Here is a 56,014-nt window from a genome sequence, read left to right as displayed (position 1 = left end):
CGTCCGCGCCCGTCCCGTCGCCCGTCGTGCCGGCCGGCGTCGCGCCGGGCCTCGACAGCTCGACGAGCGCGAGCGGGTTGCCGGCGGCGTGGTGCAGCACCGCCGGCCGCTCGTGCGCGGCGGGCGGCGCGGGCTGCCGGTCGAGGAGGCGGCCGGCGTCCTGGTCGCCGAGCGGAGCCAGCTCCAGCGCCGGGAGCCCGGCGGGGGCCGCCTCGGGTCGGGTCGCGAGAAGGAGGCCGGTCCGGCCGTCGCCGTCGACGAGCCGCCGCGCGCAGAACAGGACCACGTCGCGGCTCGCGTCGTCGAACCACTGCAGGTCGTCCACGACGACCAGCGCCCCGGGCTCCGGCAGGTCGCTCACCAGCGTGAGGACGCCGGCCGCCAGGTGCAGCCGGTCCGGCACGGGCGCGTCGTCGAGCAGGCCGAAGGCGCCGCCGACGGCCCGGCGCTGCGGGCGGGGCAGTCGGTCCAGGCGGTCGAGGCACGGGCGCAGCAGCTGGTGCAGGGCCCCGAAGGCGAGCTCGCGCTCGCCGACGGCGCCGCGGGCCGTGAGCACGGTGCGTCCGGCGTCGCGCGCGGTGCTCATCGCGTGCCGCGCGAGCGTCGTCTTGCCGAGCCCCGGGTCCCCGACGAGGACGAGCACCCCGGCGCCGCCCGCCGCCGCGAGCTCGGTGACCCGGCCCAGCTCGGCGTGGCGCCCGACGATGTGTTCCACGGTCTCTCCCGTCGTGACGGCACGGGGACGCCGCGGGCGGGGTGTCGATACCGGCGCGGGCCCCCCTCGGCGAGGCCACGATACCGGCGCGGGCCGTCCTCGGCGGGGCGCGCGGGCTACCGTGGGCGGGTCGTCGATTCCGGCCCGGGGGCGCCGATGCTGACCTTCCGCCGTACGCGTCGCGGCGACCTGCCGCAGATCCAGACGTGGCTGCGCCGGCCGCACGTCGCGCGGTACTGGGCGCACGACACGTCCGACGCGGCCGTCGAGCGCGACTTCGCCGGGAGCTTCCTGGGCACGGAGCCGTCCGAGGACTTCGTGGTGTCGGACGACGGCGCCCCCGTGGGCTTCATCCAGCGCTGCCGGATCCACGACTACGCCGACGAGGAGCGCGAGCTCATCGCGCTGGTGGACGTGCCCGTGGACGCCCTGACGATCGACTACTTCGTCGGCGAGCCCGACCGGGTCGGCCAGGGCCTCGGCACGCGCATGATCCGCGAGTTCACCGCGACCTGCTGGCGGGACCACCCGGGGGCGACGACGATCGTCGTGCCCGTGGTCACGGGCAACGCCGCGTCGTGGGGGGCCCTGCGCTCGGCCGGGTTCCGGTGGGTGGCCACGGGCTGGTTGCCGCCGGACAACCCGGTCGACGACGGCCAGCACCACGTGTACCGCCTGGACCGCCCCGTCGGGTGACGCCGACGGGGCGGTCGCAGGCGGGAGGGTTCCGGGCCCGCCGGTGCCTCTCCGGCGGGCCCGAGATCGGGACGGCGCGCGTCAGGCGCCGGTGCCGAGGCCGTCGAGCCGCTCCTTGAGCCGGGAGAGCTGGGCCCACAGCTGCTGCGGCACCCGGCCGGAGAACGTCTCGAAGAACTCGGCGGTCAGGTCGGCCTCGGCCTTCCACGGCCCGGCGGGCACGTCGAAGAGCGCGGCCAGGTCGTCGTCGGACAGCTCGAGGCCGTCCGTGTTCAGGGCGCCCGGTGCGGGCAGCAGCCCGACGGGGGAGTGCACGGCGCCGGCGTCGGTGCGCAGCCCGCGGGACCGGTCGACCTGCGTGACGATCCACTCGACCACGCGCGAGTTCTCGCCGAAACCGGGCCACAGGAACTTTCCGTCCTCGCCCTTGCGGAACCAGTTGACCTGGAAGACCTTGGGCCGCTTGTCGGCGTCGATCCCCTTGCCGACGCGCAGCCAGTGCGCCCAGTGGTCGGCCATGTTGTAGCCGCAGAAGGGCAGCATCGCGAAGGGGTCGCGGCGCAGCTCGCCGACGGCCCCCTCGGCGGCGGCGGTGCGCTCGGAGCTGATGGTCGCGCCCATGAAGACGCCGTGCTCCCAGCTCAGCGCCTGCGCCACGAGCGGCACGTTGCTGGCGCGCCGGCCGCCGAACACGATCGCGTCCAGCGGCACGCCGTCCGGGTCCTCCCAGGAGTCCGCGATGGACGGGCACTGGGCGGCCGCCACGGTGAACCGCGAGTTCGGGTGCGCGGCGGGGGTCTCGGAGCCGGGCGTCCAGTCGTTCCCCTGCCAGTCCACGAGGTGCGCCGGCGGCTCGGGCGTGAGGCCCTCCCACCAGACGTCGCCGTCGTCGGTCAGGGCGACGTTGGTGAAGACGACGTCGTGGGACAGGGTGTCGATCGCGGTGGGGTTCGTCTCGACGCCGGTGCCGGGAGCGACGCCGAAGAAGCCGGCCTCGGGGTTGATCGCCCGCAGACGGCCGTCCGGGCCGGGGCGCATCCACACGATGTCGTCGCCGAGGGTCTCGACCCTCCAGCCGGGGATCGTCGGGCGCAGCATCGCGAGGTTCGTCTTGCCGCACGCGCTGGGGAACGCCGCGGCGAGGTGGTAGCGGCGGCCCTCGGGCGACGTCGCACGGATGAGGAGCATGTGCTCGGCGAGCCAGCCCTCGTCGCGCGCCATCGCCGACGCGATGCGCAGCGCGAAGCACTTCTTGCCCAGCAGCGCGTTGCCGCCGTAGCCCGACCCGTACGACCAGATCTCGCGCGTCTGGGGGTAGTGGACGATGTACTTCGTGTCGTTGCAGGGCCACGGCACGTCCGCCTCGCCGTCGGCCAGCGGCGCGCCCACCGAGTGCACGGCCGGCACCCACTGCCGCCCGGCGTCGATCAGGTCCATGACCTCGGGGGAGACCCGGGTCATGACGTGCATGGAGACGACGACGTACGGCGAGTCCGTGATCTCGATGCCGACCTGCGAGATGGGCCCGCCGACCGGCCCCATCGAGAACGGCACCACGTACAGGGTGCGGCCACGCATCGACCCCGCGAAGACGCGGCGCAGCTCGGCGCGCATCGCGACCGGGGACCGCCAGTTGTTGGTGGGGCCGGCGTCGACCTCGCGCTCGGAGCAGATGAACGTGCGCGACTCCACGCGCGCGACGTCCGACGGGTCCGAGCGGGCGAGGTAGGAGTTCGGCCGCTTGGCCTCGTCGAGCTTGATCAGCGTCCCGGCCTCGACCATCCCGTCGAGCAGCCGCTGCTTCTCCGCCGCGGACCCGTCGCACCACACCACCTCGTCCGGCTGGGTGAGCGCCGCGATCTCGTCGACCCAGGCCCGGGCGTCGCGCTGGCCGGCCGGCGCGGCGGCCTGCTCGGAGGCCCGCTCGGGGCCGGCCGGGGCTCCCGCGGCCTCGCGCTGGACGACGTCGGGGGCCAGCGCGGCGATCGCGAGCCGGGTGCGGCGGGGGTTCGCGGTGAAGGTCATGTCGTGCTCCGTCCGTCGGCGTGGCCCCGGCCGCGGCGCGCGGCGGGCCCTGCTTCCACCATGGCCCCTCCGGCCGCGCTCTTCCCAGGAATCCAGCCGTGAAGATTCGACGATCTTCACGTAGCGTGAAGCCATGGCTCCGCGCGACTCCTCGTCGAGAACGGGATCTCGTCCGTCATCAGGCCCGATGGCGGGTGCGGTCCCGTACTCGAAGGGGTCGTCCCGACCGGTCGAGGCGACGACGGCGGAGACGCCGGACCTCATCACCCTCGGCCGCCGCATCCGGCACGCCCGGACCGCGCGCGGCCTGACGCTCGAGGCGCTCGGTGAGCGGGTCGGCTCCGCGCCGAGCCTGCTCTCCCTGGTGGAGAACGGCCGCCGCGAGCCGCGCCTGTCCCTGCTGCGCGCCATCGCGGAGGCCGTGGGCGTCGGCGTCCCCGACCTGCTCGCCGACGAGCCGCCGTCCCGCCGCGCCGAGCTCGAGATCGCGCTCGAGCGCGCGCAGCGCGGGCCGCTCTTCGGGGCGCTCGGCCTGCCGCCGATCAAGCCGAGCCAGCGGCTGCCGATGCCGGTGCTGGAGCAGGTCGTGGGCCTGCACGCGGAGCTGGCCCGCCGGGAGGAGGAGGCCATCGCGACGCCGGAGGAGGCCCGGCGCGCGAACACCGAGCTGCGGCACGAGCGCGAGGAACGGGACAACCACCTGCCGCAGCTCGAGGCGATCGCGGAGGAGCTGACCTTCAAGGCGGGCTACACCGGGGCCGGCGCGCTCACGCACCGCACCGTGGCGCGCATGGCCGAACAGCTCGGCTTCACGATCCTGCACGTCGACGACCTGCCGCGCTCCGCCCGGTCCGTCACGGACCTCGAGCACGGCCGGATCTACCTGCCGCCCGCGTCGATCCCCGGCGGGCACGGCCTGCGGTCGCTGGCCCTGCAGGCGATCGCGCACCGCGTCCTCGGGCACGAGCGTCCCCGGAGCTACGCCGAGTTCCTGCGCCAGCGCGTCGAGATCACCTACTTCGCCGCCAGCTGCCTCATCCCGCAGTCCGTGGCCGTGGAGTTCCTCGCCCGGCGCAAGCGGGAGAAGGACCTCGCCGTCGAGGACTTCCGCGACGCGTTCGGCGTCACGCACGAGGCGGCCGCGATGCGGCTGACCAACCTCGCCACCGTGCACCTGGGCATCCCGCTGCACTTCCTGCGGGTGGGCGACGACGGAGCGCTGTTCCGCGGGTACGCGAACGACGGCCTGCCGCTGCCGCGCGACGTCACCGGCGCGATCGAGGGCCAGCTGGTGTGCCGGTGGTGGGCGGGGCGCGAGGCGTTCACCCGCCGCGACCGGGCCACCGAGTCCTACCAGTACACCGACACCCCGGCGGGCACGTTCTGGGACTCCGTGCAGACCGGCACCGGCGCCGACGGGCGGCAGTTCTCCGTCACCGTGGGCGTGCCGTACGCACACGCGAAGTGGTTCCGCGGCCGGGACACGCACGTGCGTCACAGCTCCACCTGCCCCGACCCCGCGTGCTGCCAGCGCCCGCCCGCCGATCTCGCCGAGCGCTGGGAGGGCGTCGCGTGGCCCAGCGCGCGCATGCACCAGCAGGTCCTCGCCGCGCTGCCGCGCGGGGCGTTCCCGGGAGTCGACGACACCGAGGTCTTCGCGTTCCTGCAGCAGCACGCCCCCACGGACTGAGCGGACCCGCAGGGCCTGGCGCGTCATCCCCAGGCGGCCAGGACCACCGCCGCGAGGACGGCGCTCGCCGCCTGGTACCCGCCCGTGACCGCCGTGAACAGCCCGGGGCGCGGGATCCGCGGGTTGACGGCGCCGACGAACGTCACCGCCGTCCCGAACCCGACCCCCAGGACGAGCCCCACCACGGCGGCCTCGCCGACGCCGGTCACGCCCGCCAGCGCGAGCACCAGCGCGGTCGCCGTCGTCGTCAGGGCGCTCCCGACGAGGGGCGCGACGTAGTACAGCGGCCCGAACCCCGAGTGGGCGGCGCGGTCGTGACCGAGCGAGGCGTCCCAGGCCCGGCCGAACAGCGGCGTGAACCACAGGGCACCCAGCACGTACGAGGCGAGGGTCGCCGCCGCGACGGCGAGCCACTCGACCGCACCGATCGCCTCGGCCATCGCGTCCCTCCCGTCGCAGTGCTGTCCCTCCATCGTCGCGCCGGCGCGCGGCACGGTCTTGAAGATTCCCGACAGCCGTCGCGGGGCCGCGGCCGGTCACCCGCGGCAGACTGTCGGCATGGAGCGCACGCCACGCCGCGGCGTCGAGGAGATCCGCGCCGGAGAGCGGTCCGGGGTCCTGCACCCGGAGAACCTGCGGACGTTCCACGCGCGGTGGATCACCCCGCGGGGCCCGGCCGGGCGGGTGGTCGAGACCTACTGGCACGTGCGGTGGGCGCTGCCGGACGGGGAGCGCATCGAGCAGACGATCGTCGACCGGCCGGCGGTGACGCTCTCGATCGAGTCGGGCGACGTCGTCGCGCCGTTCGTCGTCACCGGCCCGCGGAGGCGGGCGTGGGTGCGCACCATCAGCGGCTCGGGCGACGTGTTCGCCGCCCGGCTGCGGCCCTCCGGGCTCGACGTGCTCGGCGGGGTGGCCCTCCCCACCCTGGTGGACGCCGTCGTCCCCGCGGACGACGCGCTCTGCCCGGGGATCCACGGGTTGCTGCGGGCGGTCGGGCGGGCGCGCGACCCGCAGGCGCGGGCCGACGTGTTCGACGAGCTCGCGGCGCGGTGCCTGGAGGAGCGCCCGCCCGGCCCCGCGCAGCGTCTGGCCGACGCGGTGGTCGCGGAGCTGGTGGCCGCGGTGCGGGACCGCACCGGCGCGCCGTTCGCGGACGGCTTCGGGGTCAGCGAGCGCACGGTCCAGCGCGCCCTGCGCTCGACGCTCGGCATGGGGCCGAAGGCGATCGCCTCACGGATCCGGCTCCAGGAGGTGGCCCGGCTCCTGGCCGGCCCGGGCGTGGACGACCTGGCGAGGATCGCCGCGGAGCTCGGCTACGCCGACCAGGCCCACCTGGTCACCGACTTCCGCCGGACCACCGGGATCACGCCCGGTGCCTACCGGCGTTCCCTGGACGGTCGACGGTCATGAGCGTGCCCCTGGTGCGGACGGCGGCCCTGCCGGGCGGGCCCGTGGGCCACGGCTACGGAGCCGCCCGGTCGGCGCTGCTGCGCGCGGCCCTCGCGGCGGCCGGGCTCGACCTCGGCGCCGGCGCCGGCGACGTCGGGCTGCGCCGCCGGTGCACGACGTGCGGCGCCGCCGACCACGGCAAGCCGGAGGTCCCCGCGGCGCTCGCGGCGGGCCTGCACGTGAGCGTCGCGCACACGGCGACCCGCCTGGCGGTGGCGGTGGCCGGCTCACCCTGCGGCGTCGACGTCGAGGACGTCGCGGCCGTCGCGCGGGCGCCCGTGGCCGGGGTGCTGCTCGGGCCGCGGGAGCGACGGCGCGAACGCCGTCCGGGTGGCGAGCCGTCGGCCGAGGGGCTCGCCCGCACGTGGGTCCGCAAGGAGGCGCTGCTCAAGGCGACCGGGCACGGCCTGGCGGTGGACCCCGCGCGGATCGTGCTGGGGCCGCCGGACGCCCCGCCGCGGCTGCGGCGCTGGGACGGCCCGGGCCCGGCGCCCCGCCCCGCGGCGTGGGTGGAGGAGGTCCTGGACGCGGACGACGCCGGCGCGCCGGTGCCGCACGCCGTGCTCACGGCCGTCGCGCTGCGCGCTCCCTGAGGTCGGGCCGGGGGGCCTCCGGCTGTGGGGGCAGACCGGGCAGGGCCGTGCGCTCCAGCCAGGCGTCGAGCAGGTCGTCGAGCGCGGAGCCGGTCGCGCCGCCGCCGTCGTCACCGCCGCCGGGCGTGTCGCCGCCGGCCTCGCGGACCAGCGCCCGCAGGTCGGCCGTGGCGGCGTGACCGTGCCGGAAGCGCTCGGTCCAGGTGCGCACCAGCCCGAAGAACGCGTCGTCACCGAGCGTCAGCCGTAGGGCGTGCAGGGTGAGCGCGCCGCGCTTGTAGACGCGGTCGTCGAACATCAGCGCCGGCGTGGGGTCGATGAGCACGAGGTCCTGGTCGAGCGCGGCGAGCCGCTCGTGGTGCTCGCGCGCGAGGTCGTCGGCGGTGGGCCCGCCGCCCGCCTCCGACCACAGCCACTCGGCGTAGCAGGCAAAGCCCTCGTTCAACCAGATGTCTCGCCACGTCCGCACGGAGACGCTGTTGCCGAACCACTGGTGCGCGAGCTCGTGCGCGACCAGCCGGTCCGACCCGCGCTCGCCGTCCAGGTGGTTGGCCCCGAAGACGGAGGCGCCGTGCGCCTCGAGCGGGATCTCGAGGTCGTCCGGAGTGACGACCACCGTGTACGCGGCGAACGGGTACGGGCCGAACAGGCCCTCGAAGACCTCGAACAGCTCGTCGTGCCGGTCGAGGTCGTGGGTGACGTCGGCGGCCTGCTCCGCCTCCCGGGCCACCTCGCCGCGCGCGCCGAGGGCCACGACGTCGTAGCGGCCCACCTGCACGGTGGCGAGGTAGGTGCACATCGGCTCGGTGCGCTCGAACGTCCAGGTCCGGGTGCCCGCGCGCCGCGTCACCCGCCTCACGGGGGCGTTCGCCACGACCGTGTAGGGGGCGTCGGTGCTGAACGTGAGGTCGTACGTCGCCTTGTACCCCGGGTGGTCGTTGCACGGGAACCAGGTGGGGGCGCCGTCGGGCTGCCCCGCGACGATGACGCCCGCCGTCAGCTCCTCCCAGCCCACCTCGCCCCACGTGCCGCGGCTCGGCCCGGGGTTCCCCGCGTAGGTGACCGCGAGCTCGACCGTGCCGCCCGGCTCGAGCGGCCGAGGCGGGCGGACGCGCAGGGCCCGGCCGCGCTGGGTGTACTTGACGGCGCGGCCGTCCGCCTCGACCCGGCTGACGCGCAGCCCGGCCAGGTCGAGCCGCACCTGGTCGAGCGGCTCCAGCGCCCGGACGGCCAACGTCGCCACGCCCTCGAGCCGGTTGGGCTCCACGCGATAGCGCAGTCGCAGGTCGTAGTGGTCGACGACGAAGCCGCGCGCGCCGTGGTCCGGCAGGTACGGGTCGGGGTCGGTCGCGCGGCTGTGCGGCATGACGGGTGAGCCTAGCCGCCCGGCCTGGCCGACGCCGGGGGGCCCGCAGACGCCCGGGACCCTGCCGCGGGCCACGGCGACACGGGATTGCCCTGCCAGCGCGAGCCCGCCGGCAGCACCTCGCCGCGCATGACCAACGACGCCGGCCCTGCCACCGCGGCCCGCTCGAGCCGGGTGGCGGGAAGCACCACGGAGTGCGGGCCGACCGTCGCGCCGGGCGCGAGCTCCACCACGTCCAGGCTCATCACCCGGTCGTGGAAGAGGTGGGTCTGGAGCACCGTGCCGCGCCCGACGGCGGCGCCGTCGCCGAGCGTCACGAGGTCGCCCTCGGGCAGCCAGTAGGTCTCGCACCAGACGCCGCGCCCGACCCTTGCGCCCATGGTGCGCAGCCAGGCGGTCAGCAGCCCCGTGCCCAGCACGTGGTTCGCGAACCAGGGCGCCGCGACGACCTCGGTGAACGTGTCGGCCAGCTCGTTGCGCCACACGAAGCTGCTCCACAGGGGGTGGTCCCCGGCCCGGAACCTCCCGACCAGCAGCCGCTTCGCCGCCGACGTGAGCAGCGCCGCGGCCAGCCCCGCGCCGAGCAGCGCGAGCCCGCCCAGCACCCCGCCGAGGGCCCAGCCGCCGGCGCGCGCGGCCTCGAGGACGACGGTCACGACGGCGGCGCCGAGCGCGGCCGAGACGACCACCGCGGTCAGGCGCAGCACCTCGATCGCGCCGCGCGCCCACCACAGCCGGCGGTTCGGGTTGAACGTCAGGCCCTCGTCGGCCTCGTCGGCCGCCGTGCGGCGCAGCAGCACGGGCGGGCTCCCGATCCACGACGAGCCCTTGCGGGCCTTGTGCGGCGCCGCCGAAAGCACCGCGACCAGCCCGTTCTTGGGCACCGACCGGCCGGGAGCCGTGATGCCGGAGTTGCCGAGGAACGCGCGCCGCCCCACCTTGGCGCGGGCGACGCGCATCCACCCGCCGCCCAGCTCGTACGGCGCGACCATGGTGTCGTCGGCGAGGAACGCGCCGTCGGACGCCTCCATCATCGACGGGATCCCCACGACGGTCGACGCCTCGACGTGCTTGCCCATCCGGGCCCCGAGCAGCCGCAACCAGCCGGGCGTGAAGACGCTCGAGTAGAGCGGGAACAACGCCGTGCGCGCGGAGTCCATGACCCGCTCCGTGCACCAGGCCTGCCAGCCGACGCGACTGCGCACGGGGTGCCAGCCGGCGGTCATGCCGATGCTCAGCAGCCGGACGAGGACGAGCGTGACCAGCGCGTAGGTGGCGAACGCGGCGAGCGCCGCGAGCGGCAGGCGGACGGCGGCCGCGGCCAGCTCCGCCGTCGGCGTCGTCGGCCCGTCGGGTCCGGGCCCGCCGAGCAGCACCAGCACGCCCACCGCGACGGCGGCCACCGGCAGCAGCGCGAGCACGACGCCGCCGACCCCGTAGGCGACGGCCCAGGCGCCGCCGCCCGCCGGGCGCTCGGCGGGCCACGGGTGCTTGACCTGGCTGCGCCGACGGGTGGCGGGCGACCCCTCCCAGTACTCGTTCCTGCCCGTCGAGCCCACGACGGCGGAGCCCGCGGCCACGTCCGTGCCGCGGCGCACCCGGGCGCCGGGCAGCAGCACGCTGCGGGCGCCGATCGTCGCGTCGCGGCCGATGGCGACGGGGCCGACGTGCACGACGTCCCCCTCGATCCAGTGCCCCGACAGGTCGACCTCGGGCTCGACGGCGGCGCCGTCGCCGACCGTGAGCATGCCCGTGACCGGCGGCAGGGTGTGCAGGTCGACGCCGCGGCCCAGCCGGGCGCCCAGCGCGCGGGCGTACAGGCCGACGAGCGGGGCGGCCGAGACCGTCAGGCCACCGAGGGCGTCGACGAGCTGCTCGGCCAGCCACAGCCGCCGGTGTACCCACCCGCCGCGCGGGTGATCGCCCGCGCGGACGCCGCGCAGCAGCAGCCGCGCGCCCAGGGCGGCGAGCCCGAGCCGGCCGGCCGGGAGGACGAGCAGGGCCCAGGCGACCAGCAGCCCGGCCCACGGCACGTGCGGGAGGTTGCTCAGCAGCACCTCGCCACCGGTCCCGGACGCCAGCACCCCGGCGTCCACCGCCCACCGGGCCGCGGCCACCGCGAGCGCCGTCCAGGTGGCCCAGCGCAGCCCGGACACGATCCGCAGCAGCACGAGCATCGTCTGCTGGAAGAGGTGCGTGCCGGGCGGGGTCGTCGGCGCCGGCCCGGCGGGACCGCCGCTGGTGACCGCGGGCGGGCCGTACGCCTCCGTCAGGTGTGCGGCGAGCTCGGCCACCGTCGGGTGGGCGTACAGGTCCGCGACGGTGGCCGACGGGTAGCGCTCGCGGACGGCGGACACGACCTGCGCGGCGGTGAGGCTGCCGCCGCCCAGGTCGAAGAAGTCGTCGTCGGGATCGGTCGGCGCGACCCCGAGGACGGCGGCCCACCGCTCGCCCAGCCAGGTGGCGGTCTCGCCGCCGAGCTCGCCCACCGGCCCGTCGGACGGCGCGCGCGTCCCGGAGGCGTCGTCGAGCGGCCACGGCAGCGCGTCGCGGTCGACCTTGCCGCTGGTGCGCGTGGGGATCTCGTCGACGACGCCGAGCAGCGGCACCAGGGCAGCCGGCAGCACCTCGCGCAGGTGCGCCTGGAGCGCGCGGGCGTCGAACGTCGCGGGGTCGGTCGGGACGACGTAGCCGACGATGACCTTGTTGCCGGCCCCCGCCTGGCGCACCGCCGCGGCGGCGGCGGAGACCTGCGGCTCGTCCAGCAGGGCGGCGTCGATCTCGCCCAGCTCGATGCGCCGGCCGCCGACCTTGACCTGGTCGTCCGCGCGGCCGACGAACAGCAGGCCGCCGGAGTCGTTCACCACCAGGTCGCCCGAGCGGTAGGCCCGCTCCCAGCCGACGGACTCCAGCGGCGCGTACTTCTCGGCGTCCTTCGCCGGGTCGAGGTAGCGGCCGAGGCCGACGCCGCCGATGACGAGCTCGCCGGTCGCTCCCTCGGCGACCCGCCGCCCCGCGTCGTCGACCACCACGAGGTCCCAGCCGTCCAGCGGCAGGCCGATCCGGACCTCGCCGACGCCGTCGAGCGGCGCCGCGCACGCGACCACGGTCGCCTCGGTGGGGCCGTAGGTGTTCCACAGCTCGCGGCCGGGCCCCGCGAGGCGGGTCGCGAGCTCGGGCGGGATCGCCTCGCCGCCGAAGATCAGCAGGCGCACGCGCTCGAGGTCCGCGGCGGGCAGCAGGCCCGCGAGCGTCGGGACGGTCGAGATCGCGGTGATGCCGCGCTCGGCCACCCACGGGCCGAGATCGAGACCCGTGCGCACCAGGGCCCGGTCGGCGGGCACGAGGCACGCGCCGTGCCGCCAGGCGAGCCACATCTCCTCGCAGCTCGCGTCGAACGCCACGGACAGCCCGGCGAGGACGCGGTCGCCCGGCCCCAGCGGTGCGCCCTGCAGGAACAGCCGCGCCTCCGCGTCGACGAACGCCGCCGCGCTGCGGTGGGTCACCGCCACCCCCTTCGGGGTGCCCGTCGACCCGGAGGTGAAGATGATCCACGCGTCGTCCGCGGGCCGCGGAGGCGGCGGGTCGCCGGCGCCGTCGCCGGTGCGGTCGGCCTCCGCCGGTGCGTGCGGCGACGCCGGCTGGCCGGGGCCGGGGCCGGGCGCGATCGCGCCGTCGTCCCCGACGACGGCGACGACCCCGGCCTCGCCGAAGACCAGGTCCGCACGCTCGTCCGGGTCGTCGCGGTCGACGGGCACGTAGGCGGCGCCCGCCCGCAGGATCGCGAGGATCGTCAGGTAGAGGTCGGCGCGGCCGGACGTGGCGCGGACCCCCACCCGGTCGCCGCGCCGCACGCCGTGCCGCGCCAGCGCACGCGCCCGGTCGAGGACCTCGGCGGTCAGCTCGGCGTACGACCAGGCGCGGGTGCCGTCGTCGACGGCGGGGTCGTCGGGGTGCGCGGTGGCCGTGGCCGCCAGGACGTCGACGAGGGTGCGGGGCGCGGGGGCGTGGACGCCGCGGAGCAGTGGGCTGGTGCCGGGCACGCGTGTCCTCTCGATCCCAGGGACGGCCGGGTGCGTCGCTTCGCGCCGAGCCTACGTCGGGGAGGGCCTCCCGGTGCGGCGGCGAGACGCCGCGGGAGCCCGGCGGGGACGGAGCTCACGGCGTCATCGTGCGCACGCCATCGACGGTTCAGCGACGCCCGGGCCAGGCGTCGTGGGGGAGGACCGCCTGTGGCTGTGGCTGTGGCGGTGGCGCCGGGCTCAGGCGAAGCGCTGCACGGCCAGGGGAGCGGCCTCGGCCAGGCCGACGACGGCCGGGTGCGTGGCGTCGGCGAACACGGCCGCCAGGTCGCCCGACGCGACGAAGGTCCCGTCGGCGAGGACGTGCACGGTCGGGCACAGCCGGCCGACCAGCTCGACGTCGTGCGAGACCAGCAGCACGGCGGTGCCCAGCTTGCGCGTCGTGTCGGTCAGCCGGCGCGCGATCTCGCCGCGCATGGCGGGGTCGACGGCGGTGAGGGGCTCGTCGAGCAGCAGCACGTCGGGGCGGGTGGTGAGCGCGAGCGCGAGCGCGAGGCGCTGCTTCTCGCCGCCCGACAGCGAGTAGACGGTCCGCGACGCGAACGACGGCTCGAGCGCGACGTCGTCGAGGAGCTCGGCGACCGAGCGGCCGTTGGCGCGGCCGGCCTTACGGGCGTCGGTCAGCGCGCCCGTGACGGCGCGCTCGACGGTCCACCGCAGGTCGATGTCGAGACCGTTCTGCGCGACCGTCCGCACGGCGGCGCGGAAGCGCTTCTTGTCGCGCCGGGACAGCTTCGAGACGGTGCGGCCCTCGAAGGTGACGTGGCCCTCGCGGATACGCAGGCGCCCGAGCAGCGCCTCCACCAGGGTCGACTTGCCCGCCCCCGACTCGCCCACGATGCCCACCGGCGCGGCGCCCGGCGTCAGCTCCAGGTCGATGCCCTGCAGGACGGCGGGCCCCCCGTAGCCGACCACGAGGTCGGTCGCGCGCAGGATCGGGGCGGGGGAGGTGGTGCTCATGAGGTCGCCTTCTGGTTCACGTGGCGCGGGCCCGGGCGGGCGCGGCCGGTAGGTCCGACGAACGACGGTACCCCGCGGTTCCCCAGCGCCCCGACGAGCGAGGTGGTCCGACCTCGTCTCGTCACGCGCCGTTCGTCTCCCAGTAGGCGAGCCGCACGCGCAAGGGTGCAGGCAGCACCGCCGCCAGAGCGACGCGGAGGGCTTCGCCCTCGGCGCGGTGCTGGGCGGCCACGCGGCGATCGTCCCAACCGCGCTCGTAGTGGTAGTGCTCGTCGAAGACCTGAGCCCAGGCGCGCAGCCGCGCGGCGAGGGTGTCGTCGACGGCGGCGTCCACCGCGGCGTCGACGTCCGGGTCGAACAGCATCCAGACCGGCCAGTCGGCGCCGTAGTCGTTCATGAGCATCACCGTGAGGCGGTCCGCCTCAGGAACGGCCGGCGCAGGCTCCCCGGCCGACCGGTCCCGAGGCACGAAGACCGATCCCGACAGGGGCGCGTACGCGTACCAGCCGAGGCTCGGCCGTTCGTCGCGTGGCTCGGGCACGGGTGCCCTACCTCGTCGGGCGGGCGCCGCCGCGGGCGTCCATCCGCTCCAGCAGCTTGGGGAAGACGTCGCCGAGACGCAGACCGTCGTGCTCGAACTCGTTGGTCACCCACGCTCGCGCGTTCCCCACGTGCGCGGCCGTGGCCAGAGACAGCCCTGCGTCGACGAACATGTCGTCGTGGTACACCGCCGCCTCGAGCGGCACCTCGTTGCCGGCGAGAGCGTCGAGGTCGTACAGGTCGCCCCAGCCCTCGCGGGCGGCGAGCGCCTCCGCGGCGGCGCGGAACGGCCGCAGCGCCGCGACCTGGTCGAACATCCAGGGGTAGATCATCTCGCCGGTGAACAGCAGCGGGCGGGCCGACGTCGCGAACGCCGGGTCGTCCTCGCGTACCCGCTGCGCCGCCCACGCCGTCGCGCCCGTGCCCGCCTGCGCGTAGATCGACTCGTGCAGCACGGCGTACATCGGGTTGGTCGCGAACCCGGTGGCGGCCTCGACCTCGGCGAGGAAGGTGTCGGTCAGCGTCTCGTCGTCGCCCGGGTCGAAGGCCTCGTCGACGATCCAGTGCACGCGCTCGAACCCCGGCCCCATGCCGAACGCGGTGCCGAGGGTCTGGAACCGCTCGACGGTCAGCGGGTCCCCGCCGGGCAGCCGGACGTCCCCGGCCGCGAGGCGGTCGGCGATCCGCGCGACCCGCGCCTCGTCGTCGGGGTAGCGCTCGCGGTACAGGGCGTTCTTGGCGACGACGCGCGGCTGGGTGCGGCGGTAGACCTCCTCGGCGCTCGCCGTCAGGCCCGCCAGGCCGCCGGTGACGTACGACGCTGCCACGCCCTCCGGCGCCCGCGACAGGTACGTGAGCGTGAGGAACCCGCCGTACGACTGCCCCAGCGTCGACCAGCGCCGCCCGCCGTACACCGTCTTCCGCACGTGCTCGGCGTCGGCGACGATCGCGTCGGCGCGGAAGTGCGACAGGTGCTCCGCCTGCGCCGCCGCGTCGCCGAGCGCGGTCAGGGCGCCCGCCCGCACCGCCGTCGAGCGGCCGGTCCCGCGCTGGTCGAGCAGCACGACCCGGAACCTCTTCAGCGCCTCGCCCACCCAGCCCTCGGGCCCGGTGGGCCGCGGCCCCTTGCCGCCCGGACCGCCCTGCAGGAACACGAGCAGGGGCAGGTCGTCGCCGCGCTTGGTGGGGTCCACCAGCTCGCGCGCGAAGACCGACAGGGAGCGCCCGTCGTCGGGCCGCGACCAGTCCAGCGGCACCTGCACGGTGCGGTCTGTGACGTGGACGCCGGGGACGGTGTACGAGGTGCTGCCCGTGATGCTCACGCGCCAAGCGTAGGCCGGGTTGCGTTAGTGGAGTGCGCGCTCCAATAATGACGTCGTGCAGACCGCCACCGAGGTGCGCCAGCCCGCCTCCGTCCCCCTCCTCGTCGGCCTCGCGACGCTCGCGCTCGGCGTCGGGCTGGGCTTCGCGCTGCCCCCGCTCGCCCGCGTGGTGCGCGGCTGGCTGGAGGCGACACCGCTTCCGGAGCTCGGGCCGGTCGAGCTCCTCGCGGGCCTCCCGCTCGGCTGGTCGGTCCCGATCTTGACCGGGCTGGGCCTGGTCGCCGGGGTGCTCCTGGCGCTGACCACCGTCGGCGAGGCCCTGCGCCTGAGCGTGGCGGACGACCACCTGGAGCACCGCACCGACGCCCGGGAGGGCTGGGTCGAGCGGGCCGAGGTCGGGCACGTCTTCCGCGACGGCAGGTACCTGGTCCTCCTCGGCGCGGCCGGGGAGCCGCGTGCCCGGCTGGACGCGGACACGCTGCGCAAGGCCGAGCTGCGCGCCGCTCTCGAGGCGCACCGCTGGCCGTGGCGCGACGCCGACCCCCACGAGGCCGACTACGTGCGGTGGATGGACGGCCGGCCGGGGTTCTCGCCCGCCGAGCACGCCCTGCTGCGGCGGCGGCACGCCGAGCACAAGGACGCCGCCGCGGTCTCGCAGGTGGACGCCGAGCTCGCCGCGCTGGGCGTCGCGGCGCGGCGCCGGGACGACCGGCTGCAGGTGCGGAGGGTCAGCTCGCCGGCGCGGGACGGTGCCCGTGGCGCGGCCGGTTGACCCGCGGCGCCACGAGGCGCGTCGCCTGCAGATCGTCGACGCCGGCCTGACCGTCCTGGCCGAGCGCGGCTACGAGGGCGCGACGACGGCCGCGATCTGCCGGGAGGCGGGCATCGGGTCTGGGACGTTCTTCCACTACTTCGCCACCAAGACGGACCTGGTGCTGGCGATCCTCGAGCTCGGCACGGCCGACACGGTCGAGAAGGCGGCCGCCCACGAGGGCCGGACGGACCCGGCGGGCGTGCTGCTCGACGTCCTAGGTGGGTGGGCCGACGACGCCGCGGACCCCCGCATCCCCGGGTTCGTGCGCGCCGTCGCGGGCGTCATGCACCTGCCCGCGGTCGCGGCAGCGCTCGAGGCCGACGACCTCGCCCAGCGCGAGCTGCTCGTCCCCTGGGTCGAACGCGGCCAGGCCGCCGGCGAGGTGCGCACCGACCTGTCCGCCGCCCGGATCGCCGCGTGGCTGGCGCTGCTGTCCGGCGGCTTCCTCGAGCGCGTCGCCACCGACCCCGCCTTCACCGTCGACGGCGAGCGCGACCTCCTGGTTGCTACCGCACGCGCGTTCCTCGTGGGAGACCGAGCCGCCACGGAGTGACCACTGGGCGTCGCCGCCACGGGCGAGTCGGTGCTCAGGAGGACGCTGGCCGATCGTCAGCCCACGGGTCGTTCGCCGGGTCGGCGAGGAACTCGCGTGCCCGGGTGAGGATGAAGCGGTCGATCTCCTCGACCGTGAGAGACGAGTACTCGACGGCGTCGTACTCATCGTCGGCCTCGACGAGCCACTGCGCCGACGGCAGCCCGTCGTGGCCGATCTCGCGATGGGCCCACACGGCCAGCTCGCCCGGTGCGATCGAACCGGCGAGCAGGTCCTGGACGCGACGCCGCATCTTCACTGTCGCGACCAGGTCCGCCGGCGGGACGTGGAGCCCGAGCTCCGTCGCTGCGGTCTCCGCCGTCAGCTCGAGCACGGAGAACGCGTCGTCGGGGGACAACCCGGCGAGCTCGGCGAGGGCGGGGGAGTCGAGGCCCGCGACGAGGGCGTCGACAGCCGCTTCGACGAGACGTTCGCGGGTCGTCGGCAGCACCTCGTCGCGGAACAGGCAGATCGTCTCGGCCAGCTGCGTCCGAGCGTCGTCGTGATCCATGGCGCATGCTAACGGCGTCGCGCGGCGACGGGACACAGCACTGGCCAGCATCCCGGGTTTCGACAAGCTCAACCAACACACACACACCCACGAGCAGGCGGACGGACGCAGAGCTGAGGGGGCGGCGTCGCTTCGTCCGGACGTATCCCTCCCGAAGTGGAGGGCGCCCTGGCGCCCGTGAACGCGTCCGGACGAAGCGACGCCGCCCCCTCAGCGGGGGCACGACGGCCTACTGCACGTCCGCATCCACCCAGTCGAACGTCTTGGTCACGGCCTTCTTCCACGATCGGTAGAGCCGCTCGCGCTCGTCCTCGGCCACGGCCGGCGACCAGCGCTTGTCCTCCGCCCAGTTGGCGATGACGTCCTCCTCGCCCTTCCAGAAGCCGACGGCGATGCCGGCGGCGTAGGCGGCGCCGAGCGCCGTCGTCTCGGCGACCTTGGGCCGCACGACGTCGACGCCGAGCTGGTCGGCCTGGAACTGCATGAGCAGCTCGTTCTGGACCATGCCGCCGTCGACCTTGAGCTCGGTGAGGTCGACGCCGGAGTCGAGGCGCATGGCGTCGGCGACCTCACGGGTCTGGTACGCGACCGCCTCGAGCGAGGCGCGCGCGATGTGGTTGCGGTTGACGTACCGGGTGAGGCCGACGAGCGCGCCGCGCGCGTCGGGCCGCCAGTAGGGGGCGAACAGGCCGGAGAACGCCGGCACGAAGTAGGCGCCGCCGTTGTCCTCGACCTTGCGCGCCAGCCACTCGACGTCGGGGGCGTCCTCGAACATGCCGAGGTTGTCGCGTAGCCACTGGATGAGCGACCCGGTGACGGCGATGGAGCCCTCGAGCGCGTAGCGGGCGTCCTGGTCGCCGATCTTGTAGCAGACGGTGGTGAGCAGCCCGTTCTTGCTCGCCACCTTCTCCGTGCCGGTGTTGAGCAGCATGAAGTTGCCGGTGCCGTAGGTGTTCTTCGCGGTGCCGACCTCGAAGCAGGCCTGGCCGAACGTCGCGGCCTGCTGGTCGCCGAGGATGCCGGCGATCGGGACGCCCGGCACCAGGCCGCGCGCGCGGCCCTGCCCGTACACCTCGGAGGACGAGCGGATCTCGGGCAGCATCGACATCGGGATGCCCATGTCGGCGGCGATGTCCTCCCGCCAGCTCAGCGTGTCGAGGTCCATGAGCATGGTGCGCGACGCGTTGGTGACGTCGGTGACGTGCACGCCGCCGTCGGGCCCGCCGGTCATGTTCCACAGCACCCACGTGTCGGTGTTGCCGAACAGCAGGTCGCCCTTCTCGGCGGCCTCGCGCGCGCCCTCGACGTTGTCGAGGATCCACTTGACCTTGGGGCCCGAGAAGTAGGTCGCCAGGGGCAGGCCGACGATCGACTTGTACTTCTCCGGCCCGGTGTCGCCGGCGAGCTCGTCGACGATCGCCTGGGTGCGGGTGTCCTGCCACACGATGGCGTTGTAGACCGGCTTGCCGGTGTTCTTGTCCCAGACGACGGCGGTCTCGCGCTGGTTGGTGATGCCGATGGCGGCGAGGTCGGTGTGCGCGAGGTTGCCGCGCGTGAGTGCGAGGCCAACGACCTCGCGGACGTTGCTCCAGATCTGCTCGGCGTTGTGCTCGACCCACCCTGCCCTGGGGAAGATCTGGTCGTGCTCGAGCTGGCCGGTGGACACGATCCGGCCGGAGTGGTCGAAGACGATGGCACGCGAGCTGGTGGTGCCCTGGTCGATGGCGAGGACGTAGTCAGCCATGGGGATTGCCCTTCACGTCGGTGTGCGGTGGGGACGGTGCCCGGCGGCGCGGGCCGCCGGGCGCCGTCGGCGGGAGGTCGGGGTCAGGCGGAGTAGGTGGCACCGAGCAGGCCGGCGAGCACGCCGCCGACCAGCGGCCCGGCGACCGGGACCCACGAGTAGGCCCAGTCGCTCGAGCCCTTGCCCTTGATCGGCAGGATGGCGTGCGCGATGCGCGGGGCGAGGTCACGGGCGGGGTTGATGGCGTACCCGGTCGGGCCACCGAGGCTCGCGCCGATGGCGACCACGACGAGGGCGACGGAGAGCGGCCCCAGGCCGGACGGCGTCATGCCGGAGACGACGACGAAGAAGACCAGCACGAACGTCGCGATGACCTCGGTGATGAAGTTCCAGGCGTACGAGCGCACCTCCGGGCCGGTGGAGAAGACGGCGAGCTTGGTGGCGCCGGGCGCCTCCAGGTCGAAGTGCTTCTTGTAGGCGAGGAAGGCGAGGACCGCGCCGATGAACGCGCCGATCATCTCGGCCGCGAAGTACATGAACATGTTCGACACGGTCGGCTCGATCGTGGCCGTGACCGCCCCGCCCGGGCCCGTGACCGAGTAGAACGGCATGTCGGCCGAGAAGAGGCCGATCGTCACGGCGGGGTTGAGGTGCGCGCCCGACTTGTACGCGGTGAAGACGCCGGCGAAGACCGCGAGGCCCCACCCGAAGTTGATCAGCAGCCAGCCGCCGTTGAAGCCCTTCGTCTTGGGCAGGATCACGTTGGCGACCACACCGGCACCCAGCAGGATCAGCGTCGCGGTGCCGAGGATCTCGGACCAGAACGCCTGCATCATCAATGAGTCCATCGTCGGTTCTCTTTCTTCTCGGGACCTCGTTGTCCTCTCCGGGACGGAGAGCCCGCGACGGGCGGAGCCCAGCGGGTGGTTCGGCCGGACCCGCGGTGGGCGGGTCCGGCCCGGGTGTGTCAGCCCCGCAAGGGCTGCATGGCGGCGACGTCGTCGGCGCGCTGCCGCGCCGCCTCCGCCGCGACGTCGTCGGGCGCGAGGCCGGCGGCATCCTCGGCGTCGGCCCGGGCGAGGTAGGCGTCGACCTCCGCCTTCCGGGTCGCGTCGTCCCAGCCCAGCAGCGGGGCGACGACGTCGGCGATCTCTGCGAGGGCCGCGCGCCCGCGGTCGGCGACCTCGTAGACGAGGCGCGTGCGGTGCAGCATCAGGTCCTCGAGGTGCAGCGCGCCCTCGTGGCTCACGCCGAAGTGGATCTCGGCGCGCAGGTAGGCGGGCGCGTGCTCGAGCGGGCGGGCCAGCGTCGGGTCCTGCTCGCACAGCTCGACCAGCTCGCCGAGCGCCGACCCGTAGCGGTGCAGCAGGTGGTCCACCATGGGCGGCTTCCACCCGAACCGCTGTGCCCACGCGCGGGCCTGGCGGCGCGCCGCCTGCAGGCCGACGGCGCCGAGCAGCGGGATGTCGTGCGTGATCGAGGGCAGGGCGGCGGCGCGCTGGCCGATCGCGAAGTCGACGGCGTCCTTGGCCATCACCCGGTAGGTCGTGAGCTTGCCGCCGGCGATGACGGTCAGCCCGGGCGCCGGGCTGGCGACGGTGTGCTCGCGCGAGACCTTGGCCGAGCTGGTGCCCTCCTTGGTGCCGGGCTGCAGCAGGGGGCGCAGCCCCGCGTAGGTGCCGATGACGTCGTCGCGCGACAGCGGGTGCGCCAGCACGGCGTTCGCGTGGTCGAGCACGTAGTCGATGTCCGCCGCCGTCGCCACGGGGTGCGTGAGCTCCTGCTCCCAGGGCGTGTCGGTGGTGCCGACGACCCAGTACCGCGACCACGGGATGACGAACAGCACCGACTTCTCGGTCTGCAGGATCAGCCCCACGGAGCCCTTGATGCGCTCGCGCGGCACGACGATGTGCACGCCCTTGGACGCGAGCACCCGCAGCCCGCCCTCGTCGCCGGCGAGCGCCTCGGTGTCCTCCGTCCACACGCCCGTGGCGTTGATGACGTGGCGGGCGCGCACGGTGATCTCGCGCCCGGTCTCGAGGTCGACGACGACGGCGCCGTTGACGGCCCCCGTCCCGCTCTTGGTCAGCGCCACGACCTGCGTGCGGGCCGCCGCGTACGCGCCGTAGCTGGCGGCGGTGCGCACGAGCGTGGTCACGAGGCGCGCGTCGTCGACCGACGCGTCCCAGTACTGCACGGCACCGATCGCCGCGTCGTGCGCCAGGTCGGGGAACTTCCGCTCCATCTGCCGGCGCGACAGGTGCCGGTGCAGGGGCATCGCCCGGCGGCCCGGCGCGAGCGAGGCGAGGGTGTCGTACAGCGCGATGCCGGTGCCGACGTAGGCCCGCTCCCACACCCGGTGCTCGAGCGGGTACAGGAACGGGACGGGCTTGACCAGGTGCGGGGCGATGGTCTTGAGGAGCAGGTCGCGCTCGGTGAGGGCTTCCTTCACCAGGTGGAAGTCGAGCATCTGCAGGTAACGCAGCCCGCCGTGCACCAGCTTGCTGCTGCGGCTGGACGTGCCCGACGCCCAGTCCTGCGCCTCGACGATCGCCGTCGACAGCCCGCGGGTGGCGGCGTCGAGCGCGATGCCCGCGCCGGTGACGCCGCCGCCGACGACGAGCACGTCCAGCTCGGCACTGGCGGTCTGGGATCCCTCGAGCGCGGCGAGGGCCTGGGCACGCGAGGTGGCCGTGAGCCGGGTGGAGGCCATCGGTGTTCCTTCCGTTCGACGTCGGTCCCAGCGGACCATCGGCGGCACGTGTGCGCAACCTGGATGCACGAACGTGCAAGATCGGCGTGCTTCGTGTGAGGGTGGGGGCGTGACGACGGACCGGGAACGCGACGTGGTGATGGCCGCGACCATGTACTACCTGCAGGACATGAAGATGGAGACGATCGCGCGCCACCTGCGCACGTCGCGCTCCACCGTCTCGCGCCTCATCAAGCACGCCCGGGACACGGGTGTCGTCGAGATCACGCTGCGTCCCGGACACTCGCGCGCCCCCGGGCTCGGGCAGGAGATCACCCAGCGGCACGGCATCGAGGCGTACGTCGTGCCGGTGTCGGACTCGGCGGGCGACGCCGAGCGGCTCGACCAGGTCGCGCTCACCACGGCGCGGCTGCTCGCCCGCTGGTTCGACTCCGACATGGTGCTCGGCATCGCCTGGGGCACCACGCTCGCCGCGATCTCCCACCACCTCCCGCACAAGCCCACGCGGGGCTCCGCCGTCGTGCAGCTCAACGGCGCCGCGAACACGCGGACCTCGGGCGTCAGCTACGCGGGCGACCTGATCGCGGGCTTCGGCGGGGCGTTCGACGCGCACGTGCACCACTTCCCCGTGCCGGCGTTCTTCGACTACGCCGAGACCCGCGAGGCCATGTGGCGGGAGCGCTCCGTGCGCCGCGTCCTCGACGTGCAGGCGCGCGCCGACATCGCCCTGTTCTCCGTCGGGGCCCTCACCGGCGGGCTGCCGTCGCACGTGTACGCCGCCGGGTACCTGGAGCCCGACGACGTCGCCGTCCTGGACGCGGAGGGCGTCGTCGGGGACGTGTGCACCGTGTTCCTGCGGGCCGACGGCACGTACCGCGACATCCCGCTCAACGCCCGCGCCACCGGGCCCGCGCCGGCCGAGCTGCGACGGATCCCGCGCCGCCTGTGCGCCGTCGCGGGCGACAACAAGGTCGCCCCGCTGCGGGCGGCGCTCGCCGCGGGCGTCGTCACCGACCTCGTCGTCGACGAGGTGACCGCCGCCCGGCTCGTGGAGGGTCGGTGATCGGTGTGTGAACGTCCGTGCAACACCGGACGTCGGCGAGACCCCCGCGCCCGGCCCCGCGCGCGACCGTAGAGTGACGGCGTGCCCGAGGTCCCGTCGTTCGCCGTCCGACCCGCCCTGCCGGCCGACATGCGCGGCGTGCGCGGCCTGGTCGAGCCGTACGCGGCGGACCGGATCCTGCTGGCCAAGGAGATGGTCGGGTACTACGAGGCCGTCCAGGAGTTCCTCGTCGCCTCCGGCCCCGACGGCGAGGTCGTGGGCTGCGGGGCGCTGCACGTCATGTGGGACGACCTGGCCGAGGTCCGCACCCTCGCGGTCGACCCCGCCTGGCGCGGGCGCCGGGTGGGGCACGCGCTGCTGGACGCGCTCGTCGAGCGGGCGCGCCTGCTCGGGCTGCGCCGGGTGTTCTGCCTGACGTTCGAGGTCGCGTTCTTCACCGCGCACGGGTTCCGGGAGATCGACGGGACGCCCGTCACCGCCGACGTCTACGCCGAGCTGCTGCGCTCCCACGACGACGGCGTCGCGGAGTTCCTCGACCTCGCGCGCGTGAAGCCGAACACGCTCGGCAACTCGCGCATGCTCCTGGAGCTCTAACCGCCTGGTGCTGTGAGCATGATTTTGGCCCACTTGCTTCGCCGCAAGTGGGCCAAAATCATGCTCACACGCCTCAGGTGGTGGGGAGGTGGAAGCGGCCGGCGTCGTCCTGCTCGACCAGGCCGTCCTCGACGAGGCTGCCGAGGCACCGCTCGACCTGCGCCGGGTCCTGTCCCGAGTCGGCGAGGAGCGCCCGCGGCACGGGCGCGTCGGCCGCCCGCAGTGCGGCCATCGCCCGACCGCGCACCTGCCGGTCGGTGCCGTGCCAGGCCTGGGTGCGACGGCGGTGCGCGTGCTCGTCGGGCGGGTGCCCCGCCGCGCGCCACGCGCACACATCGGCCACCGGGCACGCGTGGCAGCGCGGGGCGCGGGCCGTGCACACCAGGGCTCCGAGCTCCATCGACGCGGCGGCCCACCGGGCGGCGGCCGCGTCGTCGTCGGGCACCACGCGGGCCGCCTGCGCCCGCTCCGCGGCCGTGGGGGTGGGGGCGCCGAGGGCCGTCCCGCCGAGGGCGCGGGCCAGCACTCGCCGCACGTTCGTGTCGACGACGACCGACCGGCGGCCGAAGGCGAAAGCCTGCACCGCCGCCGCGGTGTACTCGCCGACGCCCGGCAGCGCGCGCAGCGCCTCCCCGTCGTCGGGGACGACGCCGTCGTGCCGGCCGGCGACGGCCCGTGCGCAGTCCTGCAGCCGCAGGGCACGCCGCGGGTAGCCGAGCCGGCCCCACGCACGGAGGACGTCGGCCGTCGGTGCGGCGGCGAGGTCGCCGGGGGTGGGCCAGCGGTCCATCCACGCGCGCCACACCGGTTCCACCCGCGCCACCGGCGTCTGCTGCAGCATCACCTCGCTGACCAGCACGCCCCAGGGCGTGCGGCCCGCTCGCCGCCACGGCAGGTCGCGCGCGGCGTCGTCGAACCAGGTCGTGGTGCGGGTGACGAGCTCGTCGCGCACGCCCTCGGGCGCGACGTCGGGGCCGCGCACGGGCCGGTGCCCGGGATCGCGGACGGTCGGAGGATCGGCGTGCGGCACGGTCACCCATTCTCGCCCACCTCCCTGGTGAGTCGTCAGAGCCGGGGCGCGGTCCGCCCCGGGCGGGCCTGACAGGTCGGGGAGGTGGGAGCGACGGCGGCGCGGCTCCCCGACCTGCGCCGAGGCGCGTCGTACGGTGGCGCCGGCACGGATCGAGACGGAGGGGTGGCCCGTGGCACCTGCGGACGACAGGCGTCGAGGCACCGGCACCTCGCGCGGGGGTGCCGCGCGCCCTGCGCGCAGCGGGGCGTCCGGGGCGGGGGGCGGGTCGTCGTCGCGCCGGACCGGCACCTCCCGGGCCGGGGCCTCAGGGTCGAAGGCGTCCCAGGCGCCCAGGTCGTCGAAGCAGGCGCCGCCCCAGCAGCCGACGTCGTCCTCTCGGTCGGCGGGTTCGCGGTCGGCGGGCTCATCGGCGGGGTCCCGGTCGGGCGAGCCCCGAAAGGGCGCGGCGTCCGGCGCCTCGCGGTCCGGCGCCGCGCGATCGGGGAACGCAGCGGGCGCCCCGCGGTCCGGCGGCCCTCGCTCGACGTCGTCGCCCTCGTCTGCGAAGTCTTCGTCCGCGAAGTCCTCGTCCACGAAGTCTTCGTCCACGCGGTCCTCGCAGCCGCGCGCGACGTCGTCGCGGTCGGCGTCCACGCGGTCCTCGCAACCTCGTCCGACGGCGACGGCCCGAGGCTCGCGCTCGGCCGGGAACCGCGGGGGTGGCCGCGCCACCGTGACCGCTCACGGGCTGGTCGCGCCCGGCACGGCGCGGCGCACGCCGCCACCGCGCGGGCGTCGCCGTCCCGCCCCGAGCCGGACGGCGACGCGGGCCCGCACCCGCCTCGTCGGGGCGCTGGCGGTCGTCGCGCTGCTGTGCGGCGTCGGCGTGCTGGGCGGCTACGGGGTGGGTCGGGCCGCCGACTCGGTCCGCGCGATGCTCCCGGGAGCCGACCCGGGCCTGCCGGCGGACAAGGCCGCGCCCCCGGACCCGATCGACCTCACGGGGCCGGCCACGGCCTGCCGGGCGGACGCCGTCGACGTCGGCCTGGCCGTGACCAGCCCGACCGTCGTGCTCGGGCTGGCGCAGGTCTTCGACGTGAGCGTCAGGAACACCGGGCGCGTGCCGTGCCTGATCGACGGCGCGGAGGCGAGCCGCAGCGTCACCGTCACGGACTCGTCGGGCAAGGAGCGGGTGTGGTCGTCGTCCGACTGCGCCGACGGCGAGACGATGCTGCTGCTGGGCCCCGAGGACGTCGCCGCCCACGACGTGCGCTGGCTGACCGAGCGCTCGGCGCCGGGCTGCGAGGGCGAGCAGGCCGCGCTCGAGCCGGGCACGTACCGGGCGACGGCCGCGCTCGCCGACGTGCCGGGGGCCGAGAGCGACCCGGTGACGTTCACCGTCGTCGCGCGGGAACCCGGCCCCGAGCCCAGCACCGCGCCGTCGGCGACCGGGGGCGGCGCGTCGGCGTCTCCGTCACCCACGGAGTCCGCGAACGGTGCGGACGCCGAGGAGAGTGCCGGTCGGGAGTCGGCGGAGTCGTCCGGGGACGGCAAGGCCGGCGCGGGCCAGAACGACGCGGCGAAGAGGGACGAGGACGCGGCGAAGGGCGACTCAGGGGACAGCAAGAAGTCACGGGACGTCGCCCCGGCGGGCGAGGACGCGTCCGACGACGCGTAGCACGACGGACCGACGGCCGAGCCCCGGGCTGTCGCTAGCATGACGCGGTGCTCGAACCGCTGCGCCCCGCCGACGTGCCGGACCTGACCGCGTTCCTGCAGGCCGCCGACCTCACGCTCGCGGGGCTCGACGCACCCTCCGTGCGCCTGTGGGTGCGTCGCGACGACTCCGGGAAGCTCGTGGCGAGCGGCGGGTTCGAGCTCAGTGCGGACGGCGAGCACGCGCTCGTGCGGAGCACGGCCGTGCGGCACGACCAGCGCGGCCGGGGAGCAGGGCTGGCGACCGCCGCGTTCGCGATCGAGCGCGCGCGGGAGTCCGGGGCGCGGCGGGCATGGCTGTTCTCCCGCCGCTCGGGGCCGTTCTGGCAGCGCCTCGGGTTCGAGGCGACGACGACGGCCGAGCTCGCGGCGGCGCTCCCTGACGCCCACCAGGTGCGGCTCTTCCAGCGCACGGGACAGCTCGGGCGGGAGGTCGCCTGGCGCCTTCCGCTGCGGGACGGTGACACTCGTCCCGACCCGGCGGGTCAGACGTAGCGCTCGAGGATGCTGGACTCCGCCAGCCGCGACAGGCCCTCGCGCACGGCACGGGCACGCTGCTCCCCGACGCCGTCGACGGCCATGAGGTCGTCCACGCTGGCGGCCAGCAGCTTCTGCAGGCCGCCGAAGTGCCCGACGAGCCGGTCGATGATCGCGGCGGGCAGGCGCGGCACCTTGGCGAGCAGCCGGTAGCCGTGCGGCGCGACCGCGGCGTCGAGCGCGACGCCGCCGCCGGGCAGCTCGAGCACGCGGCCGATCTGGCCGAGGTCGAGGAGCTGGCCGGAGTCGAGCGCGGCGAGGTCGGCGTGCACGCCGCTGAGGGAGCGGCCTGCCCGCTCGAGCTCGACGTAGTCGCGCACCACGAAGTCGCGGTCGGCGCCGATGCCGCCGATCAGCTCGTCGAGCTGGAGGGCGAGCAGCCGGCCGTCGGCGCCGAGCTCGACCACGTAGCCGTCGATCTCCTCGGAGATGCGGCGGACCATCTCGAGGCGCTGCACGACGGAGCACACGTCGCGCACCGTGACGAGATCCTCGATCTCCAGGGCCGACAGCGTGCCCGACACCTCGTCGAGCCTCGACCGGTACCGCTCGAGCGTGGCGAGCGCCTGGTTGGCGCGGCCGAGGATGGTGTCCGGATCCTCCAGCACGTGCCGCGCCGAGGCGACGTAGATCGCGACGATCCGCATCGACTGGCTCACCGAGATGACGGGCAGGCCGGTCTGCTTGGCGACGCGCTCGGCGGTGCGGTGGCGGGTGCCGGACTCGCTGGTCGGGTCGGGCAGGAGCTGGACGGCGGCGCGGCGGATGCGGGTGGCGTCGCGGTCGAGCACGACGGCGCCGTCCATCTTCGACAGCTCGCGCAGGCGGGTGGCGGAGAACTCGACGTCGAGCACGAACCCGCCGGAGCACATCGCCTCGACCGTCTGGTCGAGGCCGAGCACGATCAGCGCGCCGGTGCGGCCGCGCAGGATCCGCTCGAGACCGTCACGGAGCTCCGTCCCCGGCGCCACGGCCGCGAGCGTCTCCCGGAGCAGGGCGTCGGGGTGCGCGGAGGAGGGAGCCACGATGCGAATCCTACGTCGGTCAGCCGCGCTCGCCCCGGGGACGTCCAGGTTCGCGGTCCGGCGCGTCGGCGACGCCGGCGAGCTCGACCGCCTCGGCGAGGTGCCGGGCCTCCAGGAGCTGCATTCCCGGCGGTGCCTTGACCGCGGCCCCGGCGGGCACGACGGCGCGCACGAAGCCGAGCCGGGCGGCCTCGCCGACCCGCCGGTCGAGTCCGGTCACGGGCCGGATGTCGCCCGCGAGGCCGACCTCGCCCAGCGCCACGGTGCCGGTGGGCATGGGCTCGCCCGTCCGCGCGGACACGATCGCGAGGGCCGTTGCGAGGTCGGCGGCGGGTTCGGTGATCTTGGCGCCGCCGATCGTCGAGACGTAGACGTCCTGGTCGGCGAGCCGCAGACCCCCGTGCCGGTGCAGCACGGCGAGGATCATCGCGAGCCGCGACGACTCGAGCCCGCTGGTGGTGCGGCGCGGGTTCGCCAGCGGCGACGGCGCGACCAGGGACTGGATCTCGAGCGCCAGCGGCCGCCGGCCCTCGAGCGTGACGGTGACGCAGGTGCCGGGCACCCCGGCGCCCAGGTGGGAGAGGAAGAGCCCGCTCGGGTCGCTCAGCCCGACGATCCCCGTCTCGGACAGCTCGAAGCACCCGACCTCGTCGGTGGGCCCGAAACGGTTCTTCACCGCCCGCACCATGCGCAGCCTCGAGTGCCGGTCGCCCTCGAACTGGCACACGACGTCCACCAGGTGCTCCAGCGTGCGCGGACCGGCCACGGTGCCGTCCTTGGTGACGTGCCCGACGAGCAGCACGGGCACCTGCTTCTCCTTGGCCACGGCGATGAGCGCGGCCGCGACCTCGCGCACCTGGCTCACGCCGCCCGGGGCGCCGTCCACCTCAGCGGACGCGACCGTCTGCACCGAGTCCACGACGAGCAGGTCCGGGGAGGTGGCCTCGACGTGCCCGAGCACCGTGGCCAGGTCGGTCTCCGCCGCGAGCAGCAGGGTCGGGGCCAGCGCCCCCACCCGCTCCGCGCGCAGCCGCACCTGCCCGGCCGACTCCTCGCCCGTCACGTACAGCACGGTGCGGTCGTCGCGGCCGTCGGCGCCGCGCGCGTACGTGGACGCGACCTCCAGCAGCAGCGTGGACTTGCCGACGCCGGGCTCCCCGGCGAGCAGCACCACGGCGCCGGGGACGAGGCCGCCGCCCAGGACACGGTCGAGCTCGTCCACCCGCGTCGGGGCCGCCTGCGCGGCGGCGACGTCGATCTCCGCGATGGGGCGCGCGGGCGTGTGCGCCGGGCTCGCAGCGACCGTGCGCGGGCCGGACGACGCCGGCCCCTCGTCGGTGACCGTGCCCCAGGCCTGGCACTCGCCGCAGCGCCCCACCCACTTGGAGGTGGTCCACCCGCACTCGGTGCAGCGGTACGCCGGGCGGTTACGGGTGCGGGACGCCGTCGAGGTGCTCACGCCGACACACGCTAGGGGCCGCTACCGACAGCCGTTGCCGGCAACGGGGTGCCGGTGTGCGCCGCGCCCTCGCTCGACACACGCCGGACGGCGCCGCCGGCCGGGCGGCGCGGCCCCTAGGCTGCGGGTGCACCGACGCACGCGCACCCGCAGGAGGACATCGTGAGCCAGGCACGCACGGGCGGTAACGGCCGACCGGGGACGGGGTCGCCGCGGCCGTCGCCCGAGGTGATCCGGCGGCGCCGGATCGTGGTGGGGTCGCTGGCGGGCGCCCTGGTGCTGCTGGTCGTGCTGGTCACGGCGCTCGTGTGGCCCGGCTTCGCGCAGCCCGAGCCTCAGCCGACCGCCACGGTGACGGCCCCGCCGCCCACGCCGACGATCGAGCCGAGCGGCCGGCCCGCGGACCAGACCGCCTTCCTCATGGCACAGCCCGACACGGTGCTGCAGCTCGCGCTGCGGGGCGCGGCGCCGTACGACGCGTGGGTCGACGACGCCGGCGCGGTCGAGGCGTGGGAGCTCACCTACGCGGACGGCGACGGCGCGGACGCCGCCAAGGTGCAGGTGCTCGCCGGGCAGTGGGAGGACGACGACGCCGCGGCCGGCGCCTACGAGGCGCTGGTCAAGGCGGCCGGGGACCCCACCGACGAGGGTGAGGTCACGGTCGGGGACCAGGCAACCGGGGCGTACGTCGTGACCCCCGGGTCGGCCGCGGGCACCGCCGTCGTCACCTGGCGCAACGGCACCGCCGTCCTGCAGGCCACCGGGCCTGCGGACCTCGTGGACGACGTCTACTCCGCCTACCCCCTGTAGGGATGACGGCGACAGCCTTCGCCGGGCGTCACGCGGCTCGTCGGAACCAGTCGATCGCGAGGGCGGCGACCGCGGCTGGGGCGTCGTCGGTGATGAAGTGCGCGGCGTCGTCGACGTAGGCGAACTCAATTCGATCGGCGTACCGTTCCGGATCGCGGCAGACGCGCCCCACGAGCTCCGCGGTGAAGGGGCGGTCGCGGCGGCCGAACACGACGAGGGTCGGCACGGTGAGCCGTCGGCGGCGGTAGACCCCGCGCATCATGCGCATGGCCTCGGGCAGGACCATGCGGCGAGCGAGCGGGCGGACCGCGGCGTCGATGTCGGGCCGTCGCATCGGGGCGAGGTGCGCGCTGACGGTTGCCTCCGACATCGGAAGGGCGGCGTATCGCTCGTTGAAGTCTCCGTCCAGCACGGCACCTGGGCGGTGCCAGACGTACTTGGGCAGGTGCTGGAAGGCCGGGATGATCTTCGGGCTGAACGTGAAGAAGCCCGGCGGAACCGCGAGCTGCACCGCCGTCCTGACACGCTCGGGGTGGTCGTAGGTCAGCTGCATCGCGGTGATTGCGCCCATGTCGTGGGAGACGACGTGGGCGCGCTCGACGTGCAGGGCGTCGAGGAGGGCGAGCAGGTCTCGGAGCCGTGTCTCGCGCTCGATGCGCGGGTCGTCCGCGACGGTCCAGCCCGCCCCCCGAAGATCGGGGCAGAGGGCGCGGTAGCCGGCCTCGGCGACGACCGGGGCGACGGCGTGCCACTGCCACCAGTGCTGGGGAGCCCCGTGCAGCAGCACGACCGGTTCGCCCTCGCCGATGGCGGCGACGTGAGTACGCAGGCCGGGTGTCTCGACGACGTGATGCTCGAAGCCCGCGGCCTCCGGCAGCGGCGGTGACCAGGCTGGGGCGGGGGCGAGCATGGTGACTCCTCCGTGGTGGGTGAGGTCGAGCAGATCAGCGGGTGGGCGGCGGTGGGAAGCCGTCGACGGCGGTCGCCTGTTCGCGTACCACCTGCCACGCGCCGTCCCGGTTCTCGTAGTAGTACAGGTGCCACGTGTCGTGCTCGAGGAGCTCCACCGTCGCGACGACGACGGCGATCCGGGACTCGTACCAGAGCACGGCGGCGGTGCCGTGGACCCGCACCTCGATGTCCGAGATCGGCTTCCACACGAGGAAGTCCAGCTCCCCGGACTCCACGGCCGTGAGGAACTGGTCTCGTCCCATCGGCCCTCCAGGTGGTGGAACTACCTCGAAGTCGTCCGCATGCAACGGAGCGGCCCGGGCGACGTCGCCGGCGACCAGATGCTCGAGGCGCTCGAGCTCGATCTCACGCAGCTCCCTGGCCGCCGAGCCGTCGCGGGTCGAGTGCTCCCCGGCCGGGGCGGGCGGGAGGACCGGTCCCGGGGAGGTCGGCGTGGGCCCCGGGGACGGTGACGGCGCGGGGCCCGGCGTCGGCGCGGCGCTCCATCCGGTACAACCGCTCAGTGCGACCGCGGCGAGCACGACACCCACGGGCGCCCGGCCCCGACGGTGCCGGGGTGGCGCAACCCGGGCGCCCGGGGCGGTCGGAGTGTTCATGCACCGAGGGTCGCGCGATCCTGCCCCGGGGCCCCGAGTAGCGCGCTACTCGAATCGGGCTCGCTACCCTGAGACCGTGGAGCGGTCGTGGCCGCTCACGGGGCGGGACGACGAGCTGCGCAGGGTCGCGGCGGCGATCCGGCCCGGTGCGGCGGGAATCGTGGTGGCGGGTCGAGCCGGGGTGGGCAAGACCCGGCTCGCCCACGAGGCGGCGAGCCTCGCCGAGGGCCGGGGCGTCACGGTGGCCTGGGCGCACGGCAGCGCGGCGGCCAGACCCCTGCCCCTCGGTGCGTTCGCCGGCCTGCTCGACGTTCCGGCGGGTGACGCCGCCGAGACCATCGGCAGGGCGCTGGACCAGCTCGCCCGCATGCGCCCCCTGGTCCTGGCCGTGGACGATGCGCACCTGATCGACGAGCATTCCGCGATCGTGCTGCACCGCGCCGTGGAACGACGGCTGGCACCGGCGTTGGTCACGCTGCGGTCGGGGGAGCCGGCGCCCGGCACGGTGACGGCGTTGTGGAAGGACGAGCACCTCCCACGCCTGGACCTGGCGCCCTTGGACGTCGTCGAGACCACCGGCCTGGTCGCCCGGGTGCTGGGCGGTCCGGTCGACTCGGAGTCCGCACGTCGGCTGTGGGTCCTCACGGAGGGCAGCCCTCTGTACCTGCGGCACCTGCTGGCCGGCGAGGTCTCCGCGGGCCGGTTCGCGGCGTCGTCCGGGATCTGGCGCTGGACCAGCGAACCGGAGATCTCCCCGGGGCTGGCCGACCTCCTGGAGCAGGAGATCGGCGGGCTCCCGCCGAAGGTGCAGGACGTCGTGGACGTGGTCGCCCTCGCCGAGCCGGTGGCGGTCCCGACCCTGTCCGCGCTGACCTCGCCCGACGACGTGGAGGAGGCGGAGGGCCGTGGTCTGGTGCGTACCGATGGTCTGGTCGCCCGGCTGGCCCACCCTCTGTACGGCGAGGTCCGCCGCGCCGCGATGGGCACGCTGCGCGCACGCCGGCTCCGCGGCCGGGTGGCGCTGACCCTGGCCGAGGAGCCCGACCCGATACCTCGGGCCGTGCTCACCCTCGACTCCGACCTGCCCCCCGATCCCCAGATGTTCCTGCGGGCCGCGGAGGCCGCGACCCGGCTGTACGACCTCCCGCTGGCCGAGCGGCTCGCCCGGGCCGCCGCGGCCACCGCCGTCCCCGTCGCTCGGCTGGTGCACGCGGCGACCCTCTCCTGGCTCAGCCGCGGCGAGGAGGCCGAGGCGATCCTCGCGGACCTCGCCGGGAGCGCGCCGGACCCCGGGACGCGCGCCCAGGCGCAGCTGTACCGCACGGGAAACCTGCTCTTCACCATGTCCCGGCCCGAGGAGGCCCGCCAGGCACTGGCCGAGGCCGATGCCACCGGTGCGGCCCCGTTCCACGTCGCCGCGATGTCCCTCGCCCTGGCAGTCGCTGCGGGCGACCTGACTCCCGCGCTCACCCGCGGTCCACGGCTGCTGCACGACGAGCTGCCCGACGATCTGGCCCGCATCCTGGTCGCCTCGGCGGTGTCTGCCGCAGCTGCCGTCACCGGAGAGCGCGCGCTGCTGGACGACGCCGCGGACGTCGGAGGTCTCACCGCGGACCGGGTGCCCACCGTCATTCCCGGGTTCGGGCTTGCGGACTACCAGGTGCTCGGCGGGCGGCTCGCCGGGACTCCCGATCGCGCCGACGTCCTCGCCGGAAGGATCCGGGCCGCCTCCGCCGACCTCCCGGGCCCGGCCCGGCTGATGGGGCTCGTCGTCGCCGGCCATGCCGCTCTTGCCGGTGGTCGGGTCCGCGACGCGCTGATCCTCCTTCGCGAGGCGTGGGCCGGGCTGTCGGGCTCCGGGCACGAGTTCCGGTTCCGCTGCCGCACTCTGCTGGCGATGGCCCTCGCGCAGGCGGGCCAGGCGACACAGGCTGCTCCCCACGTGTCCGGCGTCGGCGCCGAGCGCCATCCTGCCTATCGCATCTTCGAGCCCGACGACCTGCTGGCGCGGGCATGGGGAGCGGCCGCCGAGGGATCGAGGACCGAGTCCCTGGGTCATGCCGTCGCCGCGGCCCACGTCGCCCGGGAGTGTCACGCTCCCGCCTTCGAGGTGCTCGCGTGGCAGACTGCGGTCCAGCTCGGCGACGAGTCGGCGGCACTGCCCCGCCTCGAAGAACTCGCCTCCCTCAGCCCCCGGGCCGTCGTGGCTCTCGCCCACGCACGGGCATGGACGGCCGACGACGGCGCGATGCTGTGCGAGACCGCCGAGGCATGGACCCGGCTCGGTGATCTCGTCGCCGCCGGCGACGCGGCGGCACAGGCGGCCGACGTGCTCCGTCGTCAGGGGCGACAGGGCTCGGCCCTCTCTGCCGCAGCCCTCGCCGAGAGGCTGGCCGTCCGGTCGGGCGCCCGGACGCCCGCTTACGCGATCGCCGTCCGACCGCTGCCCCTGACCGTCCGCGAGCGCGAGATCGTCGAGCTGGCCGCCCGGGGCCTGTCCAACAAGGTCATCGCGGAAAGGCTGACCGTGTCGGTGCGGACCGTGGAGGGACACCTCTACCGGGCCGGCCACAAGCTCGGCGTCTCCGAGCGCACCGCCCTGCCGGCCGTGCTGGGGATCGAGTAGTCCGTTACCCGCAACCGGGGCGCCGCGCGGGCCGAGGCTGGTCGCACCATCCAGGCCCAAGGAGGAGCCATGATTACTATCCACGTCCCGCCGGGAGAAGGCCGGCACCACCGGATGATCGACGGCGACCACATCGCGAAGGCGGTGGTCCGGGACGACGCCGGGGCCTTCGAGGTCTTCGAGGTGATCGCGCCCGCAGGCCCGATGGCACCCCCGCATGTCTCGCCCTGGACCGGTGTGATGTTCCTGCTCGAGGGCCAGGTCACGGCGCTGGTCGACGGCACGTCGTACGACGTGGAGCCCGGCGGGCTGGTCGTCTTCCCGGCCGGGACGCCGAGCACCTTCGCGGTCGTCGGGGAGTCCGCCCGGTTCCTGGCGATCACGTCCGGCGACGGCGCCGGCCGGTTCTTCGCCGACTTCGCCAGCACCGTGCCGGTCGGCCGGCGGAGGAGTCGACGGCCGCGATCCTCGAGGTGACCCAGCGGCACGGCGTCTCGCTCCCGGACGCGGACCCGGACCGGCAGTCGCTGTGACACTCCGCGGTCCTGGTTTCCGCGGGAGGTCCAGAGGGTCGGCGGCCCTTCCCGGGGACGTACCGTGGTCCCCGTGAGCGAGCAGACGGAGCAGCAGATCAGCGGCGTGAGGATGGCTTTCCTCGGCACGGGGAACATGGGCGAGGCGGTGCTGGCCGGGGCGCTGGCGGCCGGCGTCGCGCCGCAGGACGTCGTGGCGACGACGCGGCGTGAGGAGCGCGCGGAGCACCTCGCCGAGCGCTTCGGGGTGCGCACGACGTCGGACAACGTCGAGGCCGTGGCGGGCGCGCACGTCGTCGTGGTCGGCGTGAAGCCCAAGGACGTGGGCGCGATGCTCGACCGGGTCGCGGGCGCGCTGGAGCCCGGCGCCGTCGTCGTGAGCGTGGCCGCGGGCCTGCCGCTGTCGTTCTTCGAGCAGCGCCTGCCCGCCGGGACGCCGGTGGTGCGGGCGATGCCGAACACGCCCGCGCTGGTGGGCGCGGGCGTCACCGCCGTCGTCGGCGGCAGAGCGGCCCGCGAGGACGACGTCGCGCTGGTGGAGCGGGTCCTGTCCGGCTCCGGGCACGTCTTCCGCGTCGCGGAGAAGGACATGGACGCCTTCGGCGCTCTCGCCGGCTCCGGCCCGGCGTACGTCTTCTACGTCGTCGACGCGATGGCGGAGGCCGGCGTGCTGCTCGGCCTCACGCGCGACGTCGCCCGCCGCCTCGCCGTCGAGACCGTGCTCGGCTCGGCCAGGCTGCTCGACGAGACGGGCGAGCACCCCGTGCTGCTGCGCGAGAAGGTCTCCTCGCCCGGCGGCACCACCGTCGCCGCGCTGCGCAAGCTCGACGACGGCGGCGTCCGGGCGGCGTTCCTCGACGCCCTCGAGGCCGCTCGCGACCGCTCCCGCGAGCTGGCGGCCGAGCACGCCTGAGCTTCGTCGGTCGAGCTTGTCGAGACCACGTCCCGGGTTTCGACAGGCTCAACCGGCGTGGCAGGGGTCACCGCGTGATCGCGAGCACCTCGCCGGCGGGGCTCTCCAGCCGGAACGGCCCGCGCCCGGCCCGCTCGGCGGGCACGACCACGCGGTCGCCGTGCAGCATCCGCCGCCGGCCGTCCAGGTCGCCGAGGACGGTCCCGTCTGCGGCGAGGGCGACCAGGTCGTCGCCGAGCCGCACCAGCGCGGGCGCGTCGGGCGTGGGCAGGCGCGTGATCGCCGCCCGGCCCGCCCGGAGCCCGTCGAGGATGCCCTCGGGGCTGTTCTCCTCGGCGGCGACCCACGTGACGGGCGTCCCCGGCAGGTAGCCGTGCCGCGGGTGGTGGTAGTCGCTGCCGCCCAGCAGGGTCACGTCGTCGCGCCAGCGGGACAGCAGCGTCCAGGGCGCCGTCGCCGTCTGGTCGCGGAACCAGGTGACGTGCCACAGCTCGAGCGCGTCGGGCAGGGCGGCCAGCGGGTGCTGCCACGCCCACTCCTCCTGCAGCGGGTGGTTGACGCTCAGGACCCCGCCGCGCTCCGCGACGGTCTCGACCCAGCGGTCGGGGTGCTCGCGGAAGTCCACCCAGCCGATGTCGCCGAACGCGTTCGCGTGCCCGCGCGCCGTCGTGACCTCCTGGCCGGGCAGCAGCGTGATGCCGTGCGTGGCGCCGACCCCCGCCAGCAGCGGGTGGTGGGAGACGGTGTTGTGCTCGGTGACCGCGAGGAAGTCCAGGCCGTTGCCCACCGCGAGCGCCGCCAGCTCCCCGAGGGACTGCTCGCCGTCGGAGTGGTTCGAGTGGGCGTGGAAGTCGCCGGCGAACCAGGTGAGGCCGTCCAGCGCGGGCAGGCGGCGCGCGCTGGCGCGCGGCGCCTCGGGCCGCGGGGTGCCCGGCGGCTCGGGCGGCACGCCGGGCGACGCCGTCAGCTCGACGGTGACCCGCACCTCGACCGGCTCCACCGGCAGCCGGTACAGCCCGAGCTGGACCCGCCACTCGCCGGGCTCGAGCTCGCCCGGGACGTACCCCGGGGTGGCGGCGTCGCGCCCGACGACGAAGGTGGTCCGGGCCCCACCGGACCACCCGCGCCACCCGGCGGGCCCCTCGAGCCCGAGGTCGACGACGGCGGCCTCGCGGTCGTACTCCACCGTCACCTCGACGCCGGGCTCGCCGTCCACCTCGAACGCGACGGTGCGCAGGTCGTCCGCGAGGAGGTCCTCCAGCCCGAGACGCAGCGTCCGCACGAGGCGCGTCACGACGACCACCCGCTCGTGAGCACCACGCCGGACCGGTCCAGCGCGGCGTGCCACGTCGGGTCGCGCAGCAGCCGCGCCTCCCAGGCACGGACGACGTCGGCGACGCCCGGGGCGTCGGGGGTCGAGGGGTGCAGGAACAGCTCGCTCACTCCTTCGGGCAGGTCGTCCAGGCGGGCGACGAGGTCGGCGCGCAGCGACTCGTAGCTCCCGAGGTCGGCCGCCGTGCGCCGGTTGGTCCAGACGGTCGCGGGCAGGGCGACGCCGAGCGCGTCGGCGAGCGCCACCGCGCGGGCGTGCACCTCGGCCAGCGGCGCCGGGGGCGGCCCGCCCAGGTAGGGCGCGGGATCGCGGGGGAGCCGGAACGCCAGGCCGTGCCGCGCGCACCACGCGATCCCCTCGGCGAGGAACGACCGGCCGTGCAGCCCGTAGAGGGTGCCGGCGTGCGAGTCGGCGACGACCGGACGCAACCCCTGGTCGCGCACCCAGGCGAGCTGGGCGTCGAGCTCGGCCTCGACGTCGGCGGTCTCGGCCCGGGCGCCCACGACGTGGGGGTCGTCGGGCAGCGCGCCGTCGGGCCCGGCGAGGCTCGCGCCGCCGGACAGCGGGTGCCACGGGGGCAGGCCGCGCTCGCCGTTGAGCGTGACGTGCAGGTGCGGCACGAGACCGGCCTCGCGCGCCCGGCGCGCGGCGTCGGCCGACCCCGGGGCGGCGGGGATGAGGGTGGTGGCGGTGACGTGCCCGGCCGCGGCCAGGTCGAGGACGACGCCGGTCGAGGCGGTGTCGCGGCCCAGGTCGTCGGCCGTGATGACCAGGCCCCTCACCGCGCGGGCTCCTGGTCCGCCGGATCCGGCCCGGCACCGTCCGACCCGCCGCCCGCCGCGTCGCCGTCCGACCCGTCACCGCCGGCGGCGACGGCGTGGTCGGCCGGCGGAGCGGGCACGGACACGAACCGGGACGCGACGGCGCCGATCGTCGTGAGCACGAACGGGTACACGCACAGGTACATGCGGAACGCGAGGCCAGGGTCGTCGCCCGGGTCGGCGCCGGAGTTGTAGCCGAAGAACACCCCGAGCGACGTCAGCGCGAGGCCGATCAGGACGCCGTTGAGCCGCCCGAAGAACCCGAACGCGGACAGGAAGAGCCCTTCCCTGTGCTCGCCGTGCGTAGCGGCGTCGGAGTCGAGCACGCGGGCCACGATCAGGTCGTTGGTGGCGAGCATGCCCGACCACCCGATGCCCACGACGGCGCCCGCGATCATGGCGGTCACCAGGCTGTTCGCGAAGAAGAGCCCGGCGAAGCTCACCGCGAGCACGGCGTAGGCGACGCGCCACGTCCACAGGGCGCCGCGGCGGGCGACCACGCGCGTCCACACCGCGAGCCCGGCGGCCGAGACGAGGATGACGACGGCCTGCAGGTACAGCGCGTTCTCCACCCGCAGTCCGAGGGAGTACCGCACGTACAGCTGCACGCCCGACAGCACCAGGCCCATGGCGATGGCGTAGCAGGCGCCGACCAGCCCGACCTTCCAGAACAGCGGGTTGCGCAGGATGGCGAGGATCCCGGACCACAGGGCCGGCCGCTCGTGGGTCGCGTACCGCGGGTTCTCCCGGATCCCGAGGGTCATGAAGAGGATGACCGCGCAGGCGAGGACGCCGTACAGCGCGGCCGTGGTCCGGAACCCGTCCGTGGTCTGCTCGGTGCCGAAGACGCTGGTGGTCAGTAACGGCGTCACGGCGAGCGAGAGCACGAGCGCGACGAGCTGGAACCCCTGCCGCAGCCCGTTCGCCACCGCGCGCTTCTTCTCCACGGGGAAGAGCTCGGGCAGCAGCGCCCCGTAGTTCGCGTTGAGCATGGAGTCGAACGCCTCGCACAGGATGGCGAAGACGGCGAACCACAGCACGAGCCCCACGCCGTCGAGGCCCGACGGGACCGAGAACAGGGCGATCATGCTCGCCGCGAGCAGGGGGCCGGCGACGACGAGCCACGGGCGGCGCCGGCCGAACCGGGTGCGGGTGCGGTCCGACAGGTAGCCGAGCACCGGGTTGTCGATCGCGTCGATCACCGCGTAGACGGTCATGACGATCCCGTAGGCGCGCACGTCCAGCCCGAGGATGTCGACGTAGTAGAGGATCACGGACCCTCGGACCAGGTTGATCGGGATCGAGGTGCCGAGCATGCCGATCGCGTACCGCCAGGGCGGGGTGCGCGCCGCAGTCGTCACGTCGCTCGTGTCGCTCACCTGCTGCTCACCATCGCCTCCGCGCCGCCCCGGCCTGGCGACCGGTGTGTGCCAGGCCACACAGTAGAGCACCGCGGTGACACGTTCGGCCGCCCCGCGGGGCGGGACGCTGGCACGATGGCGAGGTGCCCCGAGTGCCTGCCCCCGCGACCCGCCGCGGCCGTCGTCCCGCCGGTCACGACACCCGTGCGACGGTGCTCGACGCCGCCCGCGCCGAGTTCCTCGAGCGCGGCTACGAGGCGGCGTCGGTGCGCGCCGTCGCGCGCCGGGCCGGCGTCGACCCGGGCACCGTGCGGCACTGGTTCGGCGACAAGACGCACCTGTTCACCGCCACCCTCGGGCTGGCCGACGTCGACCCGGCCGCCGTCGTGCGGGCTGCCACCGACGGCCCGGTCGCCGGGCTGGGGGAGCGGCTCGTGCGGGCCGTCGTGACCGTCTGGGACACGGACTACGGGGACACGGTCCGGCTCGTGATCCCCGCGGTCATGTCCGACCCGGGGCTGCGCGCCCTGCTGCCGCAGTTCCTCGGCGCGGAGCTGCTCGGCCCGATCGTGCGGCGGCTCGAGGTGTCCAACGCGCGCCTGCGCACGTCGCTGGTCGCGTCCCAGATGGCCGGCGTCCTCATGACCCGCTACCTGGTGCCGATCGAGCCGCTGGCCTCGCAGCCGCCGGAGCGCGTCGCCGCGCTCGTCGGGCCGACGCTGCAGCGCTACCTCACCGATCCCCTCCCGGCCGTTGCGCACGGGCCCGCGGAGGAGCAGAATTCATCGCATGGTGAATAACGACGTCGCCGTGCGGGCGCGGGGGCTGCGCGTCGTGCGCGGCGGGCGCACGATCATCGACGGCCTCGACGTGGCCGTCCCCGCGGGCCAGGTGGTGGGCCTCCTCGGGCCGTCGGGCTCCGGCAAGACGACCCTGCTGCGCGCCGTCGTCGGAGTCCAGGCGCACGTCACCGGCGAGGTCACGGTGCTCGGCGAGCCCGCCGGGTCGCCCGGGCTGCGGCGCCGCGTCGGCTACGTGACCCAGGCGGCATCGGTGTACACGGACCTCACGGTGGTGCAGAACCTCGGCTACTTCGCGCGCCTGTCCGGCCTGCCGGGTCGCGGCGCCGACGCCGCCGTCCGGCGCGCTGTCGCCGCCGTCGACCTCGGCGGCCACGAGAAGCAGCGCGTCGGCACGCTGTCGGGCGGCGAGCGGTCGCGCGTGTCGCTGGCCGCCGCGCTCGTCGCCGACCCTGAGCTGCTGGTCCTCGACGAACCGACCGTCGGCCTCGACCCGGTGCTGCGGCGCGACCTGTGGGCGATGTTCCGCCGCCTCGCCGCCGAGGGTCGCACGCTGCTGGTCTCGAGCCACGTCATGGACGAGGCCACGCAGTGCGACCGGCTGCTCCTGCTGCGCGACGGCGAGCTGGTGGCCGACACCACGCCGGCGGACCTCCTGGAGACCACGGGCGCGCCCGACGCCGAGCGCGCGTTCCTCGCGCTCATCGACCGCGCCGAGGGCGCCGGCCGCGCCGCCCAGGGGGAGGGGACCCGATGACGCTCACCACGACCACCGCGAGCCGGGTGATCGCCCAGCTCCGGTTCGACCGCCGCACCGTGGCGCTGATCCTCGTGCTGCCGTGCCTGCTGCTCGGGCTCATCGCGTGGATGTTCGACGGCACCCCCGTGCTGGACCAGTTCGGCCCCATGCTCGTGGGGCTGTTCCCGCTCATCGTGATGTTCCTGGTCACGAGCGTGGCCACCCTGCGCGAGCGGCAGTCGGGCACGCTCGAGCGGCTGATGACGACGCCGCTGCGCAAGGGCGACTTCGTGGCCGGCTACGCGCTGGCCTTCGCGGCGCTGGCGCTGCTGCAGGCGCTCGTCGTGGTCGGCTTCGCGCTCGCGGTCGGCATGGACGTGCTCGGGCCGCTGTGGCTCGTCGTCGTGGTGGCGATGCTCGACGCCGTGCTGGGCTGCTGCCTCGGGCTCGCGGCCTCCGCGCTCGCCCGCAGCGAGTTCCAGGCGGTGCAGATGATGCCGGCGATCATCTTCCCGCAGCTCATCACCTGCGGCCTGATCATGCCGCGCGACGAGATGCCCCAGGTGCTCGAGTGGCTCTCGCGGGTCTTCCCCCTCACGTACGCCGTCGAGGCGATGCAGCGGCTCGCCGCCGGCGGCGAGTGGGCCGACGTCGCCGGGGACGTCGGCGTCATCGCGCTGTTCATCGTCGGCGCCGTGGCGCTGGGCATCACGACGCTGCGACGTCGCACCGCCTGAGCGCCCGCCGGTCGAGCCCGTCGAGACCCGGAGACGGTCTCGACAGGCTTGACCGAAGGTGCTCGCTCAGCCGGCGAAGCGTGGGTCGTTGCCGGCGCGGGTGTCGACCGCCAGGTGCAGCTCGCGCGCGACGTCTCCCCACGACACGTACGAGAACCCGGTCGCGTCGCCTCGGCCGGCCTCGACGTCGTCGCCGGTCTCCGGCTCGTCGTGCGTGACGAGCAGGCCCTCGTCGTAGGTGCCCACGGGCCGGTTGGTCACCGCCAGGCCGTCGGAGCCGTTCACGTCGTCGACGCCGTCGCCCGCGACGCGGAACGACCCGAGGAACCGGTTGCGGCCGGTCGTCGAGTAGACCGCGTACCGGTCGTCGCCCTGGCTCGAGACGATGACGTACCCCGTGCGTCCCGGGCCGTGCCAGACGTCCACGCCCTCCGCGTCGGCGGTGAGCAGGTCGCCGCCGAACGGGTTCGACGCGACGGCGTCCTCCTGGGACGCGCCGCCGGCCGGCGCGCACTCCTCGGTCTCGGGGTCGTACACGTCGTGCACGCCGAAGTCGGTGACCCTGTCGATCAGGCGCGGGGTGCCCGACCCGAGCGGCAGGGGTACGCGCCACACGCCCACGTCCTCCTGCGCGGCGTACAGCACGCCCGTGCGCTGGTCCACCGACAGCCCCTCGAGCTGCGGCCCGACCCCGGGCTCCTCGCACGGGGTCCAGGTGCTGCCGCCGGGCAGGGCGAACGACGCGGGCAGGTCCAGGTGCCGGGCGCCGGCGTAGCCGATCGTGGCGTCGCCGCCCGGCACGAGCCGGACCGTCGCGACCCGCGTCGTGCCCTCCTGCGTCACCACCGCGTACGCCGGCCCGCGGTCCGGCTGGTACACCGCCAGGCCGTACGCCGTGTGCTCCGAGGTGACGCCCTCACGGTCGGGCTGGAACAGGAACGGCAGCCCGGGTGCCGTGATCTCGGTGAGCGGCGTGTCCGCCTCCGCGCCGTCCGGGTCGACGGCGAAGAACCGCAGCTGGTCGTTGTAGCGGTCCGAGACGACGGCGACGTCGACCGTCTCGCCGCCGACCTCCAGGCCGTAGGCGATGTCGACGTTGTTGAACCGCCCGTCCACGCCGTCCGCGCGGGGCGCCGGGGTGGCGGCGACCGACTGCAGCTCGTGCGCGCGCATGTCGTACACCCGCAGGCCGCCCTCCTTGGCGGTGACGACGACGATCGACTCGTCCGCGTCATCCGGGTGCACCCAGATCGCCGGGTCGTCGCCGGACGCGCTGCCGCCCTCCGCGTCGTCGTACAGCGGCGGCGTCTCGACGTCGGTGGTGACCGTGGCGACGCCGTCGCGCGAGCCGTGGCCGTGGCCGCCCTGGCCGCCCTGGCCCCAGGCGGCCGACGCCGGGACGAGCGCGAGGGTCGGCAGCAGCAGGAGCGCCGGCAGCGCGGAACGTGGGGCAGGTCGTCGTGATCGCATGGACGCCGATCCTGGCCGCGCCCGGGGACGACCCGGCGTCGGCCCGGAGGCGCGACGATGGCCGGAGGGTGAACGTCAGGGTCGTGCCGAGAACCGCTCCAGCAGCTCGGCGTGGCCGGAGCAGACCAGCAGGTCGTTGGAGCTCACCCGCGTCTCCGGCGTCGCGTACGCGAACTCCACGCCCGGCGACTTCACGCCGATGACCGTCACGCCGTACTTCTTGCGGATGTCCGACTGCGCGAGCGTGAAGCCCTGCATCTCCTTCGGCGGCCGCATCTTGACGATCGTGAACCCGTCCTCGACCTCGATGTAGTCGAGCATCTTGCCGCTCACGAGGTGCGCCACGCGCGACCCGGCGTCCGACTCCGGGAAGACGACGTGGTGCGCGCCGATGCGGGTGAGGATGCGGCCGTGCTCGGCCGAGATCGCCTTGGCCCAGATCTGCGGCGTGCCCATGTCCACGAGGTTGCCCGTGATCAGCACGGACGCCTCCAGCTCGGTGCCCACGCCGACCACGGCGACGCCGAAGTCCCGCGCGCCGAGCTGTTCCAGCGCCTCCGGGTTGGACGCGTCGGCCTCGACGAGCGGCAGCCGGCCGGACCACTGCGCCACCAGCCGCTCGTCCCGCTCGACGGCGAGCACGTCCTGGCCCAGCCGGTCGAGCGTCGACGCGATCGCCGAGCCGAACCGGCCCAGCCCGACGACGAGCACACCGGCGTCCCGCTCGCGGACCTTCTTCTCGGGCACGATGCTCCTCTCTGGTGGTCGGGCCTGTCGAAACGCAGGAGTGGTCTCGACGGGCTCGACCGACGAACGCTGTTGCGCCTCACCCGACGATCGGACGTTCCTCGGGGAAGCGTACGATGCGCCGCCGGTCGCGCAGCGCCAGCGAGCCCATGACCGAGATGACGCCCACGCGGCCGACGAACATCAGGCCGCTCAGCCAGTACTTGGCGGGGTCGGGCAGGTCGGGCGTGATCCCGGTGGACAGGCCGACCGTGGCGAACGCCGAGATCACCTCGTACAGCACCTCCGCCATGCTGAACGGCGTCAGCCGCAGCAGCGCGAGGCACGACACGAGCACCGCGGTCGCGCCCATGAACACGACCGCGATCGCCAGCCGGATCGTGTCCCGGGGAATCCGCCGACCGAACGCGTCGGTGTCCTTGTCGCCGCGCGCCTCGGAGAGGATCGCGAGGAGCATGACGGCGAGCGTCGTGACCTTGATGCCGCCCGCCGTCGACGCGGACCCGCCGCCGACGAACATCAGCGCGTCGGTGACCAGCCACGTCTCCTGGTGCATCTCGTGCACGTCGACGGTGCTGAACCCGCCGGACCGCGGCATCACCGACGCGAAGATCGACGACAGCACCCGGGTCGCGCCGTCCTGCGCGCCGAGGGTGGCGGGGTTCGACCACTCCAGCGCGCCGATGAACAGCGCCCCGCCGACGAGCAGCCCGAGGCTGGTGGTCACCGTCAGCTTGGTGTGCAGCGAGAGGCTCCGGATCCAGTGATGGCGACGACGGCGGTGCGTCATGATGTTGAGGATCACCGGGAAGCCCAGCGAGCCGACGAACACCCCGACGGCGATGGGCATCAGCACGAGCCAGTCCGACGCGAACGGCATCAGGCCGTGCTCGGTGGGCACGAAGCCGGCGTTGTTGAACGACGAGATGCCGTAGAACACCGCGTGCCAGGCCGCGAGCCCCGCCGGGTCGCCCAGCGCGAGGAACCGCGGGAACAACAGCAGCGCGATCGCCACCTCGATCGACGTCGCCGTGATGATGATCGTGCGCAGCAGGGCGCCGACCTCGCCAAGCCGCTCGGTCTTGGTCTCCGACGCGGTGAGCAGCTTCTGCGTCAGCCCGAGCCGGCGCGACACCGCCAGGCCCAGCAGGGACGCGAGGGTCATGACCCCGAGCCCGCCGATCTTGATGCCGAGCAGGATGACGACGCGCCCGTACTCGGACCAGTAGGTCGCGGTGTCGTGGACGACGAGGCCCGTGACGCAGACGGCCGACGTCGCGGTGAACAGCGCGTCCACGATCGACGCGCTCCGGCCGGACGCCGTCGCCCACGGCGGGAGGAGCAGCAGCGTGAACAGGGTGATGACGGCCGCGAAGACCGTCATCGCCAGGCGGGCCGGGTACTCGCGCGCGGCCCGGTCCACCCAGCCGCGCAGCGCGAGCATGCGGCCGCCCCACGTCGTCGCCACGCGCCCCCCTCTCGACCTCGTCGATCGACCGTCCTTCGCCCGCGACGCGGCCCGTCTCGGCGACGGACCGCGCGGCCCCAGCCTGCCACGCCGTGGGCTACGGTGACGGGATGCGCGTCGCCCGGCTGCTGTGGAGCCCCGAGCTCCTGCGCTACGACTTCGGCCCCGGGCACCCGATGGCCCCCGCCCGGCTCGACCTCACGATGCGGCTGGTCCGCGAGCTCGGGCTGCTCGAGGCGCCCACCCTGGAGGTGGGCGACGTCGTCCCCGCCCCCGACGCCGTCGTGCAGACCGTGCACGACGCCGAGTACGTCGCCGCCGTGCGGCGCGCGGCTGCCACCGGACAGCCCGACCCCGCGCGCGGCCTCGGCACCGAGGACGACCCGGTGTTCGCCACCATGCACGAGGCCGGTGCCCGGCTGGTCGCGGCGTCGGTGGACGCCGCCGAGTCGGTGTGGTCCGGTCGGGTCGCGCACGGGGTGAACGTCGCCGGCGGGATGCACCACGCCCACCGCGGCGCGGCGTCGGGCTTCTGCATCTACAACGACGCCGCCGCGGCCGTGCAGCGGCTCCTGGACCTCGGCGCCGAGCGGGTGGCGTACGTCGACCTGGACGCCCACCACGGCGACGGGGTCGAGGCGATCTTCTGGGACGACCCGCGGGTGCTCACCGTCTCCCTGCACCAGGACGGGCACACCCTGTTCCCCGGCACCGGGAACCCCGGCGACACGGGCGGGACGGCGGCCCAGGGCACGGCCGTGAACGTCGCGCTGCCGCCGCGCACCGACGGCTCGCGCTGGCTGCGTGCGTTCGACGCCGTCGTGCCGGCCGTGGTGCGCGAGTTCCGCCCGCAGGCGATCGTCTCGCAGCACGGCTGCGACGCGCACGGCAACGACCCGCTCACCGACCTGGACGTGAGCGTCGACGCGCAGCGCACCGCCGCCCGCTGGGTGCACGACCTGGCTCACGAGGTCGCCGTCGGCCGCTGGGTCGCCCTCGGGGGCGGCGGGTACGCGGTGGTCGACGTCGTGCCGCTGGTGTGGGCGAGCCTCGTCGCGGAGGCGGCGCACGTCCCGCTGCCGCCTGGGCTCGAGCTGCCGGAGTCGTGGCGGCGGGAGGTCGAGGAGCTGTCCGGCCTCGACCCCGCGGAACGGCTCGGCGGGAGAGAGGTCGCGTGGCGCCCGTGGTCCGACGGCTACGACCCGTCCGACGACGTCGACCGCGCGATCCTCGCCACCCGTCGGCACGTCTTCCCCACCTGGGGCCTGGACCCCTACCGCGACTAGCTGCTCGCCTTGTGCGGCCCGGCCGGGAGGTGCCGCCGGGAGTTCGCCACCACGACGACGACGGAGACGGCGCCGAGCACGAGCAGGACGCCGAACAGCGCGGCCGTGCTGAACGGCGGAGTGACCGCCGCCATCAGCGCGGGCAGCAGGAACCCCGCGTACGCGACGGCGTAGAACACGCCGGTCAGGCCGGCCAGCTCGCGCGGGCCGGCGATGCGCTGCACCTCCAGCAGGCCGGACGAGAGCCCGACGCCGATGCCCGCGCCCGCGACCGCGGCGGCGGCGACGCCCCACCACAGGGAGCCGGCGGTGACGGCGGCGCCGACCGCCGCCACGGCGAGGGTGAGGACGACGACGGCCACCATGAGCCCCCGCGCGCTGTCGACGGCGTCGAGCCGCTTGGCGGCGGGCTGGACCACGGCGGCGACGCCCAGCGCGACCACGGTCAGGAGCGTGGCGTAGGCGACGCCCAGGTCGCCCGTCTGCTCTCGCAGCAGCACGGGCGCGTACCCGTAGGAGAGCGCCGCGGCGGCGAAGATCCAGGGCGCGACGACCAGCACCACCCGGGTGAACCGTCGGTGCCCCGCGGCCGGGAAGCGCAGCCGGGCGCGGAGCGGTCCGGGCACGCCCCCGCCCGTGCTCGTCTCCTGGACGCGCCGCACGAGGACGACGAACGGCGCGGTCACCACCAGGTGCACCAGGTACGGCAGCACCTCCGGCCACGGGCCCCACTGCGCCAGCGACCCGGCGACGAGCGCTCCCACCCCGGACCCGAGCGTGAAGGCCAGCGACGCCCGGCGCGCCCCGGAGCCGGCATCGGCGGACCGGTCGAACGGCACCTGGGACAGCTCCTTCAACCAGCTCGTGCCCACCGCCATCGCGGTGCCCACCGTGACTCCCGACAGCAACCGCCCGAGGAAGATCGGCACCGGGCCGAGCGCGCCGACGCCGCCGAGGGCGAGGACGGCGCTCGCGGCCATGGCGAGCAGGGTGCCGGCGAACATCACGGGCCGCCGGCCGTGTCGGTCGGACAGCGCGCCCGCCACCAGCAACGCCGGCGCGAGCCCCAGCACGTAGACCCCGAGGAACGCGTTGACGGTCGCGTCGCCGTAGCCGCGCACGTCCTCGTACATCAGCAGCATGGGGCTGAACTGGTTGCCGGCCCAGGAGCACACGAAGAGGGCGCCGAAGACGCCCTTCCAGCCGGCCGCGGAGGCCGGCATCACAGGATCCCGCGGTGGCGGCGCACATGCTCGCCCACGAGGCGGCAGAACTCCTCGACGTCGCCGCGCTCGGCGGCGGCGAGCATCGCCTCGTGGTCCCCCAGCGACGCCGCGACCTCCTGCGGCCCGACGTGCAGCAGCTGGCTGCGCAGGCGCTGCTGCCGGTCGCGCAGCAGGTCGTGGAACTGCAGGGCGGCCTGGTTGCGGGAGGCCCGCACGAGGATCGTGTGGAACGCGCCGTCCGCCGCCGCGAACGCGTCGACGTCGCCGGAGACCGCCGCCTCGCGCTGTACGCGCAGGTTCTCCCGCATGGCGTCGATCACGTCCGCGGGCGGGGCGCCGTGCGCCAGGGCGCGTCGCGCGGTGGAGGTCTCGATCGCCTCGCGCATCTCCAGCACGTCCCGGGCCTCGTCGGGAGCCATGGGCACGACGGCAGCGCCCCGGCGGGAGGCCACGACGAGGAGGCGCTCGGCGTCCAGGCGGAGGAAGGCCTCGTGCACCGGGGTGCGGCTGATGCCCAGCTCGGCGGCCACCACGCCCTCCGACAGGAGCTCTCCGCCCGGGATCTCGCCGGAGAGGATCTTGGCCTTGGTGTGCTGGTAGGCGCGGTCGGCGGCGCCGGGCGGAGTCGTCATCGCTCCGGACCGTAGGTTGCATGCAAGGTTGAGTGCAACTCGTTCCCGGGCGGTTCGGCGCGGTCGGGGAGCGTCCCCGTCGGGCCCGCGTTCGGGGCCACGGGATGCATCGGGTACGCTGAGGGACGGACTTTTCCGTGTTGGTCGGCTGCACCTGGTCACAGGGCTCGAGGGACCAACCGTGCTCCACCATCCGACCAGCATTGTGAGGACCTCATGGGCTCCGTCATCAAGAAGCGCCGCAAGCGCATGGCGAAGAAGAAGCACCGCAAGCTGCTTCGCAAGACGCGTCACCAGCGCCGCAACAAGAAGTGACGCCGCGCCCGCTCACTGAGCGGGCCGCACGCATCGAGCCCGGACCCTCTCCCGAGGGTGCCGGGCTCGTCGCGTTCCACCGGCGGTCGAGCTTGTCGAGACCTGGTTTCGACAGGCTCAACCAGCGACAGGCTCAGCGGCCGCGCAGCCGCCGGCTGATGGTGCGCAGCACGAGCCCGGCCACCCACGCGGCGCCCGCCCAGGACGCCGTCTTCATGCCCCGGCCGGCCACCCGCTGGCTGCGGCCGCGGAACTCCCGGATCGGCCAGCCGACGTCCTTGGCGTGCCGGCGCAGCCTGGCGTCGGGGTTGATCGGGCAGGGGTGCCCGACCGAGCGCATCATCGGCAGGTCGTTGAGGGAGTCGCCGTACGCGTACGACGCGGACAGGTCGATGCCCTCGCGCTCGGCCAGCTCGCGCACCGCGGCTCCCTTGGACTCGCCGTGCATGAGGTCGCCGACCAGCCGCCCGGTGTAGAAGCCGCCCGAGTGCTCCGCGATCGTGCCGAGGCAGCCGGTGGCGCCGAGCCTGCGGGCGATGAGCCCGCCGACCTCCACCGGCGTCGCCGTGACCAGCCAGACCTGGTCGCCCGCGGCGAGGTGCTCGTCGAGCAGGCGCTTGGTGCCCGGGAAGATCCGCAGCTCCAGGACGGTGTCGTAGACCTCCTCGCCGACGGCGGTGATCTCGGCCACCGAGCGCCCCGCGATGAGCGAGAGCGCCTTGCTGCGCACGGACTCGATCTGGGAGCGCGACTCGCCGAACGCGAGGTACTTCGCCTGGATGAGCGCGAACCGCACCAGGTCGCCGGTGCCGAAGAACCGCCGCTGGTAGAGGGCCCGGGCGAGGTGGAACGCGCTGGCGCCGCGGATGATCGTGTTGTCCACGTCGAAGAACGCTGCGGCCCGGACCGGCGGTCGAGGAGACTCGGCGGGCGACGGCATGCGGTCCACTGTATCGGCGCAGATACGCTGTGCTCGTGAGCAGGCCGCCAGGATCCGTCGACGCACCTCGTGTCGTCCTGTACACCCGGCCCGGATGCCATCTGTGCGACGACGCGCGGGCGGTCGTGGTCGAGGTGTGCGAGGCGGCGGGGGAGGCGTGGCGCGAGGTCGACATCGAGGTCGGCGACGCGGCGCGCGGTGGGTCGGACGGCGCGTCGGGCGGCGCGGCAGCCTCCGGGACGGACCTGGTGGCGAAGTACGGGGACTACGTGCCCGTCGTCGAGGTCGACGGCGTGCAGCAGGGCTTCTGGCGGGTGGACGGCGCGCGGCTCGCGCGGCGGCTGGCCGCCTAGCCCGGGGAGGGAATCGGACGTGATCGAGCTCGGTGAGGCGACGGTGCCGGCCGCGACGGTGGCGCGGCTGCCCTACTACCTGCGCGCCCTGCGCGACCTGGCGGACGCGGGGGTGACGACGACGTCCTCCTCGGAGCTGGCGGAGCGTTCCGGCGTCGGGTCGGCACAGCTGCGCAAGGACCTGTCGTACCTGGGGTCCTTCGGCACCCGCGGGGTCGGCTACGACGTGCAGTCGCTCGCGTCGTACATCGCCGCGGCGCTGGGGCTGGGGTCGGAGCACAAGCTCGCGATCGTCGGCATCGGCAACCTCGGCCACGCGCTGGCGAACTACTCCGGGTATGCGGCGCGCGGCTTCCAGGTGGCGGCGCTGCTCGACGCCGACCCGCAGGTCGTGGGGCGCACCGCGGCCGGCATCGTCGTCGAGCACGTGGACGCGTTGGAGCAGGTGCTCGCGCGGTGCGGCATCTCGATGGTGGTGCTCGCCACCCCGGGGCCGGTCGCGCAGGGCCTCGCGGAGCGGGTCGTCGCGTGCGGGGTGCGCGAGATCCTGTCGTTCGCGCCGGTGGCGCTGCAGCTGCCCGACGACGTCGTCGTGCGCTCCGTCGACGTGGCCGGCGAGCTGCAGATCCTCGCGTTCCACGCCGCCGCGCGCGCGGCCACGGACGGCTCGCCGGCCTCGCCGAGATAGGCAAGACGCTGTCGGTCGAGCCCGTCGAGACCAGGGGAGGGTCTCGACGGGCTCGACCGACGAGGGCGGTCCAGGGTCAGGCCTGCTTGATCGCCGAGACGTCGAGGGCGATCTTGACCTTGTCGCCCACCAGGACGCCGCCGGTCTCGAGGGCGGCGTTCCAGGTCAGGCCGTAGTCCTTGCGGGAGATCTCCAGCTCGGTCTCGAAGCCGGCGCGGGCGTTGCCGAACGGGTCGGTCGCGGTGCCGGCGAACTCGGTGGGGAGCTCGATGTCGTTCGTCACGCCGTTGATCGTGAGGGCGCCGTGGATGGTGTAGTCGTCCCCGTCGAACGAGATGCCCTTGGAGGCGAACGACCAGACCGGCTTCTCCTCGGCGTGCCAGAAGTCCGCGCTCTTGAGGTGCCCGTCGCGGTTCTCGTCACCGGTGCTCACGGACGCCGCGTCGAGCTCGGCGGTCACCGAGGACGACTCGAGGTCGTCGCCGACGACGATCGTGCCGGCGGTGATGGCGATCGTGCCGCGGACCTTCGCGATGCCCGCGTGGCGGACGGAGAAGGAGGCGGTGGAGTGCGCGGCGTCGATGGCGTAGGTACCGGCGGTGAGGCCTGCGGGAAGCGCGGTCATGGGTTCTCCTCGGTGTGGGGCGAGCGGGCTGGCGCGACCAAGATAGTTGAGCCCTCAACTATCGCGGTCGTGAGGCGTCAACACCCGGGTCTCGTAACCTATTCCCGTGGGTGCGGTCACGAGTGTGCGGGACGACGACGGGGGCTCGATGGATCACGACGCGGTGCGTTGGCTTGACGAGGACCAGCAGTGGGCGTGGCGCCGTTTCCTCGAGGGCACGTCGCGCTTCTTCGAGGCGCTCGGGGACGCGCACGACGAGGGCCTGCCCGTGACGCTCGGCGAGTACCACCTGCTGGTGCAGCTCTCCGAGGCGCCTGAACGCGCGCTGCGCATGTCGGCCCTGGCCGACTTCCTCGCCCTCTCGCGCAGCCGGCTCACGCACACCGTGGACCGGATGGAGAAGCGGGGACTCGTCACGCGGGAGCCGGTGCCCGGCGACCGCCGCGGCGTGCGCTGCGTGATGACCGACGCCGGGTACGACGCGCTCGTCGCCGCGGCGCCCGGGCATGTCACCGCCGTCCGGCGCCTGCTCGTCGACGTGCTCGACGCCGACGAGATGACCACCCTGGGCCGTGCGATGTCCAAGGTCGCGCACGCGGCGAAGGGCGCCGAGTAGCCCGCTGTCGTCCGCCCGCCGGGCCGGCCTGCCGCGCCGCGTGAACCTCGTCACCCCGGGGCCGGAGGCCCGCTGAGCGGGACCTGGGCGCTCCGGCCGTCTGGGACACTGGGAGCCATGGCCACCACCACCGTCCATCTCCTGCGGCACGGCGAGGTCCACAACCCGGACAGGGTGCTCTACGGGCGCATCCCCGGGTACCGGCTGTCCGAGCGCGGCCAGGCGATGGCCCGCCGGGTCGCCGAGCACCTGTCGACCGCGGGCCGCGACGTCGTCGGCGTCGTCGCCTCGCCGCTGCAGCGTGCCCAGGAGACCGCGGCCCCCGTCGCCGGGGCGTTCGGCCTGGAGCTGGCCACGGACGACCGGCTGGTCGAGGCCGGCAACCACTTCGAGGGCACCACGATCGGGTCGAACCCCGGCCAGCTCGCCCACCCCCGGTACTGGCGGTACCTGTGGAACCCGGTCCGGCCGTCCTGGGGCGAGGCCTACGCCGACCAGGTGACCCGGATGCGCGCCGCCGTCGACGACGCCCGCCGCGCGTACGCGGGTCACGAGGTCGTGCTGGTCAGCCACCAGCTCCCCGTCTGGATGGCACGCCGCTCCTTCGAGGGCCGGTCGCTGGCGCACGACCCGCGCCGCCGCGAGTGCGCGCTGGCGTCGCTCACCTCGCTGCGCTTCGACGACGACCGGTTCGTCGGCCTGCACTACACCGAGCCGGCCGCGGCGCTGCTCGCCGGCGCCGACCCCGTCCCGGGGGCATGATGCGCGTCGCCCGCCCCGCCGTCCCCCGTGGGGCTCCCGTTCGTCGTGCCGCCGCCACCGCGCTCGCCGCCGTCGTGACCGCGGGGCTGCTCGCGGCGTGCGGCGCCGAGGACTCCGGCGCGGACGTCGTCGGCCAGGGCTTCGTCTCGGGCGACGGGTCCGTCAAGCAGTGGGACGCGTCCGACCGCGAGGACCCGGTGACCGTCGAGGGCACCACCTTCGAGGGCGACGACGTGAGCAGCGCCGACTGGCTCGGCGACGTCGTCGTCGTCAACACCTGGTACGCCGGCTGCGCGCCGTGCCGCGCCGAGGCGCCGGACCTCGTGGACCTGGCGAACCAGCGCGAGGCCGACGGCGTGCGGGTGCTCGGCATCAACACCGAGGACGAGGCCGGCGCCGCCGAGGCGTTCCAGCGCACCTTCGAGGTGCCGTACCCCTCGATCGAGGACCGCAGCGGCGAGGTCGTGGCCAAGCTGTCGGGCGTCGTGCCGCTGCAGGCGGTGCCCTCCACCGTCGTGCTGGACGGCGAGGGTCGCGTCGCGGCGCGCGTCATCGGCCAGGCCGACGGCTCCACGTTGGAGGCGATCGTCGACGAGCTCCTCGCCGAGGATGACGGAGCTGCAGCGGAGGGTGAGGGCCGAGGAACGAGGCACTCGCCCGCAGCGGAGGCGCAGGCATCCTCGGCAATCGGCGCCGAGGGCGGCGGCGACGGCGGCGCGGAGGACGCCTGATGGGTGAGGCCTTCGCGACCACGGCGTTCAGCGGCTCGATGCTGCTGGCGCTGCCGGTCGCGCTGATCGCCGGGCTGGTGTCGTTCGCGTCGCCGTGCGTGCTGCCGCTGGTGCCGGGATACGTCGGCTACGTGAGCGGCATGGCGGCCGCGTCCACCGGGCCCGCGTCCGGGACGGGCGGCGCGCCGCGCGTGGCGCCCGGCCGCCGGCGGGTCGTCGTCGGGGTGGGCCTGTTCGTGCTCGGCTTCACGGCGGTGTTCGTCGCCCTGATGGCGGCGGCCGGCGCGCTGGGGTCCTACCTCGTGCGGTGGGAGGACGTCATCATGCGCGTCCTCGGCGTCGTCGTCATCCTCATGGGCCTCGGTTTCCTCGGCGCCGTGCCGTTCCTGCAGCGCGAGCGCCGGCTGCACCTCAGCCCCCGGGCAGGGATGTGGGGCGCGCCGCTGCTCGGCGTCGTGTTCGGGCTGGGCTGGACGCCGTGCATCGGCCCCACCCTCGCGGCCGTCCAGACGCTCGCGCTCGACGAGGCCTCGGCCGCGCGCGGCCTGGTGCTGGGCGTCGCGTACTGCGTGGGGCTGGGCGTGCCCTTCCTGCTCGTCGCCCTCGGCCTGCAGTCCTCGCAGCGGATGCTGGGCTTCCTGCGCCGGCACCGCCTGGCGATCCAGCGCCTCGGCGGCGGGCTGCTCGTGCTGGTCGGCCTCGCGCTGGTCACGGGCCTGTGGTCCGCGTGGACCAGCCAGCTGCAGGGCTGGATCGGCGGATTCGGGACGGTGGTGTGATGAGCGAGAAGACGACCTACCGCCCCGAGGGCATCCACGACGCCTTCACCGAGGGCGGCACGGGTGCGGACGCGGCGTCGCCCGGCGGCCCGTCGTCCGGCCGCCCGACCCTGCCGACGCTGGGCTGGCGCGGCATGCTGCGGTGGACCTGGCGCCAGCTCACCAGCATGCGCGTCGCGCTCATGCTGCTCATGCTGCTGGCCGTCGCGGCGGTGCCCGGCTCGGTGCTGCCGCAGCGCGGGCAGGACCCTGCCGCCGTGCTGGAGTACCTGGGCGACCACCCGACGACGGGCGAGTGGCTGGACCGGTTCGGGTTCTTCGACGTCTACAGCTCGGCGTGGTTCTCGGCGATCTACCTGCTGCTGTTCGTCTCGCTCGTGGGCTGCATCGTGCCGCGCACCCTGGTGCACGCGCGCAACCTGCGCGGGCGCCCGCCGAGGACGCCGGCCCGGTTCGACCGCTTCCCCGCGACGGCGTCGGCGACGACCGCCGCGAGCCCGGGCGCCGTCGTCGACGCCGCCGCGACCCTCCTGCGCGGCCCGCTGCGCCGGCTGCCCACGTTCCGCGTCGACGTCGGCGCCGAGGAGCCCCGCCGCGGTCGCCCGGCCACCCGCACCGTGGCCGCCGAGCGCGGCTACCTGCGCGAGACGGGCAACCTGCTGTTCCACCTCGCCCTGCTCGGGCTCCTCGTCTCCGTGGCGCTCGGGCAGCTGCTGCACTACCGCGGGCAGGCGATCGTCACCGAGGGCCGGGGCTTCGCGAACGCCGTCGTCGACTACGACACGTTCGAGTCCGGCGCGTGGTTCTCGCCGTCGTCGCTCGTGCCCTTCTCGATGACCCTCGACGAGTTCGACTCGGAGTTCGCCTCCGACACGGTCGCGTTCGCCCAGGCCCGGGACTTCACCGCGCACGTCACCGTGACCGAGCCCGAGGGCGACCAGCATGCCGAGACCATCAAGGTCAACCACCCGCTGAACGTCGACGGCTCCAAGATCTACCTGCAGGGCAACGGGTTCGCGCCGGAGATCACGGTCGAGGACGGCGAGGGGCAGGTCGCGTTCTCGGGCCGGGTGCCGTTCCTGCCCGAGGACCAGATGTACACGTCCCGGGGCGTCGTCAAGGTGCCCGACGTCTCGCCGGGGCAGGAGCAGATCGGCCTCGTCGGGTACTTCCTGCCGACGGCGGTCGTCGCCGAGGACGGGTCCGCGCGGTCCGTCTTCCCGCAGCCGAACAACCCGCTCCTGGTGCTCGAGGTGTACCGCGGCGACCTCGGCCTCGACGAGGGCGTGCCGCAGAACGTCTACCGTCTCGACACCGCGAGCCTCACGCCGTCGGTCGAGGAGGACGGGTCGACGGCCAAGATCCTGGTGCGACCCGGCGAGACCGTCGAGCTGCCGGACGGCCTCGGGTCGGTCACCCTGGCCGAGGACGTGCCGCGCTACGTCGCGCTCGACCTGCGGCACGACCCGTCGCTGGCGTTCGTGCTGACCTTCTCGCTGCTGGCCCTCGCCGGGCTCGCCGTCTCGCTCTTCACCCCGCGCCGGCGGGTCTGGGTGCGAGCATGGGTGCAGGCCGACGACGACGGCGTGACGACCACCCGCGTCGAGCTCGCGGGGCTCGCCCGCGGCGACGACGCCGGGCTGCAGCGCGAGGTCGACAAGGTGCTCGCAGCCATCCCCGAACGCTCCACCACCACGGAGGACTGACCATGCAGATCGCCGAGCTGAGCGTGCTGCTCGTCTGGGCTGCCGCGACCGCGCTGACCATCGCGCTCGTCGCGTTCGCGGTGGACCTGGGCCGCCGCACCGAGGAGCGCACCGTCGCCCGGGCCGACGCGCAGAGGCCGGTCGCCGTCGGCGCCGGCGCTCCCGGCGGCGCGGCCGCGGAGGGCGCGGGGGCGGCGTCGTCCGCGGA

53 protein-coding genes and 1 pseudogene (1 of these 54 cut by a window edge) are annotated in these 56,014 nt (G+C 74.9%); 27 read left to right on the top strand and 27 right to left on the bottom strand.

The genetic code is table 11. From position 1 onward, the window contains the following. Positions 1-715: the beginning of an AAA family ATPase gene (locus tag ABD254_RS05640; protein ID WP_344246460.1), read on the bottom strand. It extends 2,036 nt beyond the left edge of the window; 715 of the gene's 2,751 nt are visible here — the first part of the coding sequence; the start codon lies at positions 713-715; its stop codon lies beyond the left edge, outside the window. 156 nt (positions 716-871) lie between these two features. Between ABD254_RS05640 and ABD254_RS05635 the strand changes: the two genes are divergently transcribed. Continuing rightward, a complete protein-coding gene (locus tag ABD254_RS05635; RefSeq protein ID WP_344246458.1) occupies positions 872-1,411 on the top strand; it encodes a GNAT family N-acetyltransferase in 540 nt (179 codons plus the stop codon). Between the two features lie 81 nt (positions 1,412-1,492). On the opposite strand, the gene ABD254_RS05630 is transcribed toward ABD254_RS05635, so the two are convergent. Continuing rightward, a complete protein-coding gene (locus tag ABD254_RS05630; RefSeq protein ID WP_344246457.1) occupies positions 1,493-3,436 on the bottom strand; it encodes a phosphoenolpyruvate carboxykinase (GTP) in 1,944 nt (647 codons plus the stop codon). Positions 3,437-3,623: 187 nt separating this feature from the next. Here ABD254_RS05630 and ABD254_RS05625 point away from each other — a divergent pair, with 187 nt between their 5' ends. Continuing rightward, entirely contained in the window at positions 3,624-5,126 is a 1,503-nt protein-coding gene (locus tag ABD254_RS05625) for a helix-turn-helix domain-containing protein (protein WP_344246455.1), read from the top strand. 23 nt (positions 5,127-5,149) lie between these two features. Here the strand turns inward: ABD254_RS05625 and ABD254_RS05620 are convergent, their stop codons facing one another. Beyond that, a complete protein-coding gene (locus tag ABD254_RS05620) occupies positions 5,150-5,566 on the bottom strand; it encodes a DUF1761 domain-containing protein (RefSeq protein WP_344246453.1) in 417 nt (138 codons plus the stop codon). 118 nt (positions 5,567-5,684) lie between these two features. Between ABD254_RS05620 and ABD254_RS05615 the strand changes: the two genes are divergently transcribed. After that, positions 5,685-6,539: an AraC family transcriptional regulator gene (locus tag ABD254_RS05615; protein WP_344246451.1), complete on the top strand. Its 855-nt coding sequence runs from the start codon at positions 5,685-5,687 to the stop codon at positions 6,537-6,539. Next, on the top strand, positions 6,536-7,171 hold the full coding sequence (locus ABD254_RS05610; RefSeq protein WP_344246449.1) for a 4'-phosphopantetheinyl transferase superfamily protein: 636 nt from the start codon (positions 6,536-6,538) through the stop codon (positions 7,169-7,171). The genes ABD254_RS05615 and ABD254_RS05610 overlap by 4 nt, the downstream gene beginning before the upstream one ends. Here the strand turns inward: ABD254_RS05610 and ABD254_RS05605 are convergent. The 5 genes from ABD254_RS05605 to ABD254_RS05585 form a co-directional block, all read right to left on the bottom strand. After that, positions 7,143-8,537 carry a M1 family metallopeptidase gene (locus ABD254_RS05605; RefSeq protein WP_344246447.1) on the bottom strand — a complete coding sequence of 465 codons (1,395 nt, stop codon included), beginning with the start codon at positions 8,535-8,537 and terminating at the stop codon, positions 7,143-7,145. The two genes, ABD254_RS05610 and ABD254_RS05605, sit on opposite strands and share 29 nt — an antisense overlap. An 11-nt stretch (positions 8,538-8,548) precedes the next feature. Then, positions 8,549-12,580, bottom strand: a complete 4,032-nt coding sequence (locus tag ABD254_RS05600; RefSeq protein ID WP_344246445.1) for a Pls/PosA family non-ribosomal peptide synthetase — start codon at positions 12,578-12,580, stop codon at positions 8,549-8,551. A gap of 219 nt (positions 12,581-12,799) precedes the next feature. Then, a complete protein-coding gene (locus tag ABD254_RS05595; protein WP_344246443.1) occupies positions 12,800-13,579 on the bottom strand; it encodes an ABC transporter ATP-binding protein in 780 nt (259 codons plus the stop codon). Positions 13,580-13,700: 121 nt separating this feature from the next. Then, a complete protein-coding gene (locus ABD254_RS05590; protein WP_344246441.1) occupies positions 13,701-14,120 on the bottom strand; it encodes a hypothetical protein in 420 nt (139 codons plus the stop codon). 7 nt (positions 14,121-14,127) lie between these two features. Beyond that, positions 14,128-15,441, bottom strand: a complete 1,314-nt coding sequence (locus ABD254_RS05585; RefSeq protein WP_344246439.1) for an alpha/beta fold hydrolase — start codon at positions 15,439-15,441, stop codon at positions 14,128-14,130. Positions 15,442-15,496: 55 nt separating this feature from the next. Between ABD254_RS05585 and ABD254_RS05580 the strand changes: the two genes are divergently transcribed. Together ABD254_RS05580 and ABD254_RS05575 are read left to right on the top strand one after the other, a co-directional pair. Then, positions 15,497-16,213: a YqeB family protein gene (locus ABD254_RS05580; RefSeq protein ID WP_344246437.1), complete on the top strand. Its 717-nt coding sequence runs from the start codon at positions 15,497-15,499 to the stop codon at positions 16,211-16,213. After that, the gene (locus ABD254_RS05575; protein WP_344246435.1) at positions 16,197-16,808 is read left to right on the top strand and encodes a TetR/AcrR family transcriptional regulator; all 612 of its coding nucleotides are present in this window, start codon (positions 16,197-16,199) and stop codon (positions 16,806-16,808) included. The genes ABD254_RS05580 and ABD254_RS05575 overlap by 17 nt, the downstream gene beginning before the upstream one ends. 34 nt (positions 16,809-16,842) lie before the next feature. Here the strand turns inward: ABD254_RS05575 and ABD254_RS05570 are convergent, their stop codons facing one another. The 4 genes from ABD254_RS05570 to ABD254_RS05555 all read right to left on the bottom strand — a co-directional run bounded on the left by ABD254_RS05570 (position 16,843) and on the right by ABD254_RS05555 (position 21,815). Continuing rightward, positions 16,843-17,358: a hypothetical protein gene (locus ABD254_RS05570; RefSeq protein ID WP_344246433.1), complete on the bottom strand. Its 516-nt coding sequence runs from the start codon at positions 17,356-17,358 to the stop codon at positions 16,843-16,845. A 229-nt stretch (positions 17,359-17,587) separates the two neighbouring features. After that, on the bottom strand, positions 17,588-19,102 hold the full coding sequence (gene glpK / locus ABD254_RS05565; protein ID WP_344246431.1) for a glycerol kinase GlpK: 1,515 nt from the start codon (positions 19,100-19,102) through the stop codon (positions 17,588-17,590). 83 nt (positions 19,103-19,185) lie between these two features. Then, positions 19,186-19,950 (bottom strand): MIP/aquaporin family protein, encoded by a 765-nt coding sequence (locus ABD254_RS05560; protein WP_344246429.1) that lies wholly within the window; start codon positions 19,948-19,950, stop codon positions 19,186-19,188. 119 nt (positions 19,951-20,069) lie between these two features. Beyond that, a complete protein-coding gene (locus tag ABD254_RS05555; RefSeq protein WP_344246427.1) occupies positions 20,070-21,815 on the bottom strand; it encodes a glycerol-3-phosphate dehydrogenase/oxidase in 1,746 nt (581 codons plus the stop codon). Between the two features lie 109 nt (positions 21,816-21,924). Here ABD254_RS05555 and ABD254_RS05550 point away from each other — a divergent pair, with 109 nt between their 5' ends. Together ABD254_RS05550 and ABD254_RS05545 are read left to right on the top strand one after the other, a co-directional pair. Further along, a complete protein-coding gene (locus ABD254_RS05550) occupies positions 21,925-22,878 on the top strand; it encodes a sugar-binding transcriptional regulator (RefSeq protein ID WP_344246425.1) in 954 nt (317 codons plus the stop codon). Between the two features lie 81 nt (positions 22,879-22,959). Further along, positions 22,960-23,472, top strand: coding sequence for an amino-acid N-acetyltransferase (locus ABD254_RS05545; protein ID WP_344246423.1), 513 nt, complete (start codon positions 22,960-22,962; stop codon positions 23,470-23,472). Between the two features lie 73 nt (positions 23,473-23,545). On the opposite strand, the gene ABD254_RS05540 is transcribed toward ABD254_RS05545, so the two are convergent. Beyond that, positions 23,546-24,424, bottom strand: coding sequence for an HhH-GPD family protein (locus ABD254_RS05540; protein WP_344248505.1), 879 nt, complete (start codon positions 24,422-24,424; stop codon positions 23,546-23,548). Between the two features lie 793 nt (positions 24,425-25,217). Between ABD254_RS05540 and ABD254_RS05535 the strand changes: the two genes are divergently transcribed. Next, positions 25,218-26,162, top strand: coding sequence for a hypothetical protein (locus ABD254_RS05535; RefSeq protein ID WP_344246421.1), 945 nt, complete (start codon positions 25,218-25,220; stop codon positions 26,160-26,162). A gap of 47 nt (positions 26,163-26,209) precedes the next feature. Continuing rightward, positions 26,210-26,695, top strand: coding sequence for a GNAT family N-acetyltransferase (locus tag ABD254_RS05530; protein ID WP_344246419.1), 486 nt, complete (start codon positions 26,210-26,212; stop codon positions 26,693-26,695). On the opposite strand, the gene disA is transcribed toward ABD254_RS05530, so the two are convergent. Both disA and radA read right to left on the bottom strand, forming a co-directional pair. Next, positions 26,686-27,762, bottom strand: coding sequence for a DNA integrity scanning diadenylate cyclase DisA (disA, locus tag ABD254_RS05525; RefSeq protein WP_344246417.1), 1,077 nt, complete (start codon positions 27,760-27,762; stop codon positions 26,686-26,688). The genes ABD254_RS05530 and disA overlap by 10 nt on opposite strands. A 19-nt stretch (positions 27,763-27,781) precedes the next feature. Beyond that, the gene (gene radA, locus ABD254_RS05520) at positions 27,782-29,221 is read right to left on the bottom strand and encodes a DNA repair protein RadA (RefSeq protein ID WP_344246415.1); all 1,440 of its coding nucleotides are present in this window, start codon (positions 29,219-29,221) and stop codon (positions 27,782-27,784) included. 162 nt (positions 29,222-29,383) lie between these two features. Between radA and ABD254_RS05515 the strand changes: the two genes are divergently transcribed. Further along, positions 29,384-30,031, top strand: coding sequence for a hypothetical protein (locus ABD254_RS05515; RefSeq protein ID WP_344246413.1), 648 nt, complete (start codon positions 29,384-29,386; stop codon positions 30,029-30,031). 28 nt (positions 30,032-30,059) lie between these two features. Here the strand turns inward: ABD254_RS05515 and ABD254_RS05510 are convergent, their stop codons facing one another. Beyond that, positions 30,060-30,941, bottom strand: a complete 882-nt coding sequence (locus tag ABD254_RS05510; protein ID WP_344246411.1) for an alpha/beta fold hydrolase — start codon at positions 30,939-30,941, stop codon at positions 30,060-30,062. Between the two features lie 34 nt (positions 30,942-30,975). Next, complete coding sequence (locus ABD254_RS05505; protein WP_344246409.1) at positions 30,976-31,599, bottom strand: nuclear transport factor 2 family protein; 624 nt, start codon at positions 31,597-31,599, stop codon at positions 30,976-30,978. A gap of 76 nt (positions 31,600-31,675) precedes the next feature. Between ABD254_RS05505 and ABD254_RS05500 the strand changes: the two genes are divergently transcribed. The 3 genes from ABD254_RS05500 to proC all read left to right on the top strand — a co-directional run bounded on the left by ABD254_RS05500 (position 31,676) and on the right by proC (position 35,671). After that, on the top strand, positions 31,676-34,225 hold the full coding sequence (locus ABD254_RS05500; RefSeq protein WP_344246407.1) for a LuxR C-terminal-related transcriptional regulator: 2,550 nt from the start codon (positions 31,676-31,678) through the stop codon (positions 34,223-34,225). A gap of 69 nt (positions 34,226-34,294) precedes the next feature. Next, positions 34,295-34,702 carry a cupin domain-containing protein gene (locus ABD254_RS05495; RefSeq protein ID WP_344246405.1) on the top strand — a complete coding sequence of 136 codons (408 nt, stop codon included), beginning with the start codon at positions 34,295-34,297 and terminating at the stop codon, positions 34,700-34,702. Between the two features lie 168 nt (positions 34,703-34,870). Beyond that, the gene (proC, locus tag ABD254_RS05490; RefSeq protein ID WP_344248504.1) at positions 34,871-35,671 is read left to right on the top strand and encodes a pyrroline-5-carboxylate reductase; all 801 of its coding nucleotides are present in this window, start codon (positions 34,871-34,873) and stop codon (positions 35,669-35,671) included. A 67-nt stretch (positions 35,672-35,738) separates the two neighbouring features. Here the strand turns inward: proC and ABD254_RS05485 are convergent, their stop codons facing one another. Genes ABD254_RS05485 through ABD254_RS05475 form a run of 3 tightly spaced genes read right to left on the bottom strand, consistent with a single transcriptional unit; the run spans position 35,739 to position 39,204 of the window. Continuing rightward, positions 35,739-36,965, bottom strand: coding sequence for a CehA/McbA family metallohydrolase (locus tag ABD254_RS05485; RefSeq protein ID WP_344246404.1), 1,227 nt, complete (start codon positions 36,963-36,965; stop codon positions 35,739-35,741). Further along, positions 36,962-37,786, bottom strand: a complete 825-nt coding sequence (locus tag ABD254_RS05480) for a ChbG/HpnK family deacetylase (RefSeq protein WP_344246402.1) — start codon at positions 37,784-37,786, stop codon at positions 36,962-36,964. The genes ABD254_RS05485 and ABD254_RS05480 overlap by 4 nt, the downstream gene beginning before the upstream one ends. Continuing rightward, positions 37,783-39,204, bottom strand: coding sequence for an MFS transporter (locus tag ABD254_RS05475; RefSeq protein WP_344246400.1), 1,422 nt, complete (start codon positions 39,202-39,204; stop codon positions 37,783-37,785). Before ABD254_RS05475 ends, ABD254_RS05480 begins: the two co-directional genes overlap by 4 nt. 125 nt (positions 39,205-39,329) lie before the next feature. On the opposite strand from ABD254_RS05475, the gene ABD254_RS05470 reads away from it, so the two are divergent. Genes ABD254_RS05470 through ABD254_RS05460 form a run of 3 tightly spaced genes read left to right on the top strand, consistent with a single transcriptional unit; the run spans position 39,330 to position 41,462 of the window. Then, a complete protein-coding gene (locus ABD254_RS05470; RefSeq protein ID WP_344246398.1) occupies positions 39,330-39,986 on the top strand; it encodes a TetR/AcrR family transcriptional regulator in 657 nt (218 codons plus the stop codon). Beyond that, the gene (locus ABD254_RS05465; RefSeq protein ID WP_344246396.1) at positions 39,976-40,743 is read left to right on the top strand and encodes an ABC transporter ATP-binding protein; all 768 of its coding nucleotides are present in this window, start codon (positions 39,976-39,978) and stop codon (positions 40,741-40,743) included. Before ABD254_RS05470 ends, ABD254_RS05465 begins: the two co-directional genes overlap by 11 nt. Continuing rightward, entirely contained in the window at positions 40,740-41,462 is a 723-nt protein-coding gene (locus tag ABD254_RS05460) for an ABC transporter permease (protein WP_344246394.1), read from the top strand. The genes ABD254_RS05465 and ABD254_RS05460 overlap by 4 nt, the downstream gene beginning before the upstream one ends. Positions 41,463-41,528: 66 nt before the next feature. Here ABD254_RS05460 and ABD254_RS05455 read toward each other — a convergent pair whose 3' ends face one another. The 3 genes from ABD254_RS05455 to ABD254_RS05445 form a co-directional block, all read right to left on the bottom strand. Continuing rightward, a complete protein-coding gene (locus ABD254_RS05455; RefSeq protein WP_344246392.1) occupies positions 41,529-42,932 on the bottom strand; it encodes a phytase in 1,404 nt (467 codons plus the stop codon). Positions 42,933-43,007: 75 nt separating this feature from the next. Further along, positions 43,008-43,682, bottom strand: coding sequence for a potassium channel family protein (locus ABD254_RS05450; protein ID WP_344248503.1), 675 nt, complete (start codon positions 43,680-43,682; stop codon positions 43,008-43,010). Between the two features lie 76 nt (positions 43,683-43,758). Beyond that, positions 43,759-45,123 (bottom strand): TrkH family potassium uptake protein, encoded by a 1,365-nt coding sequence (locus ABD254_RS05445; protein WP_344248502.1) that lies wholly within the window; start codon positions 45,121-45,123, stop codon positions 43,759-43,761. Between the two features lie 134 nt (positions 45,124-45,257). On the opposite strand from ABD254_RS05445, the gene ABD254_RS05440 reads away from it, so the two are divergent. Further along, positions 45,258-46,433 carry an acetoin utilization protein AcuC gene (locus ABD254_RS05440; protein WP_344246390.1) on the top strand — a complete coding sequence of 392 codons (1,176 nt, stop codon included), beginning with the start codon at positions 45,258-45,260 and terminating at the stop codon, positions 46,431-46,433. Here the strand turns inward: ABD254_RS05440 and ABD254_RS05435 are convergent. Together ABD254_RS05435 and ABD254_RS05430 are read right to left on the bottom strand one after the other, a co-directional pair. Beyond that, the gene (locus tag ABD254_RS05435; protein ID WP_344246388.1) at positions 46,430-47,656 is read right to left on the bottom strand and encodes an MFS transporter; all 1,227 of its coding nucleotides are present in this window, start codon (positions 47,654-47,656) and stop codon (positions 46,430-46,432) included. The genes ABD254_RS05440 and ABD254_RS05435 overlap by 4 nt on opposite strands. After that, the gene (locus ABD254_RS05430) at positions 47,656-48,291 is read right to left on the bottom strand and encodes a GntR family transcriptional regulator (RefSeq protein WP_344246386.1); all 636 of its coding nucleotides are present in this window, start codon (positions 48,289-48,291) and stop codon (positions 47,656-47,658) included. The genes ABD254_RS05435 and ABD254_RS05430 overlap by 1 nt, the downstream gene beginning before the upstream one ends. Positions 48,292-48,507: 216 nt before the next feature. Between ABD254_RS05430 and ABD254_RS05425 the strand changes: the two genes are divergently transcribed. Continuing rightward, complete coding sequence (locus ABD254_RS05425; RefSeq protein WP_003792170.1) at positions 48,508-48,606, top strand: 30S ribosomal protein bS22; 99 nt, start codon at positions 48,508-48,510, stop codon at positions 48,604-48,606. 133 nt (positions 48,607-48,739) lie between these two features. Here ABD254_RS05425 and ABD254_RS05420 read toward each other — a convergent pair whose 3' ends face one another. After that, the gene (locus ABD254_RS05420; protein WP_344246384.1) at positions 48,740-49,546 is read right to left on the bottom strand and encodes an HAD family hydrolase; all 807 of its coding nucleotides are present in this window, start codon (positions 49,544-49,546) and stop codon (positions 48,740-48,742) included. A 35-nt stretch (positions 49,547-49,581) separates the two neighbouring features. Here ABD254_RS05420 and ABD254_RS05415 point away from each other — a divergent pair, with 35 nt between their 5' ends. Then, positions 49,582-49,899: a glutaredoxin family protein gene (locus tag ABD254_RS05415; RefSeq protein WP_344246383.1), complete on the top strand. Its 318-nt coding sequence runs from the start codon at positions 49,582-49,584 to the stop codon at positions 49,897-49,899. A 19-nt stretch (positions 49,900-49,918) separates the two neighbouring features. Next, positions 49,919-50,587: a redox-sensing transcriptional repressor Rex gene (locus ABD254_RS05410; RefSeq protein ID WP_344246381.1), complete on the top strand. Its 669-nt coding sequence runs from the start codon at positions 49,919-49,921 to the stop codon at positions 50,585-50,587. Positions 50,588-50,663: 76 nt separating this feature from the next. Here ABD254_RS05410 and ABD254_RS05405 read toward each other — a convergent pair whose 3' ends face one another. Next, positions 50,664-51,212: a YceI family protein gene (locus tag ABD254_RS05405; protein WP_344246379.1), complete on the bottom strand. Its 549-nt coding sequence runs from the start codon at positions 51,210-51,212 to the stop codon at positions 50,664-50,666. A gap of 148 nt (positions 51,213-51,360) precedes the next feature. Here ABD254_RS05405 and ABD254_RS05400 point away from each other — a divergent pair, with 148 nt between their 5' ends. The 6 genes and pseudogenes from ABD254_RS05400 to ABD254_RS05375 all read left to right on the top strand — a co-directional run. After that, positions 51,361-51,828: a MarR family winged helix-turn-helix transcriptional regulator gene (locus ABD254_RS05400; protein ID WP_344246377.1), complete on the top strand. Its 468-nt coding sequence runs from the start codon at positions 51,361-51,363 to the stop codon at positions 51,826-51,828. Between the two features lie 117 nt (positions 51,829-51,945). Then, positions 51,946-52,590, top strand: a complete 645-nt coding sequence (locus tag ABD254_RS05395; protein ID WP_344246375.1) for a histidine phosphatase family protein — start codon at positions 51,946-51,948, stop codon at positions 52,588-52,590. Next, a complete protein-coding gene (locus ABD254_RS05390; protein WP_344246373.1) occupies positions 52,590-53,321 on the top strand; it encodes a TlpA family protein disulfide reductase in 732 nt (243 codons plus the stop codon). The genes ABD254_RS05395 and ABD254_RS05390 overlap by 1 nt, the downstream gene beginning before the upstream one ends. Next, positions 53,321-54,100, top strand: a complete 780-nt coding sequence (locus tag ABD254_RS05385; RefSeq protein WP_344246371.1) for a cytochrome c biogenesis CcdA family protein — start codon at positions 53,321-53,323, stop codon at positions 54,098-54,100. Before ABD254_RS05390 ends, ABD254_RS05385 begins: the two co-directional genes overlap by 1 nt. Further along, the gene (resB, locus tag ABD254_RS05380; protein WP_344246369.1) at positions 54,100-55,806 is read left to right on the top strand and encodes a cytochrome c biogenesis protein ResB; all 1,707 of its coding nucleotides are present in this window, start codon (positions 54,100-54,102) and stop codon (positions 55,804-55,806) included. The genes ABD254_RS05385 and resB overlap by 1 nt, the downstream gene beginning before the upstream one ends. Positions 55,807-55,808: 2 nt before the next feature. Then, positions 55,809-56,014, top strand: a pseudogene (locus ABD254_RS05375) (c-type cytochrome biogenesis protein CcsB); the annotation flags it as partial.

Source organism: Isoptericola hypogeus, from assembly GCF_039531145.1.
Taxonomy (GTDB): Bacteria; Actinomycetota; Actinomycetes; order Actinomycetales; family Cellulomonadaceae; genus Isoptericola; species Isoptericola hypogeus.
The sequence above is the reverse complement of the archived record's forward strand: the minus strand, read 5'-3'. Positions and strand labels throughout refer to the sequence as shown.

Coding starts and splice junctions, on each gene's coding strand:
- ABD254_RS05465 (WP_344246396.1), top strand. CDS start 39,976: ATGGTGAATAACGACGTCGCCGTGCGGGCGCGGGGGCTGCGCGTCGTG.
- ABD254_RS05635 (WP_344246458.1), top strand. CDS start 872: ATGCTGACCTTCCGCCGTACGCGTCGCGGCGACCTGCCGCAGATCCAG.
- ABD254_RS05455 (WP_344246392.1), bottom strand. CDS start 42,932: ATGCGATCACGACGACCTGCCCCACGTTCCGCGCTGCCGGCGCTCCTG.
- ABD254_RS05425 (WP_003792170.1), top strand. CDS start 48,508: ATGGGCTCCGTCATCAAGAAGCGCCGCAAGCGCATGGCGAAGAAGAAG.
- ABD254_RS05405 (WP_344246379.1), bottom strand. CDS start 51,212: ATGACCGCGCTTCCCGCAGGCCTCACCGCCGGTACCTACGCCATCGAC.
- proC (WP_344248504.1), top strand. CDS start 34,871: ATGGCTTTCCTCGGCACGGGGAACATGGGCGAGGCGGTGCTGGCCGGG.
- ABD254_RS05510 (WP_344246411.1), bottom strand. CDS start 30,941: ATGCTCGCCCCCGCCCCAGCCTGGTCACCGCCGCTGCCGGAGGCCGCG.
- ABD254_RS05595 (WP_344246443.1), bottom strand. CDS start 13,579: ATGAGCACCACCTCCCCCGCCCCGATCCTGCGCGCGACCGACCTCGTG.
- ABD254_RS05395 (WP_344246375.1), top strand. CDS start 51,946: ATGGCCACCACCACCGTCCATCTCCTGCGGCACGGCGAGGTCCACAAC.
- ABD254_RS05385 (WP_344246371.1), top strand. CDS start 53,321: ATGGGTGAGGCCTTCGCGACCACGGCGTTCAGCGGCTCGATGCTGCTG.
- resB (WP_344246369.1), top strand. CDS start 54,100: ATGAGCGAGAAGACGACCTACCGCCCCGAGGGCATCCACGACGCCTTC.
- ABD254_RS05440 (WP_344246390.1), top strand. CDS start 45,258: ATGCGCGTCGCCCGGCTGCTGTGGAGCCCCGAGCTCCTGCGCTACGAC.
- ABD254_RS05625 (WP_344246455.1), top strand. CDS start 3,624: ATGGCGGGTGCGGTCCCGTACTCGAAGGGGTCGTCCCGACCGGTCGAG.
- ABD254_RS05560 (WP_344246429.1), bottom strand. CDS start 19,950: ATGGACTCATTGATGATGCAGGCGTTCTGGTCCGAGATCCTCGGCACC.
- ABD254_RS05390 (WP_344246373.1), top strand. CDS start 52,590: ATGCGCGTCGCCCGCCCCGCCGTCCCCCGTGGGGCTCCCGTTCGTCGT.
- ABD254_RS05555 (WP_344246427.1), bottom strand. CDS start 21,815: ATGGCCTCCACCCGGCTCACGGCCACCTCGCGTGCCCAGGCCCTCGCC.
- glpK (WP_344246431.1), bottom strand. CDS start 19,102: ATGGCTGACTACGTCCTCGCCATCGACCAGGGCACCACCAGCTCGCGT.
- ABD254_RS05430 (WP_344246386.1), bottom strand. CDS start 48,291: ATGACGACTCCGCCCGGCGCCGCCGACCGCGCCTACCAGCACACCAAG.
- ABD254_RS05620 (WP_344246453.1), bottom strand. CDS start 5,566: ATGGCCGAGGCGATCGGTGCGGTCGAGTGGCTCGCCGTCGCGGCGGCG.
- ABD254_RS05435 (WP_344246388.1), bottom strand. CDS start 47,656: ATGCCGGCCTCCGCGGCCGGCTGGAAGGGCGTCTTCGGCGCCCTCTTC.
- ABD254_RS05630 (WP_344246457.1), bottom strand. CDS start 3,436: ATGACCTTCACCGCGAACCCCCGCCGCACCCGGCTCGCGATCGCCGCG.
- ABD254_RS05615 (WP_344246451.1), top strand. CDS start 5,685: ATGGAGCGCACGCCACGCCGCGGCGTCGAGGAGATCCGCGCCGGAGAG.
- ABD254_RS05420 (WP_344246384.1), bottom strand. CDS start 49,546: ATGCCGTCGCCCGCCGAGTCTCCTCGACCGCCGGTCCGGGCCGCAGCG.
- ABD254_RS05495 (WP_344246405.1), top strand. CDS start 34,295: ATGATTACTATCCACGTCCCGCCGGGAGAAGGCCGGCACCACCGGATG.
- ABD254_RS05400 (WP_344246377.1), top strand. CDS start 51,361: ATGGATCACGACGCGGTGCGTTGGCTTGACGAGGACCAGCAGTGGGCG.
- ABD254_RS05570 (WP_344246433.1), bottom strand. CDS start 17,358: ATGGATCACGACGACGCTCGGACGCAGCTGGCCGAGACGATCTGCCTG.
- ABD254_RS05605 (WP_344246447.1), bottom strand. CDS start 8,537: ATGCCGCACAGCCGCGCGACCGACCCCGACCCGTACCTGCCGGACCAC.
- ABD254_RS05445 (WP_344248502.1), bottom strand. CDS start 45,123: ATGCTCGCGCTGCGCGGCTGGGTGGACCGGGCCGCGCGCGAGTACCCG.
- ABD254_RS05505 (WP_344246409.1), bottom strand. CDS start 31,599: ATGAACACTCCGACCGCCCCGGGCGCCCGGGTTGCGCCACCCCGGCAC.
- ABD254_RS05460 (WP_344246394.1), top strand. CDS start 40,740: ATGACGCTCACCACGACCACCGCGAGCCGGGTGATCGCCCAGCTCCGG.
- ABD254_RS05610 (WP_344246449.1), top strand. CDS start 6,536: ATGAGCGTGCCCCTGGTGCGGACGGCGGCCCTGCCGGGCGGGCCCGTG.